The organism is Alteromonas sp. 5NW40-0090, from assembly GCF_057552975.1.
This window is the reverse complement of record NZ_BAAJLT010000010.1, coordinates 115,343-173,013: the sequence shown is the minus strand read 5'-3', so window position 1 is coordinate 173,013 and position 57,671 is coordinate 115,343. Positions and strand designations below refer to the sequence as shown.

Below are 57,671 nucleotides of genomic sequence, written 5' to 3'. Positions count from 1 at the left end.
ATACCTCACAAAGCGTCGCTCAATTTACCCAGCAGTTTAAAAACCGTCTTGATGACATTAGTGCCCAATTAACCCGTTTAGAAGAGTGCGAGCAAGCTCTAAATGCTGCACTGCAGGCTAAAAATGAAGCGCAACAGGCGTTACAAACCAAACAGTCAGAGCGTGCAGTTTCTCTTCAGCAGCGCGAAACCTTAGAAAAGCAATTCACCGAACGCAATGTAGAGCTAGAGAACAAAACACAAGGGATTAATAATAGTATTTTAGCGCTCAGCGAGACTATGACGGCGCACGGTGCTGACATTCACAACCTGTCAATTGATGGAATTACCAAGTGGTTAAATGAAAAAGCCGAAGCGCTTAAAACCTATAAACACAATTATCAACTGCACGCCAAACTAAAAGATGAGTTGCAAGAGGTGAGTAGCTCCTTACTTGTGCTTAATCGCGATATCGAAAGCGCTGAGCATCAGTTTGAGGGTGTATCCGAAGAGCTTGTGCAGCTAGATATTAGCCTAAAAGCGCTGGGAGACTCGCGCAAAACCGTATTCCCAGAAGGCAATATCGCAGATGCAAGGAGTAGGGCAAGGGCTGCTCAAGAGCAAGCTGAGCGAAACGTGAGTGAATGTAAATCTCGCCTGCAACAAACGGACACTATATTGTCTCGTTTAGAAGCGGAAATTGCCCAGCTTAATGAGCAAATGTGCGAAAAAGAGCAGACACTGACAGAGGCAACAGAGCACTTTAACCGTCAGTTGGCGAGCAGCCCCTTTGCCGATGAGCAAGCGTTTAGCAATGCGCTCTTAGACGAAGAAACTCGCAACACGTTACTTGAACTGCAAAAGCGATTAACACAGCAAAAGCAACAGGCAGACCTAAAGCTAGAAAACGCGCTAGCTGCTCAACAATCGCTACAAACCCATGCGAAAGCAGCGCAGTGGCAGTGTGAGTTAGAAGAACACGGTGCACAGTGGATAGACATGGAAATTACACAGCAAGCCGAGCAGCGTGACACGCTGTTATCTTCTTTAGGGCAAATTGAACAGCAGCTAAGCGCTAACAATCAAGCCCGTGAAAAGCAGAAGCAGCTTGTGGATGAGATGGCCACGTTTGAGGCCTATTACGACGATATTACTTACCTTCACTCGTTAATTGGTTCAGCAAGCGGCGACAAATTCAGACGCTTTGCTCAAGGGCTTACTCTGGACAACTTAGTGCAGCTTGCTAATCAGCAGCTTGATAAATTACACGGTCGCTATCAGCTTATTCGAAAAGAAAATGAAGGGTTGAGTTTAAGTGTATTAGACACTTGGCAAGGGGACGTAGTGCGAGATACTAAAACTCTGTCTGGCGGAGAAAGTTTCTTAGTGAGTCTTGCACTGGCTCTCGCTTTATCAGACTTGGTCAGTCACAAGACCAGTATTGATTCGCTGTTTTTGGACGAAGGCTTTGGCACCCTTGATGCTGAAACTTTGGATGTGGCAATAGATGCATTGGACAACTTAAATGCCAGCGGAAAAATGATTGGTGTAATAAGCCATATTGAAGCCATGAAAGAGCGTATTCCTACTCAGCTAAAAGTAATTAAACGCAACGGTGTTGGTCTTAGCGCGTTAGAAAAGGCGTATGCGGTGGGATAGTGTCGCTCATAAATAATCCGAAGAGGTTTTTGGTTTAAGCCTCTGAAAATAAGATCGTAAACAAAAACGGGTAAGCGTAGCGCTTACCCGTTTTTATATCTAAGAAAAACGATTTATCACTAAACCCTCTGTTTAAGGGATGAATGCATCATCGAAAGTGTGGACAAACGTAGTTTTCGTTTGTTGCTTTGTAACCATCTTAACCGTAGGTGTCAGTGTACCTGCAAACTCACCCTGAACATTGTCTAAGAAGGCTTCAACAAATCCACCCGGCATCATATACCAAGAATACGCTTGTTCGTTATTTTCAGGCGGGTTTGCCAATACCAAACCACTACCGTTTAAAGGAATGTAGTCACTGCGAATTGATGGGCCAACAAAGCCGTAAAGGCCATCTACGCCAGCATCTTGAAGGGCAGGTGAAAAGGTGAATTTATGGCTGATAGTCCAAAGGTATACAAGTCCACCAGAGAACGTCGCGTGGGGGCGCTCTAACTGTTGGTTAGTACAGTTGGCATGTAAGATGGGAGGAAGAAGTTCAAACTCCGTCATGCTATCTTCGTTAGCAACAGCAAGACCAATGTTTCCGTTATAATATTTAGCTTGTGGGCTAACCGGAAGAGCGCCGTTGTTCGCGGCCGCTGGGTTTGCACCATAAGGCCCTGGATTGACGGGGTTAGTTACGCCATCGGTTGAACCGCAAGCAACTTCTTCACCTGGACTATTACCTTCAAACAACATATAGACTTGACCGTCCTGCGGGTTTTTAAACACCCACGGGTCTCTGAAGCCATAAATGATGGGGCCAGCTTTGGACTGCTCTAACGTTTGATACATTTCGCCATCAGCTTCAGCGATGATTTCGTGTTCGCTCCAATCACTAAACGTAATGCCATTTGAGTCTGCAGAAATGGTAGCGCTAGCAACGACAAGTTTTTGAGTGAAATATTCAGCATCATTTGGACCTGCTCCCTCACTGCCTGAAGCCGTGTAGTAAAAGTAAACTTTATTACCAACAAGGATAGTTGAGCCAGCCCATTCCCTGAGTCCTGGAGTATCTACCTCTTCTGGGAAGACGTCACCTTGATATTCCCAGCTTTTGCCGTCTCGTGAAATAGAGTAGCCAATTTCCGCGGTCCAGTGGCGTTGGGGAAAGTCTAAATCTCTGTCAGCCGTTAAAGAGAATATTACCTTATAACCTTTGTAGTTGACGGTTCTAGAATCTAGGTTTGTCATTGGCCAAGTATCCCAAATCCAAACTTCGTCTGTGACGATATCTACCGGCATTTCTTCCAAAAGTGGCAAGGTATTATCTTCTGTTAACGCTATTTTGGCAGCATCATCGCGAGTCCACGCATCCGTGTAGTCACCCCATGCAGGGTAACTCATCTGCTTCCTAGGGTTGTCCGATGGTGCAGCGTGCACTGAACCTATTAAACTTAAGCCTATGGCCAAAGTTGTTGAACATGTCAAAAACGTTTTTTTTAAAGTCATTTAAACCATCCTGTATTTTCGATTAAAAAAGATAGTCATCCTCGGTCTATCTGTTTTCAATTGAGCATGTGGTATGCCAAGTATGGTTTTTTGTTTTGTATCTATATGATTATTAGTGTTTATTTATGTTTTTGGTAAGTTTGTAGAGCTAGAGTTGATGCTAAGGTTGAAGTTATATGGCAACAGTTATAAGTAAGTAATTCGCGTTAATGGTAATCTTTTCTTAATCGATTAAGCTCCTGCGTGTGCTTAAAGTAATGCCTAATAAGCTGACTTCAATGCATTTTTTTTACTTTCGATTAAAAATACGGTTAGTGTGATATCTTACTGAAGAAAAGTGTCGCAGTTGAGCATCATTTTTCAGGAAAGCATTATATTTACTTACAAGTCATTTCACGTAAATACTATCAAGATCATGGTTTTATGATACTTTATCGTTATTAAAAGTAGATATGGACGTCATATTTAGTGAAACGATTTGCGATATTCCCTCTTTTTGCCTCTTTCTGTTCTTTTGGTAGTACCTTTCAATGTGAAAGTGAGTTTGAATGGTTAAAGAGCACGTTTGAAAACAACGATGCCGGTTTTCAATATAGCGTCGAGAAAAAAGGGCAGGATCTTTATTCCGCCCACAATAATGCCGTCTTGGCTCGGGTACAAAGCGCGAGGAACGAAGCGCAATGCCAAACTGTCCTTAGCGACTGGCTTACGTTTTTTCGCAAAGGGCATGTTGGTCTTGTACTAAATACGAATGGTACAGAGGAAACGGTACGCGAATCGGTAGTGCATGATTTCGACTTATCGGCATTTAAACAATATTTAAAAAGCAAACGTGACGAAACTCTTGAAGGGATTTGGCAATTCTCAAGCTATACGGTTGCGTTAAAAAAAGAAGGTAATGTCCATAAAGCTTATATCGTTGAAAGTACTAATCCTTCATGGAAGGCAGGACAAGTAAAGTTCATCCTTAACGACCCTGCAGACAGCAATACTGCAAACGTGACGTTTTTTATGGGCGATCACTCCGCCCGACAAATAGATACCATTACGTACTTGGGTAACAATGAAGTGGTGTTGGGCAATAGCTTTATCGTTATGTCGCGAGAGGAACCGCGACAAGAATCTTCACCTGAAATAACACGCTACGTGCGCCTGCTTAGTACAAAGGCTCCGCTATTCGAAAAAATTTCAGAGAACACAGTATTAGTTCGCATACCGGCTTTCGATCATGCCTTCAAAAAAGATATCGACGCGGTTATCGCTAAAAACCTGGATACGATTTTAAAAACTGAAAACCTCATTATCGACATCCGAGGAAACGGGGGTGGTAGTGACGTAAGCTATGCGGCTTTACTCCCTATTTTATACACCAACCCTATTCGCACTGTAGGCATGGAATACTTATCTACCGAGCTTAACAACTCTAGAATGCTTGGCTTTTTGCAAAACCCTCATTTCAGTGAAGAAGAAAAGCAGTGGGCAAAAGGCGGGTACGACATTCTTCAGCAACACATCGGCAGCTACATCAACATTGATGACGACGTAACGGTGGAGACATTCGATAAAATCGAACCTCTGCCAAAAAGTATTGGCGTACTCGTTGATTCAAGTAATGGCAGTACCGCAGAACAGTTTTTGCTGGCGGCTAAACAAAGCAAGAAAGTAAAGTTGTTTGGGCAAACCACCGCAGGTGTACTCGACATCTCAAACATGTATCAAACTGATTCGCCGAGCGGTACTTTTACCTTGCATTACAGTTTAACCAAAAGTTTGCGTATTCCCCACATGGCCATTGATGGAGTGGGCATTCAGCCAGACTACTATATTGATAGTGAACTCCCTCTTTACCAGTGGACGTCTTACACGCAAAAGATACTTGAAGGCATGTAAACCCTTATAAACGGCAAGCATACGGTTATTTGCGAGTAACTAAGACCAAACAGGTTCATTTGTCTGGGGTTTTACGCTATACCAGTCCGCATAGATAATTATCCTCTCAGAAGGCGCTGGCAAGTTTCCTAGCAAAGCGTGGGAATGCAGGAATGTGTCCCCTTTCAAATTCCCAGAATGCAGCTAGGAAGCTTGCCAGACCTTCCCGAAGGGCGAGTTTAAAATGTTCGTACTCTTTGTTGTGTCACCTTGATGTAGAACCACTATACCTGCGGTAACACGCCGCGATTACGAACATTTTAACTCTCGCTGAGTGGGTAATTATCTATGTGGACTGGTATCATGGTGCGTCGTCAAAATAATAATGGACCAACATTTATGGATTCAACGTCACGCCCAAGTTTGTTTCAGCGCTACATGAATGGCAGTTTGGTACTGCAAATTATCATTGGTATTGTATGTGGTATTGCGATAGCTACTTTTTCACCTTCAGCAGCTCAATCAGCAGGGCTGTTGGGTAACTTATTTGTAAAAGCCCTAAAAGCAATTGCGCCTTTATTGGTTTTTGTTTTAGTCATGGCGTCCATCGCCAACCACAAGCAAAACGAGCAAACCTTCATAAAACCTGTTTTGGTGCTCTACCTTGTAGGTACGTTACTGGCCGCGCTTACCGCCGTATTGGCAAGCTTCGCTTTTCCTACAAGCTTAAGTTTAGTGACCTCAGACATTAGCCAAGCTGCGCCGAAAGGGGTGTCGGAAGTCCTCACTACTTTGCTTTATAACATGGTAGATAACCCGGTAAATGCGTTAGTAAATGGAAATTACATAGGTATTCTCACATGGGCTGTAGGCCTAGGCTTAGGTCTACGTCATGCTAGCGAGGCAACGAAAGCGCTACTTCAAAATATGGCAGATAGCGTAACAACCGTGGTGGGTTTTGTTATTAAACTCGCGCCCTTCGGTATTTTTGGCTTGGTAGCTAATACGATTGCTACAACGGGTTTTGAAGCACTGCTTGGCTACTCCCATTTATTAACGGTACTGATTGGCGCGATGCTATTTATCGCACTAGTGACCAACCCTTTGTTAGTATTTCTGGCAACCAAAAAGAACCCTTATCCTTTGGTGTTCAAATGCCTTAAAGAAAGTGGCATTACGGCATTCTTCACTCGTAGTTCGGCGGCGAATATCCCGGTAAACATGGCGCTGTGTAAACGCTTAAAGCTTGATGAAGACACCTATTCGGTATCTATACCGTTAGGCGCCACCATTAATATGGCTGGGGCTGCGATCACAATAACCGTGTTGACGCTAGCTGCGGTTAATACCTTGGGAATTTCTGTAGATTTCCCTACTGCCGTATTGTTAAGCGTTATTGCTGCGGTATCAGCATGTGGAAGTTCAGGTGTTGCTGGCGGTTCGCTGCTGCTTATTCCGCTTGCCTGTAGCCTGTTTAATATACCCAATGAAGTGGCTATGCAGGTAGTTGCGGTGGGCTTTATTGTTGGCGTACTGCAAGACTCTGCTGAAACAGCATTAAATAGCTCCACTGATGTCTTGTTTACCGCCGCTGCGTGTGAAAGGGCAGGCGGCCAGTAAACATAAAAGCGTCAAACGTTAAAGCGTTAACTCGTTAAGTGTGCGAGCTTATTGCATCTACTGCTTCAAAAATTAGCCGTGCAGCCAGCTTTGCTGTGCGGCTATCAATATCATAATTGGGGTTCATTTCCGCAACGTCACACAATCTCCATTGATACCCGTAAGTGCTTTGATGCTGTGCTAAAAAGTGTAGCGCGTTGATAACAAGTGTGGGGGAAATTCCCAATGCACTGGGCGCGCTAACCCCAGGCGCTTGTGCTGCTGGAAATGCATCTAAACATACAGTGACATAAAGCTCATCGATGTCTTTTAGCATCGGAGATAGCAGCTCATCTATTCGCTGCATGCACAGTGATTCATCATTTAACGCCACGTCGGTTAAATAACGAGTCTTGGATGTATTGGCAAAGTTAAACAGCGCTGGTGTATTGGCTGCTTTCGATACGCCCAAACAAGCGTAATGAAACGGTGTATCGTGTAGCTGGCAGTGCTCATAAACTTGCCTGAACGGCGTACCTGAACTGGTGTTTGGAGAAGGTTTTCTCAAATCAAAATGGGCGTCGAAGTTAACAATACCAATACGGGACGTTTTTGAACTTGCATTAAAAACGCCTTGATAGCTACCCCATGCAATTTCATGTCCCCCTCCCAGTCCAATGACCAATCCACCATTTTGCTTGAGCGCAAAGCAGATAGCGTCGGCATATTGGGTTTGTGCCTGGGCTAAGTTCTCTTTAGCAGTAACATTCCCTAAGTCAAGTAATGATGCGTGAGGCCAATGCCAGGGCAAGTTTGCAAGTGATTGGCGAATAGCGTTTGGACCCGCGGTTGCACCTACGCGGCCTTTGTTAAATGCCACACCCAAATCACTTTCAAAACCAACAAGAGTAATGGTGTTGGTAAAGGCGCTATCTTCACCATCCTCAATTTCGTTAACTTTTTGATGCCAGCGCAAGCCTTCAGCACCATCTTCGCTGTCTATTCTACCTTGCCACTTAAACATGTTTGCCTTCCTTAAACACCGCGATGGGGCGGTGGCCATTAATACAATAGGCGAGCTCTGCCGGCGTTTCGATATCCCACAGCGTTAAGTCAGCAAGCTTGCCTGCTTCAATAACACCTCGGTCGTGCAGCCCGAGTGCGCTAGCTGCGTGAGCAGTAGCACCGCGTAGCGCTTCTTCTGGCGTAAGTTGAAACAGCATACACCCCATATTTATCGCGGTAAGGATTGAGGCTAACGGCGAACTACCTGGATTAAAGTCAGTGGCTAAGGCCATGGGCACATTGTGCGCCCTTAGCGCGTCTACCGGCGGCTTTTGAACTTCACTTAAATAATAAAACGCGCCCGGTAGTAATACGGCAACCGTACCACTTTGGGCAAGTAAGGGAATATCGCTGTCAGCTAAGTATTCGATGTGATCTACCGAGAGTGCACCGTACTTAGCCGCCAAGACTGCGCCTTTGCTGTCGCTAAGCTGTTCTACATGAGCTTTAATGGGTAAACCGTGCTGCTGTGCGCAGCTAAACACTCGTTCTGTTTGTGAAGTTGAAAAGCCGATGGTTTCACAAAATACATCAACGGCGTCAGCCAAGTTTTGCGAAGCAATGTGAGGAAGTGCCTCGTCGCAAATAAAATCGATATATCCGTCTGAGTCCTCAGCAAATTCATTGGGCAGGGCGTGAGCGCCTAAATAGGTAGTTTGAATACTCACAGGAAGGTGCTGCTCAAGGGATTTAGCCACGCGTAACATACGCACTTCAGTGTCTAAATCCAGCCCGTAACCTGATTTGACTTCAATGGTGGTAACACCTTCTTCGCACAGTCGCTTTGCTCGCTTTATCGCAGTGTGAAGCAGGGTGTGTTCGTCAGAGCGTCGAGTTTTTTCAACCGTCCCTTTAATGCCACCGCCGCGCTGCGCAATGTCTACATAACTAGCGCCCTGCAATCGCATTTCAAATTCTTCGGCGCGATTGCCGCCATACACCAGATGCGTATGACAATCGATGAAACCAGGCAATAGCCACGGGTGTTTGGGCGTTGAACCTTCATTTTGCGGAATTAGGGTAGTGGCATCTATTACGCTTTTGGCCTGCTTAAACACGTCGTCTAGTGAGTCATCGCAAGGAACTAACGCAGCAATTTTGCCGTCTTTTACGGCAATGGCGTGTGGCGGTAATTCGCCATAAGGCAACTCGTTGTCTTGCATAGACGCAATGCGAACATTGTAAATAAGCGTGTCGTACTGATAACCCATAACGTGTTCCACTCTAAGCCACCTTTTGTTTGCTTCGTTGTCTAGCTCTGTCCTGAGCCTTTATTAAAACTTAGTGCAAATTTTGAAATCAGTTTACTTGTGCATACTTGTATATACAAGTATGCTGTTAGCATATTATTAACAATTTAGTTGTGAACCCACGATATGCAACCTCGATACAGGGTAATTAAAACAGCAATTTTAGATGCCATCGAAAGTGGTGAGATGAAGCCGGGTAGCCAAGTGCTTTCAGAAAACCAACTTGCCCAGCTGCACGGTGTAAGCCGGATGACTGCGCGAAGAGCGTTAAGTGAAATGGTGGACGAGGGCATTTTAATGCGCAGCCAGGGGATTGGCACGTTTGTGTCAGATAGTCGCCCTATGAGCTCAATGCTTGAAATCAAAAGCATTCGCGATGAAATAGAGCAGCGGGGGCATAGATACACTAACGAGATATTGGTGTTGGAAACCTCGCCAGCTAATGATGCTATTGCTCAACGACTGGGTATCGATGTGGGAGAGCCAGTATTTCATAGCATTATCGTACACTGCGAGAACAACCTACCTGTGCAGTATGAAGACAGATGGGTTAACCCAGCGTGGATTAACGACTATTTAGATAAAGATTTTAAAGCGCAAACCGCAAACTTTTATCTAAACCAAGTTGCCCCCCTCTCTCAGGCGGACCATAGCGTAGAAGCTGTAATTGTTGAAAAAGATATTGCGCAAGCGCTACTGATAAAGCCTAAAGAGCCCTGCCTAAAGGTTACTCGACGGACATTTTCTCGTGGGCCGGGGAAAGCAACTGGCGCAAGTGCTGTGGTTAGCCACGCTGTACTTTTCCATCCTGGCAGTAGATACCGACTGGGAGGACACTTAGAGTTTTAAGTGTAAACGCGCCTAGGACGCTAACTCTCAAGGCGCTTTTTTAAAGCTACTGCTTCTTATAACAACAATATTTCAGTAAAAGAAAAAAGATGCCTAGGAGAAGTTTATGAAACGCCTCGACCCTACAAGAGAAATACGTGCCCCAAGAGGCAGTACGCTAAATGCCAAGAGCTGGCAAACCGAAGCGCCGCTTCGCATGTTGATGAATAACTTAGATCCGGACGTTGCTGAGCATCCGCAAAATCTGGTGGTTTACGGCGGTATTGGGCGCGCGGCCCGTGACTGGGCGTCTTACGACAAAATTGTTGAAGTACTCAAGCGTTTAAATACTGATGAGACGCTGCTAGTTCAATCAGGCAAACCTGTTGGGGTATTTCCCACTCACGAAAATGCCCCTCGTGTGTTAATTGCTAACTCTAATCTCGTACCCCATTGGGCTAATTGGGAGCACTTTAACGCTCTGGATAAAGAAGGTTTGATGATGTATGGGCAAATGACGGCAGGGTCATGGATATACATAGGCTCTCAAGGCATTGTGCAAGGCACGTATGAAACCTTTGTGAGCGTGGCCAAAACACATTTTGAAGGAAGCGCTGAAGGACGCTGGATTTTAACAGGGGGCTTAGGCGGTATGGGTGGGGCACAGCCACTTGCGGCTACCATGGCCGGTTTTTCAATGGTGGCAGTGGAAGTTGATGAAACCCGCATAGATTTCAGAATTCGAACGGGCTATTTGGACAAAAAAGCGCATTCGCTAGAAGAAGCTATGGGCTTGTTAGATGAGGCCAAGCAATACGGTAAACCAGTTTCAATAGGCTTGCTCGGCAATGCTGCTGAGGTATTTCCCGATATGCTAGAAAAAGGGATTATTCCTGATGTGGTAACCGATCAAACCAGTGCCCACGACCCGCTTAATGGCTATTTGCCTGTAGGTTGGACACTGGATCAAGCCGAAGCGCAACGCAAGAAAGATGAAGCGTGTGTCGTTAAGAAAGCAAAACAGTCGATGGCGCTGCAAGTTAAAGCCATGCTGGGTTTTCAAAAAGCCGGTGCGGCAACGCTCGACTATGGCAACAACATTAGGCAGATGGCGCTGGAAGAAGGCATTGAACACGCTTTTGATTTTCCAGGGTTTGTCCCCGCTTATATTCGGCCGTTGTTCTGTCAGGGCATTGGCCCCTTTAGATGGGCTGCTTTATCTGGTGACCCAGAAGATATTTATAAAACTGACGCTAAAGTTAAAGAGCTCATACCCGATAATCCGCACCTACATAACTGGCTAGATATGGCTAAAGAACGTATTCAGTTCCAAGGCCTGCCCGCGCGTATTTGCTGGGTGGGTTTGGGTGAACGACAAAAGTTGGGGCTTGCCTTCAATGAAATGGTCCGCAGCGGTGAGCTCAGCGCGCCTGTCGTGATTGGTCGTGATCATCTCGACTCTGGCTCGGTAGCTTCACCCAATAGAGAAACTGAGGCCATGCTCGATGGTTCAGATGCGGTTTCGGACTGGCCTCTACTAAACGCGTTATTAAACACTGCGGGTGGCGCAACCTGGGTGAGCCTTCATCATGGTGGTGGTGTAGGAATGGGCTTCAGCCAGCATTCGGGCGTGGTAATTGTTTGTGACGGGACTGATGCAGCTGCTGAGCGAATTGCTAGGGTACTGCATAACGACCCTGCTACAGGCGTTATGCGTCATGCCGATGCAGGCTATGACATTGCAAAAGACTGTGCCGCCAAACACGACCTTGACCTTCCTATGATAAATTCTGTGGCTAATAATCAAGGGGTTGGCAATGAAGGCTCAAATTATAGCTCACACCATGATAGCTCAAACCAAAACCTAGACGGGGAGGCGTAATCATGTCCCAGACGTCTTTTTTTGCTGAGCAAGAAGGTATTAAAAAGCTAACGCTGGTTCCTGGTACCTTAACCCTAGAACAGTTAAGAGAAGTACATCGGAACCACGTTCATTTGTCCTTAGATGAAAGCGCAATACCCGCTATAAACGCAGCGGAGCAAGTAGTGCTTAACGTGATTAAAGAAAATCGTACTGTCTATGGTATCAATACTGGCTTTGGATTATTGGCTAACACACGTATTAACGTTGACGAATTAGAGTTATTACAGCGCAGTATTGTGCTGTCGCATGCAGCCGGCACGGGCGATTTTATGCAAGAAGACACCGTGCGCCTACTTATGCTGTTAAAAATAAACTCGCTAGCACGGGGTTTTTCGGGCATTCGGTTAAGCGTAATAAAAGCGCTCATTACCTTGTTTAATGCCCAAGTTTACCCCGCCATTCCTGAAAAAGGCTCGGTAGGCGCCAGCGGCGACTTAGCGCCTTTAGCACACATGAGTGTGGTGCTGTTAGGAGAAGGGGAAGCTTTTTACAAAGGAGAGCGTATAAGTGCAGCTAAAGCATTAGAAATAGCTGGCATGGAGCCAATTGCGCTAGCGCCAAAAGAAGGCTTAGCACTATTAAACGGCACGCAAGCTTCGACTGCGTTTGCTCTCCAGGGGCTTTTTTATACTGAAAATGCGCTTCACAGTGCTATCGGTATTGGCGCGCTTACGGTTGAAGCTGCGTTAGGTTCTCGCGTGCCCTTCGACGCGCGCATTCATGAGGTGCGCGGCCATAAAAGCCAGTGCGATGTAGCCTCGGCTTTCAGAGCATTGCTAGATACTTCAGAGATTGGCAACTCACATCAACGGTGTGAAAAAGTGCAAGATCCGTATTCGCTGCGCTGCCAGCCACAGGTAATGGGGGCCTGTTTACAACAAATGCGCTATGCCCAAGACATTTTAGTGACGGAAGCTAATGGTGTTAGCGATAACCCGTTAGTTTTTGTAGAAAGTTGCGATGGTTCAAGTTCGGGCGAAGCGACCGCTGGCGATATTTTATCTGGCGGAAATTTCCATGCCGAAACGGTGGCGATGGCCTCAGACATGTTGGCTATCGCACTGTCTGAGATTGGTGCGCTGTCAGAGCGCAGAATGTCGCTAATGATAGATACTCACTTAAGCGGTTTACCGCCATTTCTAGTTGAAAATGGTGGGGTAAACTCAGGGTTTATGATCGCACAGGTTACCTGTGCGGCGCTTGCTAGTGAAAATAAAACCCTTGCGCACCCTGCTTCTATTGATTCTTTGCCAACGTCTGCAAACCAAGAAGACCATGTTTCTATGGCTACCTTCGCTGCTAGGCGCTTAAGAGATATTTTCGACAACGTGGCAGGTATTTTGGCCATTGAGTGGTTAGCGGCCTGCCAAGGTTTAGATTTTAGAAAGCCCCTTGCAACAAGCGAAAAGCTGCAGGTGCTGATGCTGCTACTAAGAGAGCAAGTGCCGTTTTACGATAAAGACCGCTATTTTGCGCCAGACATAGAAAAAGCCAAGCAACTGATTAAGCGATGCGACCTTATGGATAAGACACAGTTAAACCTGTTAGGCTAGTATGATCCAGGCTTGATGTTTCGAGTAAACACTTGTAGATCACAAATAGAGTAGAGGTGGGAATGATATGCAAACAAATGGACGTTGGTTAATTTCAAATGAGGCTCGTACTTCTATGAATCGTGCTTCGATGAAAGATGCTTTTAAGAAGGGCGCTTTTGTAAAAAGTTCTGTGTTGGGTTTACTCGCCGCGTCGGTGCTTACATTGGCAGGCTGTAGCGACAGCGAAGTGGGTGATGTGTCGCTTGGGCTTTTTACCACAAAAGATATCAAAATTGATGCGCTTCAAGACCCTGTTGTCACTGGCGTCACCTGTCATATTTCAAGTATTGAAGCGAACCTAGATTTGTCTGATCCGTCAGATAGCTCCATTGCGTGTAGGCAAACCGGTCCGATCACAGCCGAGATGTTAGAGGCAATTGACAAGTCGGATTCAGGGGAAGTGATTTTTAAAAAATCAAAGAGCGTGTTTTTTAAGAATATGAAGCTTCGACGAATTTATGATGCTGACTCAAAGACGCTGATTTACTTGTCGTACAGCACTAAAGAAACATCGGGCAGTTACAAACATAGCTTATCTACCGTTCCCCTGTGGGAAACACTTGCGTTTAAGAAGTCCGCATAAATTTTAATGTGCAACCAACGAAAATGCCCCCGAAATACTGGGGCATTTTTTGTTGTGTCTAATGAAAGCGATGCTGATGTTCAGCGCCCACCTCAATTGAGTAGAATATATTTAACAGCAAGGTTTCGACTTTTTGTGCTTAATCGCCCCACTCCTTGAACCGTCAAAAAAAGCGCGTATAAACCAGCATGGCACTCAGAGCTGTATCATCGTCAGTCAGCGGGCTATCGCTAATGCTATCGTCAAAGAATGTGGCGCCAACCTCTAAGCGGGTCATGCCACCCAGAAATTGGCGGGTGGAAACAGCAACGCGAACCTCTGTGTTAAGTGCGCTATCGCCGACATATGTGTTTCGAAATGCATTAGCTTCTTCAGGTCGTACACCGTAATAATAGTCGACATAGTTGCTGTCTTGGTAGTTAACGCCTACCGATGGCTCTATCATGAAGTTATTTATTCTAAACTGTTTGCCAATTCGAGCGGATGCCTGGTAGCCATCGAACTTACCAAGAATATCCGCATTGGTTGACAATGAATACACCCAGCTTCCCGTATTATAGTTGAGCCCAACGCCAGCCGCGTAACTAAAGTCTCTGTCTTCCATACCACTAAATACAGCGCTGTCATCTTCTTCATAACCTGCAAATACCGGCACAAGTTGGGCATCAAGGGTGAAGTCCTTTTTTCTAAATAACTCATAGCCTATGAATGGCCCGTATACCCGAAGTTTTTCACCGGTGTAGCCAATAATAGGAATAGGCACAATGCGGTTATCAAAATCGGTATACACATCTTGGGATGCGGCGACACCAAAACCCCACATCCAGCCTTGGGGTTGTTGTGACCCCATTGGTTGTTGTGCAGTGACGGGGGAAGAGAATGCGAGTAATGTTGACAGGCTAGCTGCGCCTAAACACTTTAGTAGAGTCATCAATAAATTTCCTTTTTTATCACATTACAGCCTAAGCTTCCGATTCGATCAATATTGAGGGTGCTTTCTACGCTTACCTACTCATATGTGTAGAGTGATATGCAGGCGATTTACGCAATGGAAATTTTCCTGACCTTAACTCAGTATGAGGAATGTTTATTGCAGTGAGATTTAACGCAATATTGAAAGTTGAATAGTAAGTGATACTGCAGCTCTCACGGAAATTGAGCGTGATATAAGTTCGCCACGACCACTTGTAGATAGGGGAAGTAAGGTTGTATTACCTTAAGCGCCATTTTATGCAAAACCAGAATAGTATTAATTTAGTATTAAGCTTGGTGGTTTTTAAATAAGGAAGTGATATGAAATTCGTGACAAAGCTTGGTGCGCTGGTCGCCGTATCAATGCTTGCGGCAGGATGTGTAACGCAAAAAGGTATGGACTCAAGTGAAAGTATGCCTACCGAATCGAATGTCGAAACAACAAGTTCAGTTGTTAAAACAGACAGCAAAGCGTTGAAGCAAGGTGTTGATGCTTCGGGGCAAGAAAGCGAAAACACAGCCGAAACTGCTAAAGAACCGACAGAATTACCCAAGCAGAAAGTAGGGATTTTCATTAATGCTAATGAGTTTCCCTCGCATACTCATATTGGTACCACCAAGTTTAATAACTTCACGAAAGAGTATGCATACGACTGGCAACTAGCCTCTACGTTTTTTACTAAACTAAAGACAGCAATCGAACAATCAAATCGCTTTGAAGTGGTTGACGTAACGCCAAAAGTGAAAGGTGCGTGGCAGCTAGACTTCGTGGTGAAGCAGAATGACAATTGGTCGTTTAATGAAAACCAAAATGCCCTTAGAAAGTCGCTGCTAGCTGATGGTGTTTCAAGGATCATTGTCGTCCAAGAGGCACCTACGGTAGCCATCACTGAATGCGGTACATATGGCTGCGCAGAACATGAAAGCAAAGGCGTTGGTTTGTTTACGCGAAGTTTTTTAGGAACCGATCATTACGTCGCGTCTGCTAGCTTTGATGTAAGCTTTGAGCGCTTAGATAAACCTGTAGACATCGCAGCGCAACCCGAATTTAGTGAATTACAAGATGACGCCAAGAAGAACGTGCGTATTGAAAAATTTCTTCCACCTGAAAACTTCGATGAAGTCACAGAAAACGAGTTGGCGCCTATCAAAAAATCGATTATTAGGTACTTCGACCGTGTAGCTGAAACGGTGGCTAACTACTTATCTAATCAGTAAACCTAACAAAATGTAAACCGGGCACTTGATCAAGTGCCCGTTTTTTTATGTTTTTCCAGCAAACCTAAAGGGGCCGAAGATAACGATTTTTGTATTTCTGACTACCTGCAATTGCCTGATGAAGGCTCATTTCACCAATTGTCAAAAGGCGATATTTCGGCGTTTTTTTGTGAAAGAGGCTTATGGCAAGTTATTGGGCGATAGCTCGACAATTCTGGCTCGTGAAGTAATGAAAATGGAGTTATAAAACACATTGTCTTTGTAGAATACATGTGCGATTTTATTGAGACACCTAATCATACGTGAAGGTCTAGTAGACGTTAAGTGGAATAGAGTGAGCTAACTAGGTTTAAAAATATAATAAAAAGATGCAAAGGAATAAAAATGAAATTGCCGTTTAAGTTGTTTTCAATAGTCTTTATGGCCATTGTTGTGGCAGGGTGTGCGTCAACGTACGTGCCACCTACAACAGGTTACAAAGCCCCTCAGCAAAGTAAGATTGGAGTTTTGGTTGTCGCTAAAGAGAACCCTAGCCATACCCATGTTGGAACGACGATATTTAATAATTTCAGCAAAGAATATGAATACGATTGGCAGCTTAAAGAAAATATTTTCAAAATTTTTGAAGATAAAATTGAGAGCGGAACGACATACGATGTTGTAGACATATCAAACCTTGTTTCTGAAAGTGATACGCTTACCTTTGTTGATGTGGTAAATAAAGAATGGGTATTTAACGAAAAGAGCGCGAGCACACGAGAAAAGCTTATCGCTGAGGGCATAACAGCGGTTGTTATCATTAAAGAGACATCCACATTAGCAGCAATGGAGTGTGGCATGTATGGCTGCTCAGAACATTACAGCCAAGGTTATGGACTTTTTACTAGAAGCTTTTTGGGTCTAGATAACTACATGGCCTCAGCTAGCTTTGCCATTTCCATAGAAACCATTGATAAGCCAGTGGACATCACGCGATTAGCGCATGTAAAAGAAACTCAAACATACTTGGCGAAACACAAGCCATTAGAAGATTTTGCCGATCCTGCTGACTTTGAGAATATGACTGAAGAAGAGTTAGCCCCAGTGAAAGCTGCTCTTATTGAGTATTTCGATAACCTAGCGGGTATAACTCGACAGTTTTTAGTAGGAAACGAAGAAGTTTAAGGTCAATAAAGTATTAACCTTAATGCGATAAAGAAGACGTAGTATTTAAGTAGAAAAAGGGGCGTTGAACGCCCCTTTTGATACTACTTAAGCGTTTTCTTTATGCGCCAAAAACTCTTCGTAGTTTCCATCGAAGTGATTCAGTTTCTTGTCTTTAATTTCGATGATTTGCGTCGCCAGTGACGAAACGAATTCACGGTCGTGACTAACAAAAATAACAGTGCCATCAAACTTGTATAGCGCATTGTTCAAGGCTTCAATCGACTCCATGTCCATGTGGTTAGTGGGTTCATCCATTACTAAAACGTTGATGTCTTGAAGCATTAGCTTTCCGAACAGCAAACGGTTTTTCTCACCACCAGAACATACCTGCACGCGTTTGTTGAAGTCGTCAGACGTAAATAGCAAACGTCCTAACATACCTTTAATTTGCAGGTCATCGTGTTTAGGGCTGCGCCATTGGCTCATCCACTCAAACATAGTGATATCTTCGGCAAAGTATTTAGCGTTGTCCTGCGGAATGTAGCCAATCGCAGCGTTTTCAGCCCACTTATAGCTACCTGCGGTAGGTTCGATGTCATTAACCAAACACTTCAAAAGTGTGGTTTTGCCAGCCCCGTTCTCACCAATAATCGCCAAGCGCTGACCTGCTTCTAATAGCAAGTTAGCGTTGTCGAATAGCGGAAGATCTGGGTAGCTATGCCCTAATTCTTCAAGAGTAATAGCAAGTCGGTGAAGTTTCTTATGTTGGTTAAACACAATATAAGGCTTACGGCGGCTAGACGCTTTTACCTCAGCTAATTCAATTTTCTCAAGACGGCGGGCACGCGAGGTGGCTTGTTTCGCTTTCGATGCGTTGGCAGAAAATCGCGCTACGAAGCTCTGTAGCTCTTCGATTTCCGCTGACTTCTTAGCATTCTCTGCATGAAGCTGTTCTTGAACGAGCATGGCAGCTTGAATGTAGTCGTCGTAGTTACCTGGATAAACGCGCAGCTCACCGTAGTCGATATCGGCCATGTGCGTGCATACAGAGTTTAGGAAGTGTCTGTCGTGCGAAATAATAAGCATGGTCGACTTACGCTTGTTAAGCTCTTCAGCAAGCCAACTGATGGTGTAGATATCCAAGTTGTTGGTTGGCTCGTCTAGAAGCAGAATGTCTGGCTCGGCAAATAACGCCTGCGCCAAAAGCACACGTACTTTTTTACCAGGTGCGACTTCCTTCATTAGACCAAAATGATAGCTTTCGTCGATGCCAGCAGAGTTTAATATATCGCCTGCGCGGGCTTCGGCAGTGTAACCATCCATCTCGGCGAATTGGGTTTCCAGGTCCGCCACGCGCATGCCATCTTCTTCGCTCATTTCAGCCTTGCTGTAAATGGCGTCGCGCTCTTGCTTAACTTCCCATAGTTCACGGTCACCCATGATAACGGTATCGACTACGCTAAACTCTTCAAACGCAAACTGATCCTGACTCAAGATACCTAGCTTTGTGCCTGGCGCCATAGAAACGTTGCCCGACGATGGGGTAAGTTTACCGCTTAGAATTTTCATAAAGGTAGACTTGCCACAACCGTTTGCGCCAATCAGGCCGTATCGGTTGCCGTTGCCGAATTTTGCGGAAATATTTTCAAATAATGGCTTAGAGCCAAACTGCATTGTGATATTTGCGGTGGTAATCAAAACAGGTATCCAGGGGTAAAACGATGAGAAGAGGTAGTAGTGAAAGCGATTGTCACTTCACTAATATATAAAAGCGCGCGCACTATAAGGAATTGAGGGCTACATGTCGAGGGAATTTTGAACAGTTATTGCGCTGATGTGCTTTTGGCGAAGCTTATCAAGTATAAACTGGATTGCCTGAGGGCTTTTGAATGAGTTATGTGACGAGTTAACAATTGTTGTGTCTTTTGCCTCAGGTAAATATGCGCTGCTATAACTGACGACAGAGTCAGTTATAGCAGCGCATTCTGTTTCTGACTGGCAATACAAGGTACTGGTTGAGCCAATAATAGAATAGCTCTCGCCTTCTACAGGAATGTCGGCTAATGCTGTCATCAGCGGGTGATTGGGGCGCAACACTTGGACGCTATCTGGCCCGTAGTTTTGCAAGAAAGGAAGCATAGCTGCGGTTAATCTGCTCACGCCTACTTTGTCGATAAATTTTTTAAATAGCGCTTTAAAACTAAAAGGGAGTGTGATGAGTGAAGAGCCTAACGATCCTATAAGACTATTAGCTATTTCTGAGCCTCGGTGTGGCGTGTCGAGAAAAAACACCGTATTCTCTTTGTAGACGGGATTAAATATAAATATATCTCGCAACATTTCATCACCTTCAGCGATTAGCGCTTCTGGTGGCTCTGTGAAAGTAGTATCCCACAACGTGTTATCTGAATGCGTTGAAATCAGCTTTGCGATTACGCCGCCCATACTATGCCCTATCAATACCGCAGATGAAGAAGTGCCTTCCGATGACGCTATCCGCTGGTTTAGCTTGTCCAGCAAATTGCGAACTCGCATGGCGTTATAGAAAGGAGGAGGGCCTGACGGGTAGTACACGTGCAATATCTGATAGTGTTGAGATAATTCTTCGTCATTGAAAATAGCCATTGTGAGATAGCGCCAAATTAGCGGGTCTGAATTGAGGCCATGAATCATAATAATCGGAGTTTTAACTGAAGAAAGCTCTCCAATACTAAAGACTCCCATTCTCTTTTCAGCGTCTTGTGCATTAGTAAATCCTAGCCAGCTAAAATTGTGGATGTCGGCATTTTGCAATAGGGAAAGGTAAGCGGCAGCAGGTGAGTACCGTTGCGTGTATGTGTTGTGTCCAACCAGTATTTCGGTAGGCACATCGACGTGTTGGGCTCGCAAGGATATGTGAATTCTAAGCCCTTTCAATACAACCGACTCAACTTGAAGGGAGTAAGGGGAGTAGATACCTTCTAGTGGATAGTTTAGGTCAAGGCTACGGCCATTCTGTGCTTGGTTGTTAATTCGAGTCACTGCTGCACTGCCAAGTTCACCAAATACCTTAGGAGAGAGGCGAGCGTCTAAGGCTTCTATTTCTGAAACTAAATCGAGCTCGCTTGGGCCCGAGTAGTTAACCTGAATTAAGTTGTCAGGTGTATGTCTAAGACGGAATAGCTTGTTTACTGCGAGGTTATACCCGTCGATCCCTATAGCACGATGCGCTTCAGAAAGACTGTCCCTTTTTAATAAGGTCATGTAGCAATCGAGCGCAAGCGCGATATCTAGCATAGTACTCTGCTCGTACGATGTGCACCGAGCAGCCAGTTGTATGTTGTCGAAGTGGCTTAAGTCGGGCAAATAGCCATAGCCATACGCACCGGCCAAAGACAAAGGGGATACTTTTTTACGCATAAACTTATCTGAACTGCATGCGCTAATACAGCAGATAGTCGCTACCAATACCCAATAAATGAAACTCTGCTTGATGCGCATTTCACCCAAACGCTAAAGAAAATATTAACCCCAATACTGTCTTTTATAGCGTGTTTTTGTCAAAAATTGCACCTGAAACTTAACTCCGTATGGTATGAGGCGTGAAATAGGCGTTTCGAATCACCCGGTCATTCCACGAAGTGCCCCTTACTGTTTGTTGCTCTTTTTACATTAGCGGCAAGCAAATAATTCCAGCATAAAGAAAATATTACATAAAAGTCAGCGCGCGGTGATGTATCAATGCAAAATCAACGAATAAAGCTTTGATCACTGTTTTCGCATAAAGGTCTCTTAAATCGTTATTTTAAAGAGAAAAAAATGGAACCTTGTCTATTATAAAAAAAGGTTTTTTTAGTTGGTCTTAATCTTGCTGTGCTTATCTACTGAAAATAAACTGCAGAGCGCAAATGCGTCTGCTGAATCAGTGCGAAGTTTTATTTCACTCTAGTTTATCGTGAGTTAGGTAACGCAAAAGAAGAATAAAACTGGGCATTTTAAAGAGGGAAACATCATGAAATTTTTGAAAAAAATTGCGATTGGTTGCTTTTCGGCAACGGTTTTAATGTCTGGCAGCGTGCATGCAGAAGCAATTAGCTCAGATTCCGTAATGCAAACTCAAGCTGCTCACTACAATAAGCAGCAGCTAATTGACATGGTTAATCGTGCCGACGTGCAGAGTAAATTGGTAAGCTTAGGTGTAGATAGCAATCAAGCTATCGCGAGAATCAACGGCATGACCGACAGTGAAATTGCGCAATTAAATGATGAAATTAATCAAGCGCCAGCGGGTGGTGTTGTAGGCGCAGTGCTTACTGTACTTGCTATTATCGCAATTTTGGACCTAATTGGTGTAACTGACGTTTACCCATTCATTCGTCCTGTGAACAGCTAATTGGATGAACAATTTAGTTAAAAAGGCCTGCGCGTTAGCAGGCCTTTCGCTTCTATTTTTGCTTTCAGGCTGTCAGTCCACACCTCAAGCGGACAAGCTGAGGCAAGAGGGACTTGCCTCTTTACCTGAATCTCACACTATTCAATCTGTTCCGTTTTTTCCCCAAGAACAGTTTTATTGCGGGCCTACCACACTATCTGAAGTGTTTGGTTACTATGGTGAAAGCACCTCTCCAAATGACATTGCGCCTAAGTTATTCATTCCTAACAAAGAAGGCAGTCTTCAGCTGGAGATGATCACGGCTACTCGGCAGTTTGGTTTTTTGCCCTATACTGACCGAGGGACATTATCGTCGATTATGTCGTTAGTTAAAGACGATATCCCAGTGATTGTTTTTCAAAATTTGTCCATCCAGTTATTACCCCAATGGCACTACGCTGTTGTTATTGGGTTCGATAGTGATAAGGGGACGGTTACTTTACATACCGGCCTTACGCCTAATCACGAAATGTCGCTTGAGCTTTTTGAAAGAACGTGGGGAAGAGGAAATTACTGGTATTTGGCACCAGTTCCTCCTAATGTAACCTCGCCTGAGATGACACCGTTCACTTATGTAAGTGCGGCTTACGACATGCTTAAAGTGGGAGATAAAGCGCGTTCATTGGCGTTTTTGGAAACCGCGTCGCATACATGGCCAACGTACTGGTTAAGTTATTTCCTGATTGCCAATTATTACTTAGAGCAAAACGACAACCAAGCAGTGGTTTGGTTTGAGAAAGGCTATGAAGTGGGGCAGCACCAACATGTTTATGTTCACAACTACGTATTAGCTTTGCGCGAAAACAACATGCCCGAGAAGGCAAATACAATTCTAAAACAGGGGCTTGAACGCTTTCCCGATAACGAACCGCTGTTAACATTGGCTGAGAAATAAACCTAAACTTTAAGAGTATTCGCATTTACGAAAACTTATCGTCTACTATTAACCTAGGAAGTAATTGTGAAAGTAGGCTATGCCAAAAATACTGAGCTCATCAACAATTTCGTACGAGAACGGAGTAGTCACCACTCGACTCTATGGCGCGTTTAATGAAAAAAGTGCGGAAGACTACAGCGATCGTCTTTTTAAACTAGTCATAGGACTGAATCAACGACCCTTTTCCCTTCTTGCAGATATTAGCCAAGTAGAAGGTGCAACTCCTGAGGCCTTCGACATACTCAAGCGTATTATAAAACGGCTCCCTGATATGGGATTAATCGCGAAAGCTTATGTTTATAAAGGACCTGTTATACGCGGAATAATGTTTCAGAGGATACCCGAGCTCAAAAGTATGGATTATCTTTTTTTCACAGATATTGACGAAGCTTCTTCGTGGTTGTCTCGCGAATATGAACGCAAACTATCTCTGCTTTCTGATTCCTAATTAGCCTGTAATAAGTTAATAGCGCAATTAACTATCTCATTTCCCACATCTGGTTGGTGCAGTTAACTCTAGTGGTTAACCCCTATGGTGGATGGGCGTTTTTTGCTCGATCCTAATTTGGTTAACGCTATCTAGTCGTTGCTCAGTATTAACGCTGAACGCATTGATAGCTCCAAATTTTAAGGATTGAATAATGAAAAAAAGAACCCTTATATATGCTGCGGTAGCAGCGGCTTTACCTTTCGTAGCAAGCGCCTCTAAAGTACACGTACCCTTAGATACTTCATCGCACCGCATTGCCGAAATAAATCTAACTGACAATGTTGTTAACCCGCCAGCAAACAGCTTGTTTCAAATGGCGTTAGACCAACTGCAAACCACATTCCCATCATCTACATTACGAACAGCTAATGGCCATTTAGATAGTGTTTTTGGTATTGCCATTGATGTTTCAGGAACGTCGCCCGAACAGATGGGGTATGACTTTATAAGTCGTCATTCTGCCCTTTTAGGTGGTCTAAGTGACGGGGATTTTGTTTTTAACCCTCACCGTAGTAGAGCTGCACTGGGTGGTCATTTAGTAAGATTTGACCAAGTCATAGATGGTGTAAAAATTAAAGACAGAGGCGTTGGGCTTTTAATTGATGAGTCTCAGGTAGTGAGAGCGCTGTTCGCCGACACTGCTATAAATACGCCTATTGCAAATACACAGGTTCTTTCTGCGAATAGCGCTATCAGCGTGGCAACCGCCGATTTAGCGTCTTACAAGCGGGCATTGCCCATAGAAGCTCTTGATGTACTGAACCCTGCTTTTTCTCAAATAGAAAAAAGCCTAGGCATATTTGCCAAGCCAGTACCACAGAAAGTGGTTGTACAGGATAACAATGAACTTAAACTGGCATGGAAGTTCTTTTATTACTCGTCAAATCCCTTTGGTGTGTTTGAGTATGTTATCGATGCCCAGTCGGGAGACATTTTGGCGCGTAATGACCGGGTCAGAACCATTCTTCCTACAGGTGAAAATGAAGTTACGCAAACGGGGCAGATTGGCTTGGTTCAGCAGACTGCGGATTATTTCCCAACATTTCCACCCATTACGCCGTCGATGCAAAGCGAATGTTTGATAGAGGACGATGCAGGTGGCTACACCGGCAAACCGAAAGGGATGGAACGCATCAACTTACGTAAGTTTGACGATTCCAACTTAGTGACGGGGGTTGAAGGTTTGCTTACCGGTAAGCACGCGCTTATTGAAAGCGCGATGCTGACAAAAGGGCCGTTTCCACAAGCGGCAACGGGCACGTATCACTTCAGTGAGGATGCTGCCATTGAGGCAAGACCTGTCGAAGATGATCACGTAACGCCTTCTACGGCACATCACATTGACGGCATCAGCCAGTTTATTTACATCACCACATTGCTCGAATATTTAGATTACCTTCATAAAGACGGCGATGCTGTGCATAGTCGTGGAGTGGGCGATGGCTCGTTTCCTAATAGCTATCCTAACGAAGCGATACCGTTAACCGGTGTGGTACATATTCCGAATGTGCTCGACCCACCAGATAATCCAGCAGATCCCGAGTTTATGGCTAAGCTATTGGGTTTAGACAACGCATTTGCAGTGCCGTTATCACAGGAAATTGCAGGTGAAGAGGTCGTGGTTAACCCGACCGCTTACGGCCATGGTTACTTGTTCAACAACCTAGCAATGGACTTCTCGGTTCCCATTCATGAAGGCACACATGCGACAATTACCCCTATCGCAGGTTTTGAAGGCGAGCCAGAAGGTGGTGCGCTTAACGAAGGACAAGCCGACCTTTGGGCATACACGGTAGGCGAAACACCGGATTTAGGTACTTACCCCGTTAATTCGTGCGATTTACGAAAATTCTTAAGAGAGCAGGGGGTTAATCCCGACTCATTTGAGTTTATTCGTTCTGCACAGAGCCAAATTCGTTATTCGCAGTTAGGCACAAGAGACAACGCATTTGAAGTGCATCGTGATGGAGAAATTTACGCGGGTGCAATGTGGGATTTAAGAGAGCTTATGGTGGCGCTGCAGCCTAGACAAGACTTTGTTCGCCCCGACCCAGTTACCGGCGATCCTACCCAAGAAACTAGCTTGGGCAAAGAAACGTGGGAACGTATCTTCCTAGGCTCAATGTACGTGCTAGGGATATCTGCGCCAGACACTTTCGTGCGCGCACGAGATGCAGTGTTAATTGCAGATGCCGCCTTATATCCTACCGATCCTTTAGATTTAACTTCACCGGGTCGTCATCATGCATTAATTGAGCGTGTTTTTGCCGCTAGAGAGCTAGGTGCAAACGCGAAAGCACCGTTAGGCGGTCGACAGACTATATCAACGGCAGTGAGCGAGTTTACGGCTACCCAGGCTAAGCCATCGACACCAGACGCTATAGACGCGCATATTATTTCAGATGATGCGATTGAAATTACGTGGGAAACCGTACCTGACGCTTTTGCTTATCAATTGCTAAAACGCAAAAAAGGGGCGAGTGCGCGTTTGTTTACGGGTGTACCAACCCGAGAATACTTTGACGGCGACCTCACATTCTCTGGCTTCACCCATGTTGAATTTATTGTGGGCGATAATCGCTACATAGACAAAGGGCAAGGTTTAGGGCGTGGTGCAGGTCAAGGCATAGACTCGTTTGACTATGAATACGTAGTGCGTGCAGTCAGCCTTAACCCTAATCAGCAAGTTGGTTTTTCTAATATGTCAGGGATTGCTTCAACCGGTTTGAACACGGTGGATGTGAGTGAGCAAGTTGACTACAAAGTGGGTAATGTTAACTACAATAACGGCATTTTCGCCTTTGATATTGCGTTGATAAATACTGGCGACGAGAGAATTTACGGTCCGGTTGATTTCGATATTACCCATATTAGCAATGGCAGTATTACCGTATTGAATGCAGATAATGGTGGCACTGGTAAAAACGGCGACATAGCAAGGTTCCGTTTCGATCAATCGCTAGATGTAGACAGAACATCTGCACTGCGTTATCTAAAGTTTGATAACCCAAATGGAAAACTCTTTACGTTCCAAGCGCGGATCAGCGGCTACGAAGCTGGCGCTTCGTCAACGGGCACTGGAGAAACAACTACCTTTGATACGTCTGAGCCAAAAGAACAGTCTGTGGTTTACCATAATATTGAGGAGCACACTGGTGTTGTCTTAATTGGCGCAGCGGATGAAGCGTTGGTTGATGGCGTTGACTATGTTGATATTCCATTTACAGCGCTGCCAAGTGCATCAAGTGTAGTTGCAACGCTGAGCGCTGATGTTGAGGTAGTAGCAGTGCCAGATCTTGACTTTGAACTGCTAGATGCCGAAGGCAATATTATGGCGAGCTCCGGCAACTTGGGCTCTAATGAGCAAGTTGGCGGTGGCATTGTTCCCGGCGAAACCTATCGTGTTCGCGTAAATGGTTGGGCTAACGGCCCGACGTCATATCGGGTTGTTATTGACCAGTTTGTAAGTGATATCAACGACGCAAACGTTGATCAAAACGGTAATGCGACGACGGGAACAGTAACGTTCGAGTTTAACCCGGTAACAGGGAAAGTATTGCCCTTGAACTTACTTAATTAGTCGTCAGCAAAGGCGCTTAGAATCTGGGCCGAATAGTCGGAAGGTAAGCTACATATAAGCGTCTTGCTTAAGGCTTATAAAACCGAGCAAAGCCCTATATTGTGAAAACAGTATGGGGCTTTTTTTTACTATCTTTGATAAACAGCAAGCATAATGAATCTGCGTAGGAACAAACAATTGGTGCACCTTTTGCGTCTTCTTTCCCGTATTAACGTTTAGCTAATAAAAAACACCATACTTTGTTACGCAGGAGCATCGTCAGCCGTGGACAGCACCCAACTTCATGATAATCAACAGGCAATAGCGATAGCCGGATTAATAGGCGTTGTTATTGTGCTTTTCATCATTAAACGTCTTATTTTGGTGCGTTTAAAGGCCAAGGCGCGTTCAGAAAACAGCAGTATGTCTGATATTTATCGTGTACTTGTATTGTCACTAAATGCTCCTCTGAATTTACTGATTTGGGTTATCTTTCTGTTATTGGTGAAAAGCATTGTTTCAGTATTTCAGGTAGAAGATGAAAGGGCTATTGAGGCGTTAACTATTGTTATTGAAGCTGGCCTTATAATTACACTGTTTCTCTTCTTTGAACGCTTTGTTACCTATTCCTTAAGCCGCTACCGCGATCAGTCTACTATAGTGAAAAACACCAGCGCGATTGCTGGTGGTGCAGTAAGAGCAGTGTTTGCCGTACTCGCCATTTTAATCATTTTAAGCACGATGGGAGTATCGATAACGCCCATCGTTGCTTCATTAGGTATTACATCGCTTGCAGTAGCATTAGCGCTACAACCAACGCTTGAAAATTTCTTCTCCGGTATTCAGTTGGTCATGGACAAGCCTATTCGTATAGGCGATTTCATTGAACTGGACTCAGGAGAACAAGGTTTTGTTGAGAAAATAGGGTGGCGCTCTACGTGGGTTAGAATGCTGCCTAACAACATTGTTATCATGCCGAACAGCAAGCTCTCTAATTCCAAACTGATTAACTACTACTATCCTGAACGCGAACTATCAGTACCCGTTGAAGTGGGCGTGCACTATAGCTCTGATTTAGACCATGTTGAAAAGGTCTGTTTAGAAGTTGCCAATACCATTCTAGAAAAACATGAGTATGGTGTTGAAACCTACCAACCTTTTGTGTTGTTTCACACCTTCGACAATTCGAGTATTAACTTAACCGTGATGCTGAGAACCCGCGAATATTTCAATCGCTTCTTTATTAAAAGCGCCTTTATAAAAATGCTTAAAAAGCGATTTGATGAAGAGGGTATTGTAATACCATTCCCAATTACTGCACTTAATATGGAGCAAGAAGGCGCGGCTAATAAGTTGTCGACAGCGCAAGAGTATACAAGGCCATGAGACTGAGAAAATTGATAGTGTTAACGCAGCGCTTTTTAAATTGCAGATTCGTACGGACTTATGTCATCAATAAGGGTTAATAACCGCTAAGCATAAAAAAGCCACGTTTAAAAACGTGGCTTTAATACGTTTACGCCTTCTTACTGTTAGCGTATTAGAAAGTGTAGCGCGCTGATACACCTAGTAGGTCTACATCATCAGCGATGACATAAGTTGCGCCGAATGAAAACTGCGGCGTAAAGAAATAGTCTGCGCCAATTTCAAAGGCAGTATCATCTTCTTCAATGTCGATATAGCGAATCGCACCGCGAAGCTCAAATTGTTCTGAAAGCATTGAACGAATACCGGCAGTAATGCCATAGCCGTTGTCGTCAGCCTCTGCAGAAGCGAAACCTGCATCCACATCAATATCTACATATTCGTAGGTTAACTCACTAAAGAAATCAGTTGTTGCAGTTAAACCATAGCGGTATCCAACACCTGCTGAAATGTAGTCTAGTTTGCCGTCAACGCCATATTCGTCTTCACTTAGCTGGCCATAGCGCCCTGTTAGGTACACGTTTTCGTTAAGCGATTTAAAACCTTGAATCTGAAACCCTGTTGGCTCGAAGTCGCCTGCGTCTTCGATATCTGCTTGTACATATCCAGCTTTGATAAAGTCATAAGAAGGCGAAGCTGCGAAAGCATTTAAAGAAAGTGCGCCAAAGATACTGGCGAGAATAGTACGTTTCATTGTTTCTAATATCCTTTTAACAATAATCACTTCCAACCACTTTGGAAGTTCCACCATTATGGGGATAGTTTTTAAAAATCAAATGGGAAAGGTGTTGGAGGTTGCGAAAAGAATATCATTTGGTCAATTAGTGGTGACTAAATACTGCTGCATGCGTAACTAGTGCTTTTTAAACGTCAAACAAATAATGATACTCGCTAAACTCAGTATGCAAGTCGATAAGCTAAAGGCAAGGGTAGGTTCTAACGTAAGTAGTGTTACCGCGTAAGCACCTATTGCCGCCCCTGTTAAATGGAAAAAACCAGTGAGGGCAGCTAAAAATCCCGCAGATGTTCTAGAGAAACCAAGCATAATTGTAACGCTGCAGGGCATGGCGATACCGATAAAAAAGAACATCATGTAGCAATAAGCAAGGATAATGAGTAAATCATTGGCGAAACTACAGAAAACGGTTAACCCAAAAAGTACGGAGAGCACGGCAATAAGCAAACTTGATCGCTTGAACTTTTGCAGAGGTGACAAAGACGCTAAACGAATATTAAGTAAGCTCCCAACAACAAATGACAAGGTGGCCATGAGAGAGTATATGGAGAACAGCGTTTTTGTAAGCCCAAACTGCTGCATAATCATTGATGGCGCGCTAGTAATAAAACAAAAGACCATGCCATATAAAAGTCCGCTTGCCATGCCTATAGAGACAATTTTCATTATTGTGCTTTTAATAAGAGCTAACGTATCGCTTAAAACATTTTCTGTGGCTGGCAGCATGTATTGAGCTAGTTTATGAGAAACGGAAAAAAGCAAAATTAAAGCTAAAACGCCCAACACTAAAACGAAATAAAAAATAGCGGAAATACCGAAGTACTCTCCAATTAACGTACCGACTAAAGGCGCGATTGCTGGCGCGATAGCAAAGGCAATGTTGATGAGTGAAAGTGAAGTGTTTAGCTGTTTTTCGTTAAAGATTTGACGCGATAAGCCTCGCGATACCGACACACCAACCCCACCTCCTAGGCCTTGAACGACTCTGCCTATTAGAAAAGTCGCTTGATCGCTAGCGAGCGCCACCATAAGCGTACCTGCAATAAATACCAATATTCCAAAGAACAAAAATGTTTGCTTATTTACATAGTCACACGCTATGCCCGACGCTAACTGTGAAAATGAGAACGCAACTAAAAACACCGCTACGCTTTGTTCGATTATGCTCACCGGACTGCCGTACACAATCGCTAAATCAAAAAAGAAGGGGCTATAAATGCTGGTAGAAACCTGACCTAGAATGGACAAAATAGTGAAGGTAACCGTTAGAGAGTAAAACGCATGGCGCGACATGGTGTGCTTCATCTAATAAGAAACCGCTAAATGGCTAAAGTAATAATAGCCAAAGACTACAGGTGAGGTATTACAGTTTTAATAAAGGTGCTTTTTTAGTTTGAGCACAAGTGCACGACAATTATTATTAATTGGTCTGTGTTATCAGTTGATGAAGCTGAAGAAAGATGGTGGCCCCACCCTGACTTGAACAGGGGACCTGCCGATTATGAGTCGGATGCTCTAACCAACTGAGCTATGGGGCCGTATTAGATGTGCTGTACGGTTTCTATTGCAAATTGCTTTGCATAACAACCACAAGCGAGCGCAAGTATAAGCAGTTTTATTTGCCTTGTCACGCCTCGCTTGTGGCTTTGTGATTTGTTTGCTTTATTTTTGTTCACTCACCTATAAGTTGTGTATTACTTTCTGCAGCCGCGCACGGCGTAATCGAACTGCAAAAGCTAGAACTAACATGCTCAGTAAAGTAGTTGAACCGCCCCCGCCAGAACTATTTGAACCATTATCAACAGGTACACTTGCTACGCTCTCATTTACATTTACCGTGACGGTGTCGGTGGTACTAATGCCGAACTCGTCGGTTGCACTCAATGTAAACGTTAAATTACTTGCAGTAGCTGGGGCTGTAAAAGACATAGTTAGCGTGTCTAAATTTCTTATAGTGACCGTTTCGCCTGCCGTTTGTGTCCACTCTACGCTTATTAGCGCGCCTTCGGGGTCTTGCGCGCTACCTGTTAGCTCAACGCTTGCTCTCACATCGGTTTCAACATCTGTTCCTGCGTTCACGACGGGGGCTTGGTTGCTTTCATCGTCTTTTATCGTAATGACAGTTTCAACAACGCCGCCTAATACGTTGGCATCTTGCGCGGCAAGCACTAAACGGAACTGTTCGTTTTCTTCTTCCAGGCTGTCGTTAATGAGCGTTACTGTCACCGTCTTATCGGCAGTATCGCCATCACTCCAAGTTAGCATGCCGGTTGCAGTCACGAAGTCTTGATCGTTTATTGCAGTATCACTCTCCAGTGAATAATTTACGCTAACGCTGCCTTCACTTCCGCCTTGACGAACAATATTTAAGGTGAGTTCAGTATCGATCTCCAGAACAGCGAGTTCGGAAGTATTTAATTCAATTTTTCCTTGTTGCGCTGTACCCAGTATTGTCACTTGCGTATAGCCTTTGCCTGAGGAGATACCGCCGCCTTGAGGGTTAAATAGCCTGACAAAAAACACTTCGTTACTTTCTGTATCATTATTAGCGCTAACATTTAATGCAATATTCTTTGTTTCAGAATCATTTGCGCCCCAGGTAAGCTCGCCAGAAGTAAACAAAACATCATCGCTGAGGGCCGAGCCAGCTAATACCTCGTAGGCTACCGACATGGCACTGTCGCCGCTTTTAGTAACGGGAAGGTTAAATGTTGTATCGGCTTCTGTCTCATAACTACTTTGCGAAAACGCCGCAACAGGGGCCGCGGTGAGCGTATTATCTTTTAAAACAAACAGGCCACGCTGAATATCGCTAACTAAAATATTGCCGCTTGGTAAAAATGGATAAACACCCCAAGCACCATTGAAGTTGGTGCTGTTAAAAGCAGGGTAGGTGTCGAAGAAACCTGCTTCTTCAGGTGCGGTAGGGTCGGCAATGTCTAGTACGGTTAAGCCACGTTCGTAATTCGACATGTAATAGCGATTCCCTCTTACGTAGCCGTTGTGATCGATGGTACCGTTGTTACTGGTCCAAATACCCGCCAGTACAGGCGCAGTCAGTGATGAAATATCAAAAATCATGACCCGGGTATTTAAGCTAAAGTTGCGCTCGTCCAGTTCATCGTGGACAAACGCGTATTGCTTATCCTCACTAAACCAGCCGCTGTGGGTATAGGCAACCTCGTTGTAGCTAGTATTACTTAGTTCTGACGTACTGTTAGAATCAGTATGGTCCCAAAGGCGCATTGAGCTTTCGTTGAAGTCGAGTATTACGGTACATCCTGATGCGGTGGAATTTACGCAATCAGTTTGAGCTCGTGCATCTGTGATATGCATTGAAGAAGCGTCATGCGTGTAGTCTGCTCGGGTAAGACCATTGGGTATATAGGAAGGTGTGGGGGCTTGAGGCGCGCTTAGCGCATAGGAGCGAAAAGCACCACCATTACTATCTTGGCCCACCAAATGAAGTTGAGATGTCGCGCCTGCCAAGGGAGTATTTAGTGTGTAGTCTACGTTTGATATATAGATATTGTGTGCACGGTTGTCGTCGGTATTACGTCTAACTAGGCTAACGCGCTCAGGTAAGTTATTCAGGTCTATTATGCTAAACCCTTCAGTTACGCTGTCTGCACTGGCGTATGCATAGGCCTTAAATCTGCCCGATGTACTATCAAAATACTGATAGACCTTGATGTCGCGCCATGTTGTGCTTTGCCCCGTGATTTCGCCTACAACTACTGGAGACGTGGGCTCGGTTACATCCACCACAGCAATACTGGCTTGCATGCCGACAATGGCATACTCTCTGCGATTGTTTAAATCTACATGCCCCCAGATATCATTGGCGCTATTAGACACTGACGAAAGTGCGGCAACTGGGACGTGAGAAAGTAAATCAATATTGCTACACGGATAGTCCCCAGCCAACCCACTGCTACAGCTTTCATTTGCGCTTACAGTGGTGTCCAGCTCCATATGTTGTGCGGCTAGTGACGTAAGAGGTGAAGCGGCTTTACCATCGACAATAGTGTCGAACCCCCTATCGTAAAGTGCTTTTGATAAAAAGGCAGGTACGTTGAGAAGTAAAGTTTTGTGTAAAGCGGGTTTTTGCGCTTGGAAGTGATCGTTACGAGAAAACCCGCCAAGCACGGGTAGAAGACTGTCGTTTAGCACTTGTGCTTGCTGCGCGTTGTCGAAATAATACTGACCTTCAGCGACGAGAATTCTATCGCCTTTATTGGCCTGTCTCGCTGCGTATGTCAAGGTTTTGCAGGGCCTGAAACGGTTGTCACACTTTCCTGTGTCAATGCCGCTTTCAGCAACAAAGCGCGCTTTGTCGTGGTCAGTGTGAGCGAGCACTGCTTGACTCATAATCGTTAAAAGCAGCACTATTGGCGTGATATGCAATGCATTCATCTTGTCATCCGAACAAGTGTTAAAAATCGCTGGTTTGTTTAAAAAACTACCAGATAATTAAAGGAAGTACATAAATAAATGAAAATGCCTTTTCGCATGTGTGTCATGCCTTCGTTACTCTTGGCGGTTTTGGTATCGACAACTGGGTGTGATGTAGTAAATCTCAAAGGACGGGAGCCCGGTGAGATCCCGTTTAAATTGGTTGGGGTAGATACTGGGGCTTGTCCCATGATAATGAGTATTGGGCAGCAGCGCTGGAATGTTGATTATTTTGGCTTTTACCTCAGTAAGCCTGAAGTACGTATTGATGGAAAGTGGCAGCGGGTTAAATTTAAACAAACCCAATGGCAAACGCCGAATGAAGCGCTGTTGAAATTTCATAACAAATGCAGCAATCCCGATGATGCGAATAGCAAGATTGTGCTGGATGTGTCTGAAGAGTTATTGAAATTATCAACGAATTTGCGTTTTACCATGGGGCTTCCCTTCGACGTTAATCATGCTAATCCACTCACACAGCCTTCGCCATTAAATGACAGTTCAATGTTTTGGAGTTGGCAAAATGGCCATAAGTTTTTAAGACTGGATGTGTCTAAAAGTGGCGAAGAAGCGCGAAAATGGTCTTATCATTTAGGCAGTGTTGGCTGTAACTCCGAATCTGCTGTTAGATCGCCGGAAAAATCCTGTGCCTTCACTAATCGCGTAGAGTTTATTTTGCCGATGACACAGCTTGATACGGATTTAGATTTAGAAGTCTCGGTGTCTAACATAGTAGCGCAAGTTGATTTAAACGAAGCAACAAGCTGCATGTTTGAGTCTCCTGAAGCAGAACCTTGTAAAAAGCTTATTCAAAATCTCGTACATAGGCCTTGGATTAAGTGGCAATAAAAGTGCTTCCTCAGCGTTTTAAAACGCAAGCACCGAATATACGGGAGATGGTGTGTTCACTTTGCATTGTGGTGGGGGTAAGTGCGTGTTCGAAAGCACCCACCCCGTATGAGTGGAATCTGCCAAATCATATACCTGCGCCAACGGTTCCTGCCGACAACCCCATGACGGTGGAAAGCGTTAAATTGGGGGAGAAGCTGTTTTTTGATACGGCATTAAGTGCGAACAACACGACATCATGTAGTAGCTGCCATGCTCCTGAAAAAGCCTTCGCAGAATCTAGAAAAGTGTCAGTGGGCGCACATGGCGAAGAACTCAACCGCAACGCGCTGGCGCTTATTAATGTGGCTTACAATGCTTCATTTACGTGGGCGCACAACAACTTAGACAGTATTGAAAAACAACTACTGATCCCGCTCTTTAACGAAGACCCTGTGGAAATGGGCGTAACTGGCAATGAAGATGTTATTTTAATGCGCCTTGAGCAAGGCGATTACCCTTCACTCTTTAAAGCTGCGTATGGTGACGAAACCCCTAGTGTGAACAACATTGTTAAAGCATTGGCTAGTTATGTAAGAAGCCTAGTGTCTTTTAATAGTGCATTTGATGCCTATGCGTATCGACAAGACGACAGCGCACTAACAGCGCAACAACTTGAGGGCCTTAACCTCTTTTTTTCTGAACGCACAGAGTGTTTTCACTGCCACGGAGGCGTGAACTTTACGCAGTCGTCTAAACATAGTTTTCAGCCATTTGGTGTCCAACCATTCCACAATACAGGTTTGTACAACGAAGATGGTGCGGGCAGTTACCCCAAGACAGATATGGGGCTGTATAGTGTGACCTTTAACAAGCAGGACATGGGGAAGTTTAGAGCCCCTACTTTGCGAAATATTGCGCTCACGGCACCTTATATGCACGATGGGAGTATAGACACCCTTGAAGACGTTATTGCGTTTTATGCCCGAGGTGGCAATGAAGCTGAAAGCCCCAACCCCTATCGCAGCCCGTTTATTAAAGGCTTTAGTATTTCAGAAAAAGAAAAAGCAGCACTGGTGGCATTTTTACAAAGTTTAACTGACGAAGGATTTGTTGAAAAACACGATTCACGCAAAAATAAGTGATTTATTGCTCATTTTGTGTGTTTTATGTTTATACTTTGCACATATATATCAACCAAATGCTTATGTGCTGTTTGTTAACATCGTGATAGACTCAACTATCACATTCTTTGTTAATAATTAAAAAAGCAGGTAAGCGGTCGCGGAGATGAGAATGACTGAAAAACCCTTTATAACAAGTGGTCGAAACACCATCATTCATAAAATTAGAAAGTTAGACCTATTGGTTATTAATGGCGATGAGAACCCGCCAATTATCGTAACCTACAAAGGCATTAAGCAATATGAAGGCAAAGTGCCAGAAAATAAGCGCGATGCGAAAATGATGGATATGGAACTGGTCGATGTAACGACTAGCGATGTTTTCGGCGATGAAAAAACCTTAGTGTTCATTCAAACGCTTAATGGAAAAGAATATAAGATTGACTACTCGAAAATTGGTACGAGTATGTTTATCAAAATCCACCAAGATAGTATTTTCTAAAAATTCACTTACCTATTACAGGCAGTGATGCTTTTAGCTATTGGGGCTAGGCAATCTGGCCCCAATTATCTGGTTTTAACGAATTAAAGCCACTAATTAGCCGTCCATCACCTTTAATCTGGACATAACGTTTCTTAAAAATATTGAACCGGCAGATGTCTACTGGGGTTACTTCGGAAGCATTTACACCACTTATTACTCCTGCAGTTTCTAGCCCCTCTGCGATAAGTTCTGAGCAGAACCAACTACTGAAATCCTCTTGATTGTAACTAATGCCGCCAAAAAGCGGGTGTTCGTCAATAGCATCTACCGCAGAGCCGAAAAGCTGTAGAACATCGTAGGGCTTGCCATCTTGCTCTTGCATAAAAGTAAAAAATTCACGTCTGTTTTGTTCAAATAGGCTGCGCGATATACGAGACAGTGGCAGCCACCAAATATCCCCATCATAAGACGCCACACGTTCACTCAGGCGGTTCGTCATAACGCCTCGTTTGCCCTTAAAAAACGTAGCTTCCATAACTTGGTTGAAATATCGGTTTGTTTTGCTGTCTCGCATTTGGGCATGTGTGACTACTGCTACATGAGTGACTGCAGAGCGCGTGGTGAGTTTCGTCCAGCGAGAAAATAAACTGTTACCGCCAAAAGCAATAATGTCGCCAGGCTGTATATCCGCTCTTATAAGATGATACTGTTGTTGCTCTAACATAGTCCTTCCCTGAATTAATGTTAATGGCGAACCGTATTGCCAGAATTTGTACTAGGTTCTGGATATACTTTAGCGGTTAATCTCTATGACTCACAACTCTGCGCTCAGAGAATGTTGCAAAGTATGTATCAAGTACGATTAATAACCGTTTAGACCGATAATTAAACCTTGGCTTTTGTGTGCTTATCGCAAGGTCTCACATAACCGTACTTTAACGCTTTTGTAGCGTAAATATCATAAACCTCAACTAGTTTATTGGTGCGGCGGCATGAAGAGGTCGTCACCGCGTTGCCTAATACTATCAGAGGAAATTGTTATGTTTACGTTACGCCGTGTTACCAAATTCGCTTTAATAGGAATGACCCTTTCTTTTATCGCTACCGCAGCAAATGCTGGTTCATATCCAGTAGAGCTTGAAGATGACTTGGTTGCAGTATGTGAAGCCGTTAAAAGCAATAGCCGCTTAAAGTTGCATCGCGCCGCTAAGGCAACGGGTTTAAATATGAGAGATTTACACGAAGGTCTGGTGTGCAACGGACAAGATATGCTGACTTTTGCGACTACTCACAATGCGTCTGAAACCGCTCAGCTTATTGCGCGCCGTATCAATGCAGATCCTGGTGTATTGACAGCCAAGCGCTAGCAAAGTTACGCGCCCTGGAATTTGGGCTATTAATTGATAGCCCCTTTTTGCATTAATTCACTGTGCTATCAGGGATTAGAAATCGTTAGCCACAGTTTGTATGCAAGGTAGAGCAGATGATCTCATTGATTTTCTTACAATCTGCATCTCAGCAAGAATCACTTTGCAAAATATTGAAGCAGCTAAATGTTTTTAGCCATGTTTTTGGGGCCGAGTCGGTCGGTCATTGCTTAGCGTTGGCTGAAAAGTACCCCCAGTCCGTCGGTTTTTATTCAGTATCAAAATCATCTCGAAATCTTGCCTCAAAATATTGGCTGGCAGTGGGTGAAAACGACGAAGATGCGCTGCTTGCTTTTTCGCATAATGCATCTGGTTTTGTGACTTTGCCATTTGAAGAGAGCCAGCTATTGCGTGCCATCGAATGCGTGAAAAATAAGTATCATTATGTTGAGCGAAATTTTCAGTTTAACGCAATGGTAAAGGGCTTGTGTGAGCAGCATGGTGTGTCAAAACCAGCGCTATTAGCAACATTGCGCCAGCAATTAAGTAAAAGCGCTAAACCCAACATTGTTGCCATTAGGGCCGATGATGGATGGTGTTGCCTAGACCCTGCCGATATAAAATGGATAGAAGCTGCTGGTGATTATATGTGTATATACACGCTGTCAGAAAGCTATGTGGTTCGAACAACCTTGTGTGAATTGTTGAAGCGGCTTGGAGAGCGATACTTTAAACGATGTAATCGTTCGGTGGCGGTAAATGCAAAATACGTAGCGCACTTAGAGCAGAGGCTTAATCATCAAAGGGTGGTTATGCAAGGCGGTGAGACGTTCAAAATTACTCATAAATATTTCTATCAGTTCTGGCATGTTGAAAGACGATAAGTTTCATAACACTGCGCTTTACCGGTTAACAGTATCATACGACCATGGTCCTGCTGGTGGTGGAACTCGCTAATCGTTACAATTAGTGCTTAATTCTTAAAAGCAAGGATATAAGGTGCGAGATGTTAGTAAGGCGTTAGTGGGAGCTATATTGGTTTTCACGGCGTATTATCTTGGGCTTTTCGCTGTAAACGCCATGGCTTTGCCCATTCCTGGCGCGCTGGTGGGGCTTTTGATTCTGCTTGGGATACTTTTTATTTTTCCAAAACTCGAAACACACACTGCACGTTTTGTTACTTTGCCTTTAAAGCATATGTCTTTGCTTTTCATTCCGGCAGTACTTGCACTATCAATCTATTGGGTTGATATTTATGAGAATTTGCTTGCGATCACCATAGCTATTTTTGTTACCACCTCATTGAGCTTAGGTTTTACCGCCTGGTTTGCCCAAAAGTTGTTTTGTAGTAAGCAGCATAAGGAGCCCAACTCATCACAAGTGGGTAGGGAGCTTGAATGATCAATGCAATAACTCAAGCGTTTAGCGTCAATGGATTAATATGGCTTTGTGTTTCTGTTGTCGGTTACCTTATTGCGCTACGGATTAATAGAAAATGTAACGGCCATCCGATAGCGCACCCAATTGTATTTACCGCTATTTTTGTTTTCTTGGGCCTTTACCTCTCTAACACTAGCGTTGTTGAGTATCAACAAGCCGCTGCTTTGTTACATTGGCTTTTAGGTCCTGTCACAGTTGCGCTCGCGTTACCGATTTATCGACAATGGCAAATTTTAAAGCGCTATGGATGGCGGTTAATAGTCAGTATCGTCCTTGGTGGAATAGTTGCTCCTATTACCGCTTGGTTCGCGCTGTTTGCGCTAGATGCTCCAGCAGCTCTAAAAATGACTATGTTGGCGAAATCGATCACCACGCCTCTTGCAATGGAAACGACGGCTCACATAGGCGGAATTCCTGCGATGGCAGCCGTTTTTGTTATAACGACGGGTATAGTGGGGGCTATTGTAGCGACAGGCGTTTTTTCGTTATTCAAAATAGAGGATCGTCAAGCACAAGGTATTGCGTTAGGAACCGTTGCCCATGCGATAGGAACGGCAAAATCCATCCACATGGGGGAAGATGTTGCTGCCATGGCTACCCTTGGGTTGTGCGTAAACGGCATTTTCACAGCCCTAGCGCTACCGCTCGTTTTTAGTTTGGTTGTTTGAATGATCGATGCGGCCTAATATTACTTTAGCCTCCCTGAAACTTACCGCCAAATAAGCGTGAAGTTAATTGTAAAACGCGCTGGCAATATTCCCCAAAAGTGCTATTTCTTAGTGAGGTGTTTCGTATCACCATATACAAATTATCTTTTTAAAAAGTTGATATAGTAACTCTGATGTTTATGTCCGAAGAAAAATCAATACTTCAGTTCACAGCGGTTGGGCCGATACAATTGAAATTGCTAGAAAATATCAGCGTTGGCTGGTTGTAAAAGCTAGGTGGTAAAAGAACTTAATGTTTTCAGTACTCGTATGTGATGACTCGTTAGTTGCGCGCAAGCAAGTGGCTAAGTGCCTACCTCAAGATTGGGATGTGGCTGTTCACTTTGCAAAGAACGGTCAAGATGCTCTGTCTGCACTCGCCGAAGGCAAGGGAGATCTTTTACTCTTAGATTTGAATATGCCAGTTCTCGATGGATATGGCACTTTAGAGGCCATTCAACAGCAAGGGCTTAAAACCAAAGTTATTGTGGTATCTGGAGATATCCAGCCTGAAGCGCATGAAAGAGTTACATCGCTCGGAGCGTTAGACTTTATCCGAAAACCTGTTGAACCAGCCAAACTTGCCGAGGTTCTTGATAAATACAATATTCTTCATGTCGAAGAAGAAGCGCAAGAAGAGGTGACACCGCTTGACCCTGATATTCGCGATTGTTACCAAGAAATAACCAATATTGCCATGGGGCAAGCAGGCGACCACCTCGCCCGCACCATGAATGTTTTTGTAGAACTCCCCATTCCTAACGTAAACCTTATTGAAGTCTCTGAACTTCACATGATGCTTTCTGACATTGAAAGTCACGAACAAGTCACTGCCGTCTGCCAAGGTTTTTTAGGGCCAGGTGTTAGCGGTGAAGCTCTGTGTATTTTGAGCGATTCAAGCTTTGACGATGTGGCCAAAATTCTCAATGTGGAAGGCGAAGTAGACGACCAATTACAGTTAGAGCTTCTTATGGACGCGGCAAGTATTCTGATTGGAACCTGTTTAACAGGGTTAGCTAACCAAATGGATATTAACTTTAGTCAGGGGCATCCCATTGTGCTTGGTCAGCACCGTGCTATCACTGAAATTATCAGTATGAACCAAATTAAGTGGAAGCGTACGCTGGCGATAGAGCTTAGCTACGGCCTTGAAGGTTACAATGTTCAGTGTGATTTGATCTTATTGTTTACGGAAGAGTCTATGAAAATGATGAATTCCAAGCTCGCCCACTTGTTGGAGGATTTCTGATGAGCCAGCATTTAGATGAGTTACAAGAATTCCATTGGATGATGGACATGTTACAAACGGTAGATGTAGGTATTGTGGTTTTAGATCGCAATTTCACAGTGCAAGTGTGGAATGGCTTTATGGAAAGCCACAGTGGCCTTCTGCCAAGTGAAGTGAGAGACAAAACCTTATTTTCACTGTTTCCCACAATCAAACAAGACTGGTTTATGAAAAAAGCTAAGCCAGTATTCGATTTAAAAACGCGTGCTTTCATGACGTGGGAGCAGCGCCCTTATTTGTTCAAGTTTCCTAATTACCGGCCGATTACAGGTAGTGAGCCGTATATGTATCAAAATATCACGCTATCTCCACTTACTTCAGCAACGGGTAAGGTCGATTTTATAAGCATGATGATTTACGACATGACGGATGTTGCGGTTGGAAAAAAGCAGCTTGAGGCACTCCAGGTTACGATGTCCGAAGAGCAAGAGGCGCGATTAGTCGCTAATAGCGTGAAACGCACCTACTCATAACCGCTATATGCGAAGCAGCCTTTTTGGTAGGCACTTTGCGATTCTATCTACATCAAGTTTTTCTAGCACGGCGTCTTAAATACACGCTAAGAGTGCGACTGGAGTATGTATGCAAGCAAGTATGTCCTCATTTTCACGCTATCTCTCTCGCAACGTATTGCGCGGGTTAGCCATTCTTGGCGGCGCATTTATTTTAGCTGCCTGTGGTGGGGGCGGAGGCGACGATAGTGGCGCAAGCGGCGGGGGATCGGGCAACGGTAACTTAGTTATAAATGCAGGCCTAGACGCCACTGTTACCGAAGGGGTAACCTATTCGCTGAGTGCTGAGGTGAGTGGCGGCGATGGCACTTACACTTATAACTGGAGTGCGTCTCCTTCGTTAACCATTACTCATGACGACACAAGTTCTTCAGCAGCAAGTTTTGTGGCGCCGCTGGTGAATAGTGCCACTGAATATACGCTTACTGTTTCAGTTAACGACCAAAGCGGAAATACGGCAAGTGATGTTACTGTAATTACGGTCGCACCTGTGAACATAGCCCCTGTAGCCAGTATAGACGTTCCTGCATGGGACGGATTGCCCGCCAATACATTTCCTGGTGGTGTCGAAATTGTTTTCGACGGAACCGGAAGCAGTGACGCTGATTCAACGTCCACAGCTGGGGAAATAGCTGATTACGTGTGGACTCAAACCAGCGGCACTAATGTGATAACTGGCGTGGAGACTAACCTCTCTACTTTGACTATCGTTACACCCATTGCCAACGATGCACAGCAGCTTACGTTTCAGTTGGAAGTAACGGACACTGAAGGGGCAACTGATACAGATACCGTTACCATCTCAGTGCAATCGGAAACTGAAACACTGCCAGTCGTTGATGCAGGGTTCTCGCAGGGTGTTTTTAGTGGCGAAGTGGTCATTTTAGATGGCGAGGCTACTACGAGTATTCCCAGTGCTCTACCACTTGCTTACTCTTGGGAGCGCAGTAACAACGTTACGTCTAATAGTGGGGCAAACACAGGAGCCGCAGCTCGCCCAGTAGATGACAGCGATGCGCTATCTACATTTGCTATTGCACCTTCTGTGTCTACCGCAACTGTGGTGGCCTATACGCTTACTGTGACTGACGCCAACGGCAACAGCGTTGAAGACACAATCAATGTACGAATACGTCCAATGCCTACGCCACTGTTGAATGATACCGGCTTTTTACAACAAGCTACCAATAACGCGTTAACCGAGGCGCAGCAAAACGACTTTCCTGGGCAGGACGGGCAGCGTGGTGCTGATATTATTGAGCAAAATGGATTAATAGAAAAAGCAGGGCGTGGTAAAGCTGGTTTTGACTTTACGCGCTTAAACGCTAACGGCGATGAGCAAGACGCCAGTGCTGATACATGGTCGTGCGTTCGCGATAACGTAACTGGGCTGGTGTGGGAAGTGAAAACCGACGACGGGGCATTTCAAGATAAAGACTATACTTACTCTTGGTTCAGCGACGAGGTGAATGGTGGATTTGAAGGTGATGAAACGGGTTCGAATGCGACGTGTTTATTAACTAACTGCAACACCTCTGCTTACGTCGAAGCGGTTAACGCGCAAGGCTTGTGTGGTTTTTACGACTGGCGTTTACCTACTCACCACGAACTCTTTTCGTTAATGCATTTAGGCATTGCCGACGATGTGGCCATTGATGAAGATTACTTCCCTAATACCGGCGCAGTCTCTACCGAGCCCCTATGGTATTGGACCTCAGTGCCAAGCGCTGATGGAGTAAACAGTGATGATGCACAAAATGCATGGGCATTGGATTTCGATTCAGGTGTCGATAACTTTCTTAATAAGTCATCAGCGGCGCGTATTCGTCTTGTAAGAGCGGGGAGATAGTCATGAACAATACAGTTAATAAATCTGTTCAAAACGCCTTGAAAAATGCAGTACTCACTCCACTTAAAATGGTTGCGGCCTCAGCGCTGCTCGCAGGTGCGTCGCTTTCAGCTTTCGCTCAAGAGTGTTTGTCTGATGGACTAGAAACCACGCCAAATGATAATTTTGAAGCAGTGACTACCAGTACTTTGTTGGATACCACCACAGATTTAGTTTGGAGACGATGTTCCGAAGGACAAACTTGGGATGGCTCGACGTGTAGCGGTGAAGCGGTGAAATATACGTGGCAGCAGGCGCTACAACTTGCGCAGCAGGCGAGTAACGAAGACCTACTAGGATGGCGCTTGCCCAACGTTAAAGAGTTGGCCACCCTAACGGAACGCGACTGCGTACGCCCGGCGATTAATAGCTCGCTTTTCCCATCTACCCCTCCGGATGATTTTTGGACTTCTACCCCTTCAGCAGATGATCCAGACAGAGCCTGGGTTGTTGCGTTCTTTAATGCGAGCCATTCGATTAAAGAGAAAGACCGTTTTATTTACGTACGACTGGTGCGCACCTTTACCAACGAATAGATGTAGGAAAAGATCTACACCACTTTGTATTAGTCTTTAGTCTAGTATCTGACGCTTAGACTTTTTATCACCAAAGCACGCTCTATAATGCGTGCTTTGTTGTATTAGGCCTGAACGTTAAAGATGCAGATAAATATCGTTCTCATTCATGACCTGTTTATGTGTTGCGTATATTGATCATCTCGACATGTTCAACCTGATTTTTAGCACGTTAGACTCATGTTGGCTTTTTATTTTTCGGTAAGCTAGCCACAATGATGGTATGAAAATGATATCGCGCCTTAAGGCTTTTCTCTTCACAATTTGTTTATTCGCTGGGCTTAGTACAACGGCGCAAGCTGAATATACATGCAACATTGATTTTGCTTACGGTATTGCCGTTAATAACGAACAGCTTCGCGTAATGGATAAAACCCGCACCGTAGTTCAGATTAATGACCAAAACCAGCTTTTTATAGGCGGCCGTTGGCAGACACTAAGCGAACAGGAAAAACAGTGGCTTAACGAGTATTCTTCAGGTTTACACTATGTGGTTCCCAAGATGATTATTCTGGCTACCGAAGGTGTGGACTTGGCTATTGATACCATTGAACACGTGTATTTAGGTTTAGTGGGCAGTGATCACGATAGCTATGAACGATTAAACGCTGCTATGAAGCGTGTTCAAAACCGCGTGAAAGATAAATTCAGGCATGCTAGTAATCACTATTTCATTGGCCCCGGCTCACTAGAAAGTGTTGATGAATTTGTGGATAGTGAAATTGAAGCGCAGCTTGAGGAAGCTATTTCTACCTCAGTAGGCGGTATATTGTCGGCGATCAGTGGTATCAACACTGGAAGCGGCGAGGTTAACCAAGAGAAAGTAGCGGAAATTACTCGTCAGCTTAATAACGTGGGCGAGCATCTGGATGTAGGTGATAAAGCTACGACATTGCGTAAAAAGGCCGAGTGGTTTTGTGAAAAGCTCAAACGCCTAGACGTAGCGGAAGAGAACCTCCGAGCAAGTGTGCCTGCTTTCAAGCCTTACAATATCATTACGCGACATGATAAGAGTGAAAACTAGTTGAAATAAGTAATACGTGTACTAATCCTGGTTAAAGACTGATTAAGACAGAAAAGCCTGCGTGAGCAGGCTTTTTTGATCTAGCTTTTTGGTTAAATCAAAACGGCAAGACTAAACGAAACACGACAGCAGAGAGTTAAGATATCTACGTCCTTTAGCGGTTACCTGCCAGTGACTCTCTGAAATAGACAGCAGCCCCTGGTGATGAGCATCAGACAGTGCGCGTTTAACGTCATCCGTTAACTCAGTACCGGTGAAGTCATTAAAATCACTTATTGGGCAAGGTTCAACTAAACGAAACCTGTTCATAAAGAATTCAAACGGCAGGTCGTCTGCATTAACCAGCGTTTGCGTATCTAAATACGGGCGGCTCATTTCCATATAGCCTCTTGGATGCTTCACTTTAACGGTACGATGAATTGTGCCATTCGTTGCATCGGTAATCTTTCCGTGGGCACCACAGCCAATGCCTAAGTAGTCGCCAAAGCGCCAGTAATTCAGGTTATGGCGGCATTGATGCCCTGCTTTGGCGTAGCCTGAAATCTCGTACTGGTGATAGCCTGCACGCTCTAGAAGGCTGTGGCCTTTTTCCTGTATTTCCCACAGAATATCGTCGTCAGGTAGCTCTGGCGGCTTTGAATAGAAAGGCGTGTTTGGCTCGATAGTAAGCTGATACCAAGACAGATGGTAAGGGGCTAGCTCAATACCTTGCTGCAAGTCTGCCATGGCATTCTCTACGCTTTGCTCAGGTAGGCCATGCATGAGATCTAAATTAAACGTAGGTAGCCCTGCACTGTGCGCTTGTTTTACCGCATTTTCAGCCTGGCTTTCATTGTGAATACGGCCTAGCACTTTTAAATGCTTCGGCTGAAAGCTTTGAATGCCAACCGATATTCGGTTTACGCCTGCCTGATAAAAGCCCGCAAACTTACCTGCCTCAACGGTACCTGGATTGGCTTCCATGGTTATTTCAGCAGCGTCGCTTAAGTTAACCCGCTGTTTAACGCCGTTTAAGATGTCAGCCATGGCCTCGCTTGAAAACAAACTGGGCGTGCCACCGCCTATAAAGATTGTCTCGACAGGGCGGTCGCCAATGCGTTTGGCATCAATGGCTAAATCGTCCAGCAGGTGCGCCACATATTCTTTCTCGGGTAAATCAGACTTAAGCCCGTGAGAGTTAAAATCACAGTACGGACACTTTTGAACACACCAAGGAATGTGGATATAAAGGCTAAGCGGTGGATTACGCAAAAGTCGCTCTCATATTATCAAGCAAAATCGCTAGGGCGTTGCCGCGATGGCTAATACGGTTCTTTTCGGCTTTCTCCAATTCTGCAGCTGTGCAGCCGTGAGTTGGCACGTGAAATACCGGGTCGTAACCAAAACCGTCGTTACCAGAGCGAGCAGTTAAAATTTCGCCTTGCCACTTACCTTGGCTAACTAAGGGGACCGGGTCTTTAGCATGGCGCATAAACACTAATGTACAGAAGAAATGCGCTTTACGCTGGGTTTCGCCATCAAGGGCAGCTAATAGCTTGTCGATATTGGTGTCATCAGTTGCATCAGCGCCAGCATAGCGGGCTGAATAGATACCGGGTGCACCGCCAAGGGCGTCAACCACTAAGCCTGAGTCGTCAGCAATAGCAGGAAGGCCTGTTACTTGTGCCGCATGACGCGCTTTAATAATGGCATTTTCAACGAATGTTGTACCTGTTTCAGGCACATCAGATACACCTAATTCTTTTTGCGCCACAACGTCTACGCCGTAATCTGCAAATAAGGATGCAAACTCTCGCACCTTGCCTTGATTACCTGTGGCTAAAACAATTTTTTCTGGGAATTTCATTGTGCCAGACTCCTCGTTTTTTCTTTGCTCCTGAAACAAGCTTGAACACATTAATCGAGTACATAAGGTTATTCAGGACGAAGGTTGGGAGTGGTTTGAGCAAACCCTCTGCCGCAGGGATGCGGCAGCGGAGCGCACATGGATGTGTTTACCGCGTGTTTGCGAAAGCCACTCCCAACCTTCGGCCATCGCATCACTCACCCTCAATGTGCTCGTGTTTTACTTTTTCTTTTTAGGCTTAGCTTTTGCCTTGGTTTTGTCTTTGGCCTTTACTTTTTTCTTTTTGGGGCCAATCTTAGGTGTTTTGTTTTTAGGGCGTAGCTCGTCAATAACGCGAGCTTTAAGTGGTTCGCCCATGTAACGTGCAGTTTTTGCTACCATGTCAAAGTCGTGGGCCTCAACCAAAGATATTGCAGTACCTTTAGCGCCAGCGCGGCCGGTTCTGCCAATGCGGTGCACGTAAACGTCGGCTTTGCGCGGCATGTCAAAGTTAACGACATGGCTTACGTTAGGCACATCGATACCACGGGCAGCAACATCCGTTGCTAACAAGATAGGTACTTCACCACTTTTGAAACGGGCTAGCGCTGCAATGCGTTTGTCTTGTGGCATTTCGCCCTGTAACCAGCACACAGGAATGTCTTTCGAGGCTAAAAAGTCTTTTAGCATTTGCAGGCGTTCACGGGTTTTCACAAACACAACCGCTGACGTCGTCGTTTCTTGCTTCAAAATATTCACTAGCAAAGCTAGCTTATGGTTCATGTCGTCAGCAAGGTGATACCACTGATGAATTTTGTTCTTCTCTTTGCGCGATGGGTTCGCTTCAATCACTTCAGGGTTGTTAAGAATGTCATGAGCGAAAGTCTTAACGCCTTTGCCTTCAAGCGTGGCAGAGAACAATAGGTTTTGCTTGCGCCAGCGCGCTTCGGCAGCAATTTGGTTAACTACCGTTGAGAAACCCATATCCAACATGCGGTCAGCTTCATCAAGGATCAAACACTCGATATCACGGCAATCTGCGGCTTCTTTTTCGATATGCTCAAGCAAACGACCTGGCGTGGCCACAAGAATATCGAGATTCTTGCTTAAGGTTTCTTTATCGGTACCGTAGTTAATACCACCGGTTATTACCCCGCACACAATTTGTGTATGCTTTGTTATGGCTAGGGCTTGTTCATAAACCTGTAGCGCTAACTCGCGGGTAGGCGTTAGGATCAAAATACGTGTAGCACCAGGCTGTCTGCGCGGATAATCAAGTAAAAACTGGCATGCAGGCAATAAGAAAGCGGCTGTTTTACCAGTACCTGTAGGAGCAGAGGCCAAGATATCTCGTCCATCCAACGCATGCGGGATAACCAGTTCTTGAATGCTAGTTGGGGTTTCAAACCCCATATCGGCAGCTGCGTGACACAGTGCTTCGTCTAATTCGAGTTCTTCGAAAGTCATAGTATAAAAAACGCTCTAAATGAATGGGGCGTATTGTAGCATTGCTATACCAAAACATTGAGAAAAACTGGCGTTAAATTCGCACACCGTAGGTAAATACACATTGTGGTTTGAGGTTACCTACAATATCAGGGAAAGAGGACATCTAATTTAATCAGTAATCGAGGCAATAGCGGATAGCTTTGCCCGGTTAAGCGCGTCTTTTATTTCAGGGCCTTTAACGCCCGTGGCAATGATATCTTGCACGTTCACTTGGTTGGCGGCTGATAATGCATTTTCAATTCGCTTTCGTTGGCGTTGCCAATCTATGCCCTTGTTATGAGCATAAGGTGCAAAAGCGCTAAGTAACAATGTGAAACGTTCTTCTCTACGCCACGCATCACAGCCATTGAACAAGGCAAGTAAATCGGCGGGCGAGTTCTGAGCGTTCAAAAGAAAGCCTTTGAATTTGCAGGCAAGGCTGACGATTTCACTAACTTGGTTTTGCACTTTGAGCCGCCTGCATAACAGTTTCGCTTCTTCCTCACTGAGGTGAGTGAGCAGGGCAGCAAACCTTGTTATCAGTCTAGCTGTTTCTGGATCGCTGCTTTCAGGTAATGGGGTTTCTGAACCCGTGTCTTTAACAAGGCTCTTGTTTTCAACCTTTTCTAGGTCTACCGCCGTTTTTAACGTTTCCAGAGCAGTATCTACGTTTCTTTCAAGCTCAGTAAACCAGTCATTGAGGCCATGGGCATGCTTTAATACAGTGAAAAAAACATGCGGTGTTTTCTCTAAAAGACTGCGCTTTGTTTCTTGCCATACCCGCTCTGCACTTAGCGTGCTTAGCTCGCCGCTTTGCGCCATAGACTGCATAAGAGCCATGGTTTCAGTAGCGATAGTAAACCCCAAATAAGCATAGCGGGTGGCAAACCGAGCAACGCGAAATACGCGTAAAGGGTCTTCACTAAAGGCTGCAGATACATGGCGAAGTAGGCGGTTTTCTAGATCTTTTTTACCACCATAGGGGTCGATAAGGTTTCCAAGGTTGTCTTGCGCTATCGCGTTAACGGTAAGGTCCCTGCGTAACAAATCTTCTTCTAACGTGACCGAGCTTGACGCATCGCATACAAAGCCGGTGTAACCTTTTCCTGACTTACGTTCTGTACGTGCAAGTGCGTATTCTTCCTGTGTTTCAGGGTGTAAAAAAACAGGGAAGTCTTTGCCTACTTCGGTAAAACCCTGGCTGAGCATTTCTTCTGGCGTGGCGCCCACCACGACATAGTCGCGTTCAACAACTTTTCTGTTTAACAGTGCGTCACGTACTGCGCCACCAACGAGATATACTTGCATGCTCTTCCAACAATTTTTTAGTCAGTAATACTTTTTAGATTAGAGATGTGTCGACTTTTGACGTGTAACGAAAATCAACCTTCCCAAGGTAACAGAGGCGCAGTATAGCAATGTTACAAATAAAATTCGTAGCGACATCGTTATGCGCTTTCACTTCAAGGTTGCGTCTGGTAGTTTAATCGTCGTTAAAAATTAAAACAGATAGGCGCTTCAGCAACCATGTATTTGAACTACTTCGGGTTAAATGACAATCCTTTTTCGATTGCGCCTAACCCCGATTATTTGTATATGAGCCCAAGGCACAAAGAGGCTTTGGCCCATTTGACCTTTGGCCTCAGAGAAAGCGGTGGTTTTGTAATGCTCACCGGAGAAGTGGGCACGGGGAAAACAACGGTATCGAGAAAACTGTTGCAGCAGCTACCCGATAATACGCAGGTAGCCATGATTTTGAATCCTACCTTATCTGCCCTTGAGCTATTAGCAACAGTTTGTGATGAGCTAGGCTTGGCTTATACACCTGAAAAAGCAAGCCTTAAGTACTTCACCGATTTGATTTTGTCTAAGTTAGCAGAGAATCATCAGTCAGGCATGAATACGGTACTAATGGTTGATGAAGCGCAGCATCTGTTGCCCGAAGTACTTGAACAACTTCGTTTATTGACCAACCTAGAAACGAATCGTGAAAAACTGTTAAAGGTAGTATTGATAGGTCAGCCTGAATTACAGCAGTTGTTAAAGCGTAACGAATTACGTCAGCTGGCTCAACGCATTACCGCTCGTTATCATCTGCTACCCTTAACTGCGCCAGAAGTTAGTGCTTACATAGCACACCGCTTAAGCGTAGCAGAAGGTGATATCAGCATTTTCAGTAAGTCTACATTGCGCGCGGTGCATCAAATTACTGGTGGGATCCCAAGGGTAATTAATTTGCTGTGCGACCGAGCGTTAACCTTATCTTTTACTAAGCAGCATGCGGTTGTGCAAAAGCCTATATTCTTGGCCGCGGCAGAGCAAATTCTAGGTGAAGATGTTGTCAGTCAGCGCGTGCAAAGCCAGCGTAAATGGTATCTCGCATCGGCGTTTGTTTTGGCCATCATTTTCGGCTACGGGTTAGGGAGTTTGTATGTCTAATATCGTTGCCATTGACCATTTAAAACCCGGTATGGTGATTGTTCAAATTACCAAGCAAAATGGGCCAGTTAAAATTAGAAAGTCGGGTTTAGTGACAAGCGATGCTATGGTGCAGGGCTTGTCTGAAATGGGCGTGCAAGAGGTAGAAATAGATCCTGAGCAAACCGTGGAAATAGCGCCGACAGTTCATCATAGAACTCAAACCCAAGCTTTGCTTCGGGGCGAGCACGACACTACCGCCAAATTTGATAAATCCCTTAACGAGCAGTTTAATCGAAGCTTGTTTTTGCCCACAGTAGAAGGGCTTCCGTCAGCATGGAAGCTTTACACCAAGCAAGTAGCGCTTTTTGCCGTCGTTATTCTTGGCGGTTTATGCATTGGCTTTTCCGCCGCTACGGCAAAACGCTGGTGGCCAATGTTAACTGCACCCGCTTCTGTACCGGTGGCAGACTCTGAAAGCTCAGTTTCACAGGTTGAAGCAAGCGGAGGCGCTTCAGCGCTTACGACCACGCAAAACAGTAATGAAGCACCAGGCACTTCAAGCAACAAAAGTGAACAGGTACCTTCTAACATTCAGGGAAGTGGGCAAAGCGCAGGTTTAAATAAAGCTGCTAACACGGCGGCAAATGCAAACATGAGTAACGGCGGTGCTGCTCAGCAAGGCACGCAAGCGAACGCTATGGTAAATAACCAGTCTGTTGGCAACTTAGCTGCAGCGCAAGATACTGATTTAGGTGCAGTTTCAAATACAAACCCAATCACAAATACAAACACTACAGGTACTCAGAATCGCTACAATAACGATGTGTCCCAACGTTCTGGCGCCGAGCCAAGTAGTGGATATGAGCCTAGCTCTTCAATTGATTCAAGACAAACTGAGGCATCAGCGGACTACGAAGGGAAAGTATTAAACGAAGCTGCGTCTCAATCTGACGTATCCGTGTCACCAGAGCTCATGGCCCGTTTTAATGCTGCCGTTGAAGCGCTAGACTCAAAGGCACAAGATAATACACCCGCTGAAGAGCAAACAAGGGTGACGGTTAAAGACGAACTACCCCGTGTAGATCAGCTACCCGTTCGCTTGTTAACACGACTTCCTACCATGAACTTTAGCGCGCATATGTATGCGTCTCGTCCTGCCGATAGATGGGTGAGAGTCAATGGCCGTCAAATAGGTGAGGGCGACTGGATTGCCGATAGAGTGCAGATCGTCAATATTGAAGCGCAACGTGTGGTGCTTGCTTTCGAAGATGAGGTTTTTACTATGGCGGCGTTAACTGACTGGTAGTTGTTTTCATAGCACTCACAGAAAATAACCACAAATAAATTAGTGTATGAGAGCCCTAAAAAAAGGCCCTGAATCTAGGGCTTCTGTGCAGAGCTTTTCGTTTCCGATAATAGAACAATATGGGGCTATAGCGGTATCTGGTTCACAAATACTTCTTTAAAGAATTTCGGTAAGTTCAAACTAAATTCTTCGGGGCGAACGCCTGACACAATCTCATCGTCGTACTGACTTAAATCAACGCGCTTAACTTCATTGAAATGTTGCGACGTAACGCTGTAAAAAGTCATAACGTGAGGGCTTACAGGGTCTTTGGGGTTAATTTTACTTACAATGCCTAACTTACCGCTTTTCAAACGAACCAAAGAACCTACAGGGTGTACACCGATACACTGGATGAATTGTTTTACCAATTCTTGGTCTAAGTTCTCTGTCGCAGTTAGTCGCTTTAGCGCCTGAGTAGGCGTGATACTGTTTTTGTGCGTACGATTAGATGTCATGGCATCGTATGCATCCACAATAGCAGCAATACGCGCGAACTCTGAGATTTCGTCACCAACCAATCCTCTCGGGTAGCCGCTTCCATCAACGCGCTCGTGGTGCTCTTCAATGATGCGTAGCGATAGGTCAGAAATATCGCCACACTGTTCAACTAGGTCTGCACCAATTTCAACGTGGGTTTTCATCACTTCCCAATCATCACTGGAAAATTCGCCTGTATTATTGCGAATTTCATCTGGCAGGGAAGACATGCCGATATCCATCAATAGGGCACCTAAACTCACTTGCTCCGTGGTATCTCTGTCATAGCCAAGAAACTCACAAAAAATACCGCTTAGTACGCTGCAATTTATACTGTGCTCAAGAAGATACTGGTCGGTATCTTTAATCATAGTCAGGCAGCTCAGCGCATCTTTATTGTCGAATACACTTTCGATTAGGCTTTGCGACAGCGACTCCATCGGCGATAGATCTTTTACCGCCCCGTTTTTAAGCGACTTCAAAAAGTTATTTTGTATGGTAAGTGCGCTGTCATATAGCTCGTTGGCTTCGTTAATTGAATCACGACCGACAGGTTTAACAACCGGTTTAGTCACTTCAGGCTCTTTTTCTACAGTTGGTTCAGATCGCTCAGCTGCCTCGGGCAGCTTTGACTTCGCAAGGTCTACCTCAACAATGAGAATGCCTTTGGACTTAAGACTATTAATAATGGCTTGGGTTTTTACAATGCCTTTAGACCGCATTTTAAGTGAGCCTGTTTGCTCAAGTACTTGATTGACGTACATTCCTGGTTGCAGATCATCAATGGGTACCTGTTCTAACATTATCTCTCCTGTGGGGTACAACGTTGCCATCGTCTGTTACTACAATAGGAATGAATAGTACGATATTCCAGTGAAAAAAGTGAGGAGTTTATTAGCCTTTAGTATAGCTAGAGTCCGCGTGTATAGGATTAACGAATTCGCAAGAGAACGTGTGACGTGTAAATGTGCCGAGAAGTTGCTTATAGTTCAAATCAGGCGAACGGATATTCTCTATACCCAACGGTAATAGGCATCTTGATGGGGAGCTAGGTTCGAGGCTTGGAGGAGAGAAATAAAAAGGGGGCCATCTCGCGACAGCACCCATGTGTCATGCTAGGGCTTTGTTAAGCGCTAAAGCCCCACGCTTTTACAACCATGTGGGCTGTTTATCTTCGAAGGCTTCTATAGCACTTGTGAGTTCAAGCGTTTGACCGATAGCATCTAAGCCTTTAATTAGGTTGTTTTTGTGATGCTCAGCAATATCGAAGCTGAAGCTTGTATCGTTAAAACTTACCGTTTGCGCTGGAAGATCAACGGTGATCTTAGTTGCTGGGTCTGACTTCACTGCAGAAAACAAAGCGTCCATTTGCTCGCTTGATAATGCCACTGGCACTAGCTGATTATTAATGCAGTTGCCGTAAAAAATATCAGCAAAGCTGGTGGCAATAACCGTTTTAAACCCAAAGTCGGCAAGTGCCCAGGGCGCGTGTTCCCGGCTTGATCCACAACCAAAGTTTTCGCGAGCTAGCAACAAACTCGCACCTTTGTGCTCAGGCTTATTCAGCGCGAACGCTGGGTTTGGCTCTTTCTCTTCTAAGTCCAAGTAGCGCCAGTCGTGAAACAAATGCTTGCCGTAGCCAGCACGCGTTACGCCGGTTAGAAACTGCTTTGGAATAATTTGGTCGGTATCGACATTGGCCTGATCAAGCGGCGCAGCAATGCCTGTGTGTTGTGTAAAACCTTGTTCAGACATAACTTACTCCTGATAATCTCTAACGTCAGCAAAGCGACCGGTAATTGCAGCAGCGGCAGCCATTGCTGGGCTTACTAAGTGAGTGCGCGCACCACGGCCTTGACGGCCTTCAAAGTTGCGGTTACTGGTAGAGGCACATCTATCGCCTGCCACTAGCTTGTCGTCATTCATACCAAGGCACATAGAGCAACCTGGCAACCGCCACTCAAAGCCAGCATCGATAAAGATTTTATCTAAGCCTTCTGCTTCAGCTTGGCGCTTAACATTACCAGACCCCGGAACGACAATCGCGGTAACTGAATCGGCGACTTTACCGCGCTTGGCGATTTGTGCCGCTGCGCGCATATCTTCAATACGACCGTTGGTACATGAGCCGATAAATACGTGGTTTACTGCAACGTCGGCAAGCTTTTCACCGGGTTTTAATCCCATATACTCAAGCGCCTTTACTGCGCTCTCTTTTTCAATCGGGTCACTGAAGTCTTCAGGGGCAGGTACCGGTGTGTTTACGCCAATAACCTGGCCTGGGTTAGTGCCCCACGTAACCTGAGGAGCGATATCTGCCGCTTCAAGTTCAACCACAGTGTCAAAGGTTGCGCCCTCTTCGGTATAAAGGGTTTTCCAATAAGCGACGGCGTCTTCCCAGTCCTGGCCTTTAGGTGCGTATTCGCGGCCTTCAAGGTAGGCGAAGGTTTTCTCGTCTGGTGCAACAAGGCCAGCTTTTGCGCCAGCTTCAATACTCATGTTACACACCGTCATGCGCTCTTCCATGCTCAAACCGCGGATAGCTTCACCTGCGTATTCGATAACATGGCCAGTAGCGCCAGCGTGGCCAATTTTGCCGATAATGGCAAGAATGATGTCTTTTGCGGTAATACCGACAGGAAGCTTGCCATTTACGTTGATAAGCATGCTTTTCGCGCGGCTTTGTTTCAACGTTTGTGTGGCCAGTACGTGCTCTACCTGAGAGGTACCAATACCAAAGGCCAGCGCACCAAATGCACCGTGAGTCGCAGTGTGTGAGTCACCGCACACCACCGTCATGCCTGGCTGAATTAAACCTAATTCCGGGCCCATTACGTGCACAATACCTTGCTTTTGGTGACCCACTGGAAATAGCTGAATGCCGTGTTCTTCACAGTTTTTTGCCAAGGTTTGTAGCTGAAGCGCATTTGCCGGGCCACATGCATCAATGGCCAGTGAACGGGTTGAGATACTGTGATCCATAGTGCCAACCGTGCGATCAGGACGTCGTACTTTACGGCCTTTCTCATTAAGGCCAGCAAATGCCTGAGGTGAGGTCACTTCGTGAATCAGGTGACGGTCGATATAAATTAAGCTGTCTTCACCGATTTGGTCAATAATGTGGGCTTGCCACACTTTGTCATATAAGGTCTTGGCCATGAGGTTGTTTTACTCCTGCGCCATTAATTGTTTAACGATTTCATCGCCTACTTGCGACGTGCTTGCCGCTTGGCTGCGTTTATCTGCAGGTAATAACTCGCCTGTAAGTACACCTGCTTCTAGGGTCGCTACGACTGCTTTTTCAATAGCGTCAGCAGCATCATTCAAGTTCATGCTAAAACGCAGCATCATGGCGGCTGATAAAATTTGTGCGATAGGGTTAGCAATGCCCTGACCAGCAATATCTGGGGCTGAACCGCCTGCTGGCTCATAAAGGCCAAAGCCATCTTCGTTCATGCTTGCCGATGGCAACAAGCCCATAGAGCCTGTCATCATAGCGCATTCATCAGAAACGATATCGCCAAATAAGTTGGAACATAGCATTACATCGAACTGCGCTGGGTTCTTCATAATCTGCATAGTGGCATTGTCGATATAGATGTGATCAAGCTCTACATCTGGATAGTCTTTTGCTACTTCTTCAGCAATTTCACGCCATAAACGACTGGTTACCAGTACGTTAGCTTTGTCCACCGACGTCACTTTGCCGCGACGCTTCTGTGCTGCTTCAAACGCTGCAATAGCAATACGGCGAATTTCACGTTTACTGTAGCGCATAGTGTCATACGCGAATTCTTCTTCGCCTTCACCTTCTCGGCCCTTCGGCTGACCAAAGTAGATACCGCTGGTTAACTCGCGCACTACCAAAACATCTACGCCAGATTTGGCAATATCTTCACGAAGGGGAGACAGGCTTTCAAGTCCCGGGTAAATACGAGCAGGACGTAAGTTACTGAACAAGTCGAAATGACTGCGAAGGGTAAGCAGTGCGGCGCGTTCTGGACGTTGTTCTAACGGCAAGGTGTCCCACTTAGGGCCACCGATACTGCCAAACAAAATTGCATCGGCTTGCTCACAGCCCAATAGCGTTTTCGAGGGTAGCGCTTCGCCTTCAGTATCAATGGCGTAGCCACCCACAGGATATGCAGTGCGGTTTAGGGTGACGTTAAACTTCTTTTCAACAGCATCTAAAACCTTATTGGCTTCCTGCATAACTTCTGGGCCGATACCGTCTCCGGCTAATACGGCAATTGAATACTGGCTCATTTATACTCCTGCAACGCGTTCTTGTTGATTTTTTTGCTGATCAATTTGATCGGCTAAATATGTGTTGTTTAATACAAAGATAAGGGCTTTAACGCCGGCTTCCACAATATCTGTAGCCAAGCCGATTCCATGGAAACGACGGCCTTTATATGTAGCGATAACGCTCACTTGCGCCAAAGCGTCGGCACCTTCACCTTTTGAATCTAATTTAAAGTCGACAACTTCTAAATCTTCGTGACCTAGTATAGACATGATGGCCTTATAAGCCGCATCTACCGGGCCGTTTCCAATACTAGACTGGGTAATCTCTTCAGTGCCCACTTTCATCTTAACGGTAGCACTTGGAATGATTTCACGCCCTGAATTAGCTTGAAGATAAAGCAACTGGAAGTGTGCTTGGTCGTGCTTTTGCTTATCGAAGAACAACAAGGCTTCAAGGTCGTAATCGTATACTTGGCCTTTTTTATCCGCTAACTTTAAGAAGGCGTCATACACCGCTTCTAAGTCATAGTCTTCGGTTTTATAGCCAAGTTCGGTTAAGCGATGTTTAATCACATGACGGCCAGAGCGTGACGTTAAGTTTAGGTTGTTCTTATTAATACCCACACTTTCTGGGGTCATAATTTCATAGGTATTTTGCGCTTTTAAGACACCGTCTTGGTGAATACCAGATGAATGGCTAAACGCATTCGCGCCAACAATGGCTTTGTTGGCTTGAACAGGCATATTACAAAGCTGGCTGACTAGCTTAGATGTGCGCGATATTTCGGTAGAATTAATGTTAGTTTCAAAGCCCAACATGTTCTTACGGGTTTGCAAGATCATAGCAATTTCTTCAAGTGAAGCATTACCAGCACGCTCGCCAATACCGTTTATCGTACATTCAACCTGTCTGGCACCTTGCTCAACAGCTGCTAATGAATTTGCTACCGCTAAGCCCAAGTCGTTGTGACAATGTACTGAAATGGTTGCTTTATCGATATTTGGAACGCGATTAAACAATTGCTGAATAATACCGCCAAACTCTGTAGGTGTTGTGTAGCCTACGGTGTCCGGAATATTCACCGTCGTCGCGCCAGCGCTAATAGCGGCTTCAACCATTCGGCATAGGTAATCAATATGGGTACGCCCCGCATCTTCACAGGAAAACTCTACATCATCCGTATATTGTCTGGCGTGTTTTACTGCTTTTACCGCCATATCGACAATTTCGTCTTGAGACTTGCGAAGTTTGGCGCCTACGTGAATTTCAGAAGTCGCAATAAAAGTGTGAATTCGGAACTGTTCTGCGACACTCAATGCTTGTCCACACGCGTCGATATCACCTGGCAATGCACGAGATAGCCCGCAAACAATGGAGTTCTTCACCTCCTTTGCAATCATTTGTACGGAACGGAAGTCGCCCGGTGACGATAC

General features: G+C 44.9%; 47 protein-coding genes and 1 tRNA gene (2 of these 48 running past the window's edge). 28 read left to right on the top strand and 20 right to left on the bottom strand.

What is annotated here, in order from left to right; translation table 11 throughout:
• Positions 1 to 1,637, top strand: partial view of an SbcC/MukB-like Walker B domain-containing protein gene (locus AC27KT_RS13990; RefSeq protein ID WP_487130910.1) — the end only. The gene continues 2,101 nt to the left of window position 1, outside the view; only the last 1,637 of its 3,738 coding nucleotides appear in the window; its start codon lies off the left edge, out of view; its stop codon occupies positions 1,635 to 1,637.
• A 132-nt stretch (positions 1,638 to 1,769) separates the two neighbouring features.
• Here AC27KT_RS13990 and AC27KT_RS13985 read toward each other — a convergent pair whose 3' ends face one another.
• On the bottom strand, positions 1,770 to 3,026 hold the full coding sequence (locus AC27KT_RS13985) for a glycoside hydrolase family 68 protein (protein ID WP_487130908.1): 1,257 nt from the start codon (positions 3,024 to 3,026) through the stop codon (positions 1,770 to 1,772).
• Between the two features lie 573 nt (positions 3,027 to 3,599).
• Here AC27KT_RS13985 and AC27KT_RS13980 point away from each other — a divergent pair.
• Together AC27KT_RS13980 and sstT are read left to right on the top strand one after the other, a co-directional pair.
• Entirely contained in the window at positions 3,600 to 5,021 is a 1,422-nt protein-coding gene (locus AC27KT_RS13980) for a S41 family peptidase (RefSeq protein WP_487130906.1), read from the top strand.
• A 378-nt stretch (positions 5,022 to 5,399) separates the two neighbouring features.
• Complete coding sequence (sstT, locus tag AC27KT_RS13975; protein WP_487130904.1) at positions 5,400 to 6,620, top strand: serine/threonine transporter SstT; 1,221 nt, start codon at positions 5,400 to 5,402, stop codon at positions 6,618 to 6,620.
• Between the two features lie 34 nt (positions 6,621 to 6,654).
• On the opposite strand, the gene hutG is transcribed toward sstT, so the two are convergent.
• Together hutG and hutI are read right to left on the bottom strand one after the other, a co-directional pair.
• Positions 6,655 to 7,623 (bottom strand): formimidoylglutamase, encoded by a 969-nt coding sequence (gene hutG / locus AC27KT_RS13970; RefSeq protein ID WP_487130902.1) that lies wholly within the window; start codon positions 7,621 to 7,623, stop codon positions 6,655 to 6,657.
• Positions 7,616 to 8,875, bottom strand: coding sequence for an imidazolonepropionase (hutI, locus tag AC27KT_RS13965; protein ID WP_487131002.1), 1,260 nt, complete (start codon positions 8,873 to 8,875; stop codon positions 7,616 to 7,618). The genes hutG and hutI overlap by 8 nt, the downstream gene beginning before the upstream one ends.
• A 165-nt stretch (positions 8,876 to 9,040) precedes the next feature.
• Here hutI and hutC point away from each other — a divergent pair, with 165 nt between their 5' ends.
• The 4 genes from hutC (at position 9,041) to AC27KT_RS13945 (ending at position 13,844) form a co-directional block, all read left to right on the top strand.
• Entirely contained in the window at positions 9,041 to 9,763 is a 723-nt protein-coding gene (gene hutC, locus AC27KT_RS13960) for a histidine utilization transcriptional repressor HutC (RefSeq protein ID WP_487130900.1), read from the top strand.
• A gap of 106 nt (positions 9,764 to 9,869) precedes the next feature.
• Positions 9,870 to 11,624, top strand: coding sequence for a urocanate hydratase (hutU, locus tag AC27KT_RS13955; protein WP_487130898.1), 1,755 nt, complete (start codon positions 9,870 to 9,872; stop codon positions 11,622 to 11,624).
• A 2-nt stretch (positions 11,625 to 11,626) separates the two neighbouring features.
• Complete coding sequence (gene hutH / locus AC27KT_RS13950) at positions 11,627 to 13,219, top strand: histidine ammonia-lyase (RefSeq protein WP_487130896.1); 1,593 nt, start codon at positions 11,627 to 11,629, stop codon at positions 13,217 to 13,219.
• A 130-nt stretch (positions 13,220 to 13,349) separates the two neighbouring features.
• Entirely contained in the window at positions 13,350 to 13,844 is a 495-nt protein-coding gene (locus AC27KT_RS13945; RefSeq protein WP_487131000.1) for a CreA family protein, read from the top strand.
• Between the two features lie 163 nt (positions 13,845 to 14,007).
• Here the strand turns inward: AC27KT_RS13945 and AC27KT_RS13940 are convergent, their stop codons facing one another.
• Positions 14,008 to 14,775 (bottom strand): MipA/OmpV family protein, encoded by a 768-nt coding sequence (locus AC27KT_RS13940; protein ID WP_487130894.1) that lies wholly within the window; start codon positions 14,773 to 14,775, stop codon positions 14,008 to 14,010.
• 362 nt (positions 14,776 to 15,137) lie between these two features.
• On the opposite strand from AC27KT_RS13940, the gene AC27KT_RS13935 reads away from it, so the two are divergent.
• Together AC27KT_RS13935 and AC27KT_RS13930 are read left to right on the top strand one after the other, a co-directional pair.
• The gene (locus AC27KT_RS13935) at positions 15,138 to 16,034 is read left to right on the top strand and encodes a hypothetical protein (protein WP_487130892.1); all 897 of its coding nucleotides are present in this window, start codon (positions 15,138 to 15,140) and stop codon (positions 16,032 to 16,034) included.
• Between the two features lie 384 nt (positions 16,035 to 16,418).
• Positions 16,419 to 17,198: a hypothetical protein gene (locus AC27KT_RS13930; protein WP_487130890.1), complete on the top strand. Its 780-nt coding sequence runs from the start codon at positions 16,419 to 16,421 to the stop codon at positions 17,196 to 17,198.
• An 87-nt stretch (positions 17,199 to 17,285) separates the two neighbouring features.
• Here the strand turns inward: AC27KT_RS13930 and AC27KT_RS13925 are convergent, their stop codons facing one another.
• On the bottom strand, positions 17,286 to 18,878 hold the full coding sequence (locus AC27KT_RS13925) for an ABC-F family ATPase (protein ID WP_014951404.1): 1,593 nt from the start codon (positions 18,876 to 18,878) through the stop codon (positions 17,286 to 17,288).
• 99 nt (positions 18,879 to 18,977) lie between these two features.
• Positions 18,978 to 20,579: an esterase/lipase family protein gene (locus AC27KT_RS13920; protein WP_487130887.1), complete on the bottom strand. Its 1,602-nt coding sequence runs from the start codon at positions 20,577 to 20,579 to the stop codon at positions 18,978 to 18,980.
• Between the two features lie 592 nt (positions 20,580 to 21,171).
• Between AC27KT_RS13920 and AC27KT_RS13915 the strand changes: the two genes are divergently transcribed.
• The 5 genes from AC27KT_RS13915 (at position 21,172) to AC27KT_RS13895 (ending at position 27,963) form a co-directional block, all read left to right on the top strand.
• Complete coding sequence (locus tag AC27KT_RS13915) at positions 21,172 to 21,552, top strand: PA2779 family protein (protein ID WP_014951406.1); 381 nt, start codon at positions 21,172 to 21,174, stop codon at positions 21,550 to 21,552.
• Positions 21,553 to 21,556: 4 nt separating this feature from the next.
• Positions 21,557 to 22,486 (top strand): PA2778 family cysteine peptidase, encoded by a 930-nt coding sequence (locus AC27KT_RS13910; RefSeq protein WP_487130885.1) that lies wholly within the window; start codon positions 21,557 to 21,559, stop codon positions 22,484 to 22,486.
• A gap of 79 nt (positions 22,487 to 22,565) precedes the next feature.
• Entirely contained in the window at positions 22,566 to 22,976 is a 411-nt protein-coding gene (locus AC27KT_RS13905) for a hypothetical protein (protein ID WP_039224650.1), read from the top strand.
• Positions 22,977 to 23,169: 193 nt separating this feature from the next.
• The gene (locus tag AC27KT_RS13900) at positions 23,170 to 26,598 is read left to right on the top strand and encodes a M36 family metallopeptidase (protein WP_487130883.1); all 3,429 of its coding nucleotides are present in this window, start codon (positions 23,170 to 23,172) and stop codon (positions 26,596 to 26,598) included.
• Between the two features lie 264 nt (positions 26,599 to 26,862).
• A complete protein-coding gene (locus AC27KT_RS13895; protein ID WP_487130881.1) occupies positions 26,863 to 27,963 on the top strand; it encodes a mechanosensitive ion channel family protein in 1,101 nt (366 codons plus the stop codon).
• A gap of 154 nt (positions 27,964 to 28,117) precedes the next feature.
• Here AC27KT_RS13895 and AC27KT_RS13890 read toward each other — a convergent pair whose 3' ends face one another.
• The 4 genes from AC27KT_RS13890 to AC27KT_RS13875 all read right to left on the bottom strand — a co-directional run bounded on the left by AC27KT_RS13890 (position 28,118) and on the right by AC27KT_RS13875 (position 33,154).
• On the bottom strand, positions 28,118 to 28,696 hold the full coding sequence (locus AC27KT_RS13890) for an outer membrane beta-barrel protein (RefSeq protein WP_487130879.1): 579 nt from the start codon (positions 28,694 to 28,696) through the stop codon (positions 28,118 to 28,120).
• Positions 28,697 to 28,855: 159 nt separating this feature from the next.
• On the bottom strand, positions 28,856 to 30,043 hold the full coding sequence (locus tag AC27KT_RS13885) for an MFS transporter (RefSeq protein WP_487130877.1): 1,188 nt from the start codon (positions 30,041 to 30,043) through the stop codon (positions 28,856 to 28,858).
• A gap of 156 nt (positions 30,044 to 30,199) precedes the next feature.
• Positions 30,200 to 30,276 (bottom strand) — tRNA-Ile (locus tag AC27KT_RS13880).
• A gap of 142 nt (positions 30,277 to 30,418) precedes the next feature.
• Positions 30,419 to 33,154: a choice-of-anchor B family protein gene (locus AC27KT_RS13875; protein WP_487130875.1), complete on the bottom strand. Its 2,736-nt coding sequence runs from the start codon at positions 33,152 to 33,154 to the stop codon at positions 30,419 to 30,421.
• A gap of 78 nt (positions 33,155 to 33,232) precedes the next feature.
• Here AC27KT_RS13875 and AC27KT_RS13870 point away from each other — a divergent pair, with 78 nt between their 5' ends.
• The 3 genes from AC27KT_RS13870 (at position 33,233) to AC27KT_RS13860 (ending at position 35,647) form a co-directional block, all read left to right on the top strand.
• Positions 33,233 to 34,042: an MbnP family copper-binding protein gene (locus tag AC27KT_RS13870; RefSeq protein ID WP_487130873.1), complete on the top strand. Its 810-nt coding sequence runs from the start codon at positions 33,233 to 33,235 to the stop codon at positions 34,040 to 34,042.
• A gap of 71 nt (positions 34,043 to 34,113) precedes the next feature.
• Positions 34,114 to 35,166 (top strand): MbnH family di-heme enzyme, encoded by a 1,053-nt coding sequence (locus AC27KT_RS13865; RefSeq protein WP_487130998.1) that lies wholly within the window; start codon positions 34,114 to 34,116, stop codon positions 35,164 to 35,166.
• A 151-nt stretch (positions 35,167 to 35,317) separates the two neighbouring features.
• Complete coding sequence (locus AC27KT_RS13860; RefSeq protein ID WP_487130871.1) at positions 35,318 to 35,647, top strand: hypothetical protein; 330 nt, start codon at positions 35,318 to 35,320, stop codon at positions 35,645 to 35,647.
• 46 nt (positions 35,648 to 35,693) lie between these two features.
• On the opposite strand, the gene AC27KT_RS13855 is transcribed toward AC27KT_RS13860, so the two are convergent.
• Positions 35,694 to 36,353 (bottom strand): hypothetical protein, encoded by a 660-nt coding sequence (locus AC27KT_RS13855; protein WP_487130869.1) that lies wholly within the window; start codon positions 36,351 to 36,353, stop codon positions 35,694 to 35,696.
• Between the two features lie 316 nt (positions 36,354 to 36,669).
• Here AC27KT_RS13855 and AC27KT_RS13850 point away from each other — a divergent pair, with 316 nt between their 5' ends.
• From AC27KT_RS13850 to AC27KT_RS13810, 9 genes are all read left to right on the top strand, one after another.
• The gene (locus AC27KT_RS13850; RefSeq protein WP_487130867.1) at positions 36,670 to 36,996 is read left to right on the top strand and encodes a DUF3718 domain-containing protein; all 327 of its coding nucleotides are present in this window, start codon (positions 36,670 to 36,672) and stop codon (positions 36,994 to 36,996) included.
• Between the two features lie 116 nt (positions 36,997 to 37,112).
• Entirely contained in the window at positions 37,113 to 37,880 is a 768-nt protein-coding gene (locus AC27KT_RS13845; RefSeq protein WP_487130865.1) for a LytR/AlgR family response regulator transcription factor, read from the top strand.
• A 115-nt stretch (positions 37,881 to 37,995) separates the two neighbouring features.
• Complete coding sequence (locus AC27KT_RS13840) at positions 37,996 to 38,397, top strand: CidA/LrgA family protein (protein ID WP_487130863.1); 402 nt, start codon at positions 37,996 to 37,998, stop codon at positions 38,395 to 38,397.
• The gene (locus AC27KT_RS13835; protein ID WP_487130861.1) at positions 38,394 to 39,104 is read left to right on the top strand and encodes an LrgB family protein; all 711 of its coding nucleotides are present in this window, start codon (positions 38,394 to 38,396) and stop codon (positions 39,102 to 39,104) included. Before AC27KT_RS13840 ends, AC27KT_RS13835 begins: the two co-directional genes overlap by 4 nt.
• A gap of 292 nt (positions 39,105 to 39,396) precedes the next feature.
• The gene (locus tag AC27KT_RS13830) at positions 39,397 to 40,392 is read left to right on the top strand and encodes a response regulator (protein ID WP_487130859.1); all 996 of its coding nucleotides are present in this window, start codon (positions 39,397 to 39,399) and stop codon (positions 40,390 to 40,392) included.
• Positions 40,392 to 40,904: a PAS domain-containing protein gene (locus AC27KT_RS13825; RefSeq protein ID WP_474873170.1), complete on the top strand. Its 513-nt coding sequence runs from the start codon at positions 40,392 to 40,394 to the stop codon at positions 40,902 to 40,904. Before AC27KT_RS13830 ends, AC27KT_RS13825 begins: the two co-directional genes overlap by 1 nt.
• 109 nt (positions 40,905 to 41,013) lie before the next feature.
• The gene (locus AC27KT_RS13820; protein WP_487130857.1) at positions 41,014 to 42,792 is read left to right on the top strand and encodes an Lcl C-terminal domain-containing protein; all 1,779 of its coding nucleotides are present in this window, start codon (positions 41,014 to 41,016) and stop codon (positions 42,790 to 42,792) included.
• Between the two features lie 2 nt (positions 42,793 to 42,794).
• Positions 42,795 to 43,367 (top strand): Lcl C-terminal domain-containing protein, encoded by a 573-nt coding sequence (locus tag AC27KT_RS13815; protein WP_487130855.1) that lies wholly within the window; start codon positions 42,795 to 42,797, stop codon positions 43,365 to 43,367.
• Positions 43,368 to 43,635: 268 nt separating this feature from the next.
• Positions 43,636 to 44,430 (top strand): YggN family protein, encoded by a 795-nt coding sequence (locus tag AC27KT_RS13810; protein ID WP_487130853.1) that lies wholly within the window; start codon positions 43,636 to 43,638, stop codon positions 44,428 to 44,430.
• Positions 44,431 to 44,541: 111 nt separating this feature from the next.
• On the opposite strand, the gene hemW is transcribed toward AC27KT_RS13810, so the two are convergent.
• The 4 genes from hemW to AC27KT_RS13790 all read right to left on the bottom strand — a co-directional run bounded on the left by hemW (position 44,542) and on the right by AC27KT_RS13790 (position 49,051).
• Positions 44,542 to 45,681, bottom strand: coding sequence for a radical SAM family heme chaperone HemW (gene hemW, locus AC27KT_RS13805; protein ID WP_487130851.1), 1,140 nt, complete (start codon positions 45,679 to 45,681; stop codon positions 44,542 to 44,544).
• A complete protein-coding gene (locus AC27KT_RS13800) occupies positions 45,674 to 46,276 on the bottom strand; it encodes an XTP/dITP diphosphatase (RefSeq protein WP_487130849.1) in 603 nt (200 codons plus the stop codon). The genes hemW and AC27KT_RS13800 overlap by 8 nt, the downstream gene beginning before the upstream one ends.
• Before the next feature lie 219 nt (positions 46,277 to 46,495).
• Positions 46,496 to 47,722, bottom strand: a complete 1,227-nt coding sequence (gene srmB / locus AC27KT_RS13795; RefSeq protein ID WP_487130847.1) for an ATP-dependent RNA helicase SrmB — start codon at positions 47,720 to 47,722, stop codon at positions 46,496 to 46,498.
• A 150-nt stretch (positions 47,723 to 47,872) separates the two neighbouring features.
• Entirely contained in the window at positions 47,873 to 49,051 is a 1,179-nt protein-coding gene (locus tag AC27KT_RS13790) for a tRNA nucleotidyltransferase/poly(A) polymerase-related protein (protein ID WP_487130845.1), read from the bottom strand.
• A gap of 219 nt (positions 49,052 to 49,270) precedes the next feature.
• Between AC27KT_RS13790 and AC27KT_RS13785 the strand changes: the two genes are divergently transcribed.
• Both AC27KT_RS13785 and AC27KT_RS13780 read left to right on the top strand, forming a co-directional pair.
• Positions 49,271 to 50,182, top strand: a complete 912-nt coding sequence (locus AC27KT_RS13785; protein WP_014948480.1) for an ExeA family protein — start codon at positions 49,271 to 49,273, stop codon at positions 50,180 to 50,182.
• Positions 50,175 to 51,470 carry a general secretion pathway protein GspB gene (locus AC27KT_RS13780; protein ID WP_487130843.1) on the top strand — a complete coding sequence of 432 codons (1,296 nt, stop codon included), beginning with the start codon at positions 50,175 to 50,177 and terminating at the stop codon, positions 51,468 to 51,470. Before AC27KT_RS13785 ends, AC27KT_RS13780 begins: the two co-directional genes overlap by 8 nt.
• A 125-nt stretch (positions 51,471 to 51,595) precedes the next feature.
• Here AC27KT_RS13780 and AC27KT_RS13775 read toward each other — a convergent pair whose 3' ends face one another.
• The 5 genes from AC27KT_RS13775 to leuA all read right to left on the bottom strand — a co-directional run.
• Complete coding sequence (locus tag AC27KT_RS13775) at positions 51,596 to 52,792, bottom strand: HD-GYP domain-containing protein (RefSeq protein ID WP_487130841.1); 1,197 nt, start codon at positions 52,790 to 52,792, stop codon at positions 51,596 to 51,598.
• 346 nt (positions 52,793 to 53,138) lie between these two features.
• Positions 53,139 to 53,744, bottom strand: a complete 606-nt coding sequence (leuD, locus tag AC27KT_RS13770) for a 3-isopropylmalate dehydratase small subunit (RefSeq protein ID WP_487130839.1) — start codon at positions 53,742 to 53,744, stop codon at positions 53,139 to 53,141.
• A gap of 3 nt (positions 53,745 to 53,747) precedes the next feature.
• Entirely contained in the window at positions 53,748 to 55,148 is a 1,401-nt protein-coding gene (gene leuC, locus AC27KT_RS13765) for a 3-isopropylmalate dehydratase large subunit (RefSeq protein WP_061094370.1), read from the bottom strand.
• A 9-nt stretch (positions 55,149 to 55,157) separates the two neighbouring features.
• The gene (gene leuB / locus AC27KT_RS13760) at positions 55,158 to 56,255 is read right to left on the bottom strand and encodes a 3-isopropylmalate dehydrogenase (RefSeq protein WP_049585949.1); all 1,098 of its coding nucleotides are present in this window, start codon (positions 56,253 to 56,255) and stop codon (positions 55,158 to 55,160) included.
• Positions 56,256 to 57,671, bottom strand: the 3' portion of a protein-coding gene (gene leuA, locus AC27KT_RS13755; protein WP_487130836.1) for a 2-isopropylmalate synthase. Its footprint extends 144 nt past the window's final position; 1,416 of the gene's 1,560 nt are visible here — the last part of the coding sequence; the start codon falls outside the window, past its right edge; it ends in the stop codon at positions 56,256 to 56,258. It abuts the gene before it with no gap.

Bases quoted from the DNA above. Each gene is read 5' to 3' on its own strand.
- AC27KT_RS13985 (WP_487130908.1), bottom strand. From the start codon at position 3,026: ATGAGTTACCCTGCATGGGGTGACTACACGGATGCGTGGACTCGCGAT.
- sstT (WP_487130904.1), top strand. From the start codon at position 5,400: ATGGATTCAACGTCACGCCCAAGTTTGTTTCAGCGCTACATGAATGGC.
- hutG (WP_487130902.1), bottom strand. From the start codon at position 7,623: ATGTTTAAGTGGCAAGGTAGAATAGACAGCGAAGATGGTGCTGAAGGC.
- hutI (WP_487131002.1), bottom strand. From the start codon at position 8,875: ATGGGTTATCAGTACGACACGCTTATTTACAATGTTCGCATTGCGTCT.
- hutC (WP_487130900.1), top strand. From the start codon at position 9,041: ATGCAACCTCGATACAGGGTAATTAAAACAGCAATTTTAGATGCCATC.
- hutU (WP_487130898.1), top strand. From the start codon at position 9,870: ATGAAACGCCTCGACCCTACAAGAGAAATACGTGCCCCAAGAGGCAGT.
- hutH (WP_487130896.1), top strand. From the start codon at position 11,627: ATGTCCCAGACGTCTTTTTTTGCTGAGCAAGAAGGTATTAAAAAGCTA.
- AC27KT_RS13945 (WP_487131000.1), top strand. From the start codon at position 13,350: ATGAAAGATGCTTTTAAGAAGGGCGCTTTTGTAAAAAGTTCTGTGTTG.
- AC27KT_RS13940 (WP_487130894.1), bottom strand. From the start codon at position 14,775: ATGACTCTACTAAAGTGTTTAGGCGCAGCTAGCCTGTCAACATTACTC.
- AC27KT_RS13935 (WP_487130892.1), top strand. From the start codon at position 15,138: ATGAAATTCGTGACAAAGCTTGGTGCGCTGGTCGCCGTATCAATGCTT.
- AC27KT_RS13930 (WP_487130890.1), top strand. From the start codon at position 16,419: ATGAAATTGCCGTTTAAGTTGTTTTCAATAGTCTTTATGGCCATTGTT.
- AC27KT_RS13920 (WP_487130887.1), bottom strand. From the start codon at position 20,579: ATGCGTAAAAAAGTATCCCCTTTGTCTTTGGCCGGTGCGTATGGCTAT.
- AC27KT_RS13915 (WP_014951406.1), top strand. From the start codon at position 21,172: ATGAAATTTTTGAAAAAAATTGCGATTGGTTGCTTTTCGGCAACGGTT.
- AC27KT_RS13910 (WP_487130885.1), top strand. From the start codon at position 21,557: ATGAACAATTTAGTTAAAAAGGCCTGCGCGTTAGCAGGCCTTTCGCTT.
- AC27KT_RS13905 (WP_039224650.1), top strand. From the start codon at position 22,566: ATGCCAAAAATACTGAGCTCATCAACAATTTCGTACGAGAACGGAGTA.
- AC27KT_RS13900 (WP_487130883.1), top strand. From the start codon at position 23,170: ATGAAAAAAAGAACCCTTATATATGCTGCGGTAGCAGCGGCTTTACCT.
- AC27KT_RS13890 (WP_487130879.1), bottom strand. From the start codon at position 28,696: ATGAAACGTACTATTCTCGCCAGTATCTTTGGCGCACTTTCTTTAAAT.
- AC27KT_RS13885 (WP_487130877.1), bottom strand. From the start codon at position 30,043: ATGAAGCACACCATGTCGCGCCATGCGTTTTACTCTCTAACGGTTACC.
- AC27KT_RS13875 (WP_487130875.1), bottom strand. From the start codon at position 33,154: ATGAATGCATTGCATATCACGCCAATAGTGCTGCTTTTAACGATTATG.
- AC27KT_RS13870 (WP_487130873.1), top strand. From the start codon at position 33,233: ATGAAAATGCCTTTTCGCATGTGTGTCATGCCTTCGTTACTCTTGGCG.
- AC27KT_RS13860 (WP_487130871.1), top strand. From the start codon at position 35,318: ATGACTGAAAAACCCTTTATAACAAGTGGTCGAAACACCATCATTCAT.
- AC27KT_RS13855 (WP_487130869.1), bottom strand. From the start codon at position 36,353: ATGTTAGAGCAACAACAGTATCATCTTATAAGAGCGGATATACAGCCT.
- AC27KT_RS13850 (WP_487130867.1), top strand. From the start codon at position 36,670: ATGTTTACGTTACGCCGTGTTACCAAATTCGCTTTAATAGGAATGACC.
- AC27KT_RS13845 (WP_487130865.1), top strand. From the start codon at position 37,113: ATGATCTCATTGATTTTCTTACAATCTGCATCTCAGCAAGAATCACTT.
- AC27KT_RS13835 (WP_487130861.1), top strand. From the start codon at position 38,394: ATGATCAATGCAATAACTCAAGCGTTTAGCGTCAATGGATTAATATGG.
- AC27KT_RS13830 (WP_487130859.1), top strand. From the start codon at position 39,397: ATGTTTTCAGTACTCGTATGTGATGACTCGTTAGTTGCGCGCAAGCAA.
- AC27KT_RS13825 (WP_474873170.1), top strand. From the start codon at position 40,392: ATGAGCCAGCATTTAGATGAGTTACAAGAATTCCATTGGATGATGGAC.
- AC27KT_RS13820 (WP_487130857.1), top strand. From the start codon at position 41,014: ATGCAAGCAAGTATGTCCTCATTTTCACGCTATCTCTCTCGCAACGTA.
- AC27KT_RS13815 (WP_487130855.1), top strand. From the start codon at position 42,795: ATGAACAATACAGTTAATAAATCTGTTCAAAACGCCTTGAAAAATGCA.
- AC27KT_RS13810 (WP_487130853.1), top strand. From the start codon at position 43,636: ATGATATCGCGCCTTAAGGCTTTTCTCTTCACAATTTGTTTATTCGCT.
- AC27KT_RS13800 (WP_487130849.1), bottom strand. From the start codon at position 46,276: ATGAAATTCCCAGAAAAAATTGTTTTAGCCACAGGTAATCAAGGCAAG.
- srmB (WP_487130847.1), bottom strand. From the start codon at position 47,722: ATGACTTTCGAAGAACTCGAATTAGACGAAGCACTGTGTCACGCAGCT.
- AC27KT_RS13790 (WP_487130845.1), bottom strand. From the start codon at position 49,051: ATGCAAGTATATCTCGTTGGTGGCGCAGTACGTGACGCACTGTTAAAC.
- AC27KT_RS13785 (WP_014948480.1), top strand. From the start codon at position 49,271: ATGTATTTGAACTACTTCGGGTTAAATGACAATCCTTTTTCGATTGCG.
- AC27KT_RS13780 (WP_487130843.1), top strand. From the start codon at position 50,175: ATGTCTAATATCGTTGCCATTGACCATTTAAAACCCGGTATGGTGATT.
- AC27KT_RS13775 (WP_487130841.1), bottom strand. From the start codon at position 52,792: ATGTTAGAACAGGTACCCATTGATGATCTGCAACCAGGAATGTACGTC.
- leuD (WP_487130839.1), bottom strand. From the start codon at position 53,744: ATGTCTGAACAAGGTTTTACACAACACACAGGCATTGCTGCGCCGCTT.
- leuC (WP_061094370.1), bottom strand. From the start codon at position 55,148: ATGGCCAAGACCTTATATGACAAAGTGTGGCAAGCCCACATTATTGAC.
- leuB (WP_049585949.1), bottom strand. From the start codon at position 56,255: ATGAGCCAGTATTCAATTGCCGTATTAGCCGGAGACGGTATCGGCCCA.